Below are 57,671 nucleotides of genomic sequence, written 5' to 3'. Positions count from 1 at the left end.
AGTACATCATCACCGGATTGGAAAATTCTGCCGCCACCTCGCGGATAATATGGATGCTTTCCGCCTCCAGCTGGCGCAGGTGAGTGAGTCGTTTTTGGTCCATAACCGTTCCTTTTAGGGCCTGGGCTAAGCCAGATTCACCACAGAAGAGTTAAACCCCTCCTGCTGTTGATTGTGTTGAAACCAGGCGAGCTGGTGATGCAGCTGCACCACTTCCCCCACCACCAGCAGGGCTGGCATCGGGGCGTCTTTCGCGAGGCTTTCGAGTTGTTGTAATGTGCCAACGGTCACCTGCTGATCGGCGCGCGTGCCGCGACTGATCACCGCCACCGGCGTTTGGCTGTCGCGACCGTGAGCAATCAGCTGCTGGCTGATTTCTGCGGCCTTCATGGTGCCCATATAAATCGCCAGCGTTTGCCCGCTCTGGGCCAGATGCGCCCAGTCAAACGGCGAGCTGTCGGCTTTGTAATGTCCGGTAACAAAGGTCACGCTCTGGGCGTGATCCCGATGGGTCAGCGGAATGCCCGCGTAGGCCGTCGCGCCCGCCGCGGCGGTCACACCCGGCACCACCTGGAACGGCACGCCCGCTTCGGCGGCGGCCTGTAACTCTTCGCCGCCGCGACCAAAAATGAACGGGTCACCGCCTTTCAGGCGCACCACGTTTTTCCCGGCCAGCGCGGCTTCCACCAGCAGGCGGTTGGTTTCGTGCTGCGGCACGCTGTGGGTGCCCGCGCGTTTACCGACGCAGATCATCTCCGCATCGCGGCGCACCAGTTCACGCACGCCCTCACTCACCAGATGATCGTAAAACACCACGTCGGCCTGCTGGATAACCTGTAGGCCGCGCAGCGTCAGAAGCCCGGCATCCCCCGGCCCAGCACCTACCAGAGTGATTTCACCCATCAGGCGCTGCGGCGTATTTAGTTCATCTTCCAGCGCCTGCTGTGCGGCGGCTTCGTTCCCCGCGCCCATCAGGCTGGCAAAGCGCCCGGTAAACACCCGCTCCCAAAAGCGACGACGCTCTTCGATGGTGCGTAAACGGGTCTGAATATGATGTCGCCAGTAGCTGGCCGTGACCGCCATCCGCCCGAGATGGGTCGGCAGTAACGCTTCAATTTTTTCACGCAGCAAGCGTGCCAGCACCGGCGCGGTGCCGCTGGAGGAGATAGCCACCATCAGCGGAGAACGATCGACGATCGACGGGAAGATAAACGAGCACAGCGGTTGGTTATCCACCACGTTGACCAGCCGCTGACGGGCATCCGCCGCCGCGAAAACGCGCTGGTTCAGTTCGCCGTCATCGGTGGCGGCAATCACCAGAAACACCGGGTCAATCTGGGCTTCGTCAAACTCCGTCGCCAGCCACTCAATCAGTTGCCGTTCGGCGAGTTCGGCCAGTTCAGCACAGAGCTGCCGGGCCACAATGCGCACCCTTGCCCCCGCCCGTATTAACAGGACGATTTTTCTGGCGGCAACGTCGCCACCGCCGATAACCAGTACCGGGCGGCCTTTCACAGCGGCAAAAACAGGCAAATAGTCCACGGGGTTACAACTCATTCACATTCAGCATAGGGGGACTATAGGGGGAGGCTATGAGCAAATGAAATTACGAAATGGAATGAGTAGTTCCGCAAAGGAATAACAGCGCAGAAAAGCAAATGCCAAAAAGTGCTTAACGCGTGATATTTCGCCAGTTTAGGAAGAAATGAAATTGTGTTAAATCGGTCACAGTTTCATACTGTATCGCCAATTATTCCGATACCCGTTAGTTTTCAAGTAAGGATACGTTATGTTCTCCGCCTTGTGCCGTCGCCTGCTACCTCTGGCGTTGGGTGCATGTTTTACGGCCTCGTCTTTTGCCGCATCGGTTCCCGCTGGAGCCATTGCCAACCAGCAAGCACGTTATATCGCCACCTACTTTCCTGGCCGCATGACCGGCAGCCCGGCTGAAATGCTGTCGGCGGATTACGTTCGCCAGCAATTTGCGCTGATGGGCTACGAAAGCGATATTCGCACCTTTAACAGTCGCTACATTTATACCAGCAAGGACAAGCGTCAGAACTGGCATAAAGTCACCGGCAGCACGGTTATCGCGGCGCATGAAGGCAAAGCCAGCCAGCAGATTATCGTCATGGCGCATCTCGACACCTACGCGCCGCACAGCGACGCCGATACGGAAAATAACCTTGGTGGCCTGACGCTGCAGGGCATCGACGACAACGCGATGGGCGTAGGCGTGATGCTGGAACTGGCAGAACGCTTAAAGAATATCCCGACCGAATACAGCATCCGCTTTATCGCGACCAGTGGTGAAGAGGAAGGCAAGCTGGGCGCAGATAACCTGCTCAAGCGCATGAGCGCAGAAGAGAAAAAGAACACGCTGCTGGTTATCAACCTCGATAACCTGGTGGTCGGCGACAAACTCTACTTTAACAGCGGCAAATCGACGCCCGCCTCGGTGCGTAAGTTAACCCGCGACCGGGCGTTAAAGATTGCCCACCGTCACGGGATTCAGGCCGCCATCAACCCGGGCCTGAACGCCAATTACCCGAAAGGCACCGCCTGCTGTAACGATGCTGAGGTGTTTGATAACGCGGGTATTCCGGTGTTGTCCGTCGAAGCCACCAACTGGTCGCTGGGCAAAAAAGACGGTTTCCAGCAACGTGCCAAAACGCGCTCTTTCCCGGACGGGACCAGCTGGCATAACGTGCGTCTCGACAACCTGCAATACATCGACAAAGCCCTGCCGGGCCGCATCGAACATCGCGGTCGTGACGTGGTGAACATCATGCTGCCGCTGATGAAAGAACTGGCGAAGGCGGGGAAATAACCGCTCGCGATCCGCCTAGAGTTAAGGGCTGGTGAGAAATCACTGGCTTTTTTTGGGTTGGCGGGTGGATAAGAAAGTGGGCCCGCGTGCCCACTTAAAAAATCAAGCGGAGTGATTTTTTTTGCATAGAGAGGTTAAAATCCAAATGAGCAAGCAGTTTATAAAAATTGCCACTAGCATTAGGATCGTAGTGTATCCGTCATACCATTCATTTTCCGCCATCATCCCATATTTATCTTGATACCATGAAAAGATTTTTTCATCAGGTACTAAGAAACTGAGGAAGGTAAAAATTATGGAAAGTGACAGAAGTTCAAGAAGCCATGTAATTATATGATTAATGGGTTTCATAACGCGGTATGCTTGCGCATTGTACACGGAGACAATAACCCAAATGAGGGCGCAGCTTATGAAAATGGCTACCAGCATTATGATCATCATGTATCGACCATACCATTGATTTTCCATGATCACGCCGTATCTATCTACATACCATGAATAGGTTTTCTCATCTGATACAAAGTAAATGAGGAGGCTGTAAATTACGTAAAGTGACAGAAGATTAAGAAGCCATATAATTATATGAGTTAGGAGTTTCATCTCATTAATAAACCTGTATGGTTCCAAATGCTTTTAATTGGGCTGATACTAATATACTCGGCTGTATCAAAAGCGCCTGTAAAAGGATGGCATAGTCCGAATGGCTTGGCAGAGTAATACAGCCTTTACTTATTCCGGACTGGCCTGCCGGGTGTAAACGAAAGAATCCACGCTTTACATCATTGATAAATGAGTAATCGTCTATACTCCCGTCGTCGCGATAGAGAGCAAACCACAAATCCCGATCAGAGCCACTTTCAAGGCTGCGTATCATGTCGTTCCAGTGCGATTTAAGACCGCCGCGTGGTCGTGTGACAATGTAGTATCTCCCTGGCGGTATCGGGCCTTTATCCTTAATTGCCATTGAATCAGGGTTGTTTCTGTGAGGTCCTTTTGTCCCAGAATAAGCTGCAAAAAAACCTACGCCTGGGCAGCTCAACGTTGATAATTGGCCACCGTTCAAGTGAAACGTACAGCACATCATCGGTCGTTCCACGCATCAGAGAATTGCACGTTACCATCACAATATTTCCATGTGATTTTTTCATAGCGCATTGAAACGCTTTCGAGATGGTTGTGTTTTTCAGTGGCCGGATTTTTAACATCGAGCATGTGAGGACAAATTGAAACGACCTTAACGTTCTCCAGCAGCATGTTAAAGTATTCAACTTCCTGCCCTGCGTCGTTGATTCTATACCACTGAAATTCGGCGCTCTTTAGCGTCTGTCCCTGAGCCACTGCTTTATAGAGATAGGGACTGGATGAGTCGAACTCTTTTTCAAGCGTCAGGGCAGAGTGAACACGGGTGCCGGTTATTTTCCCAGTGTTGTTGTCGGTCGGCAAATGCAGCCCATGCCCGAAGCCGTGAATCTCGATGCTATTTTCCCGATCCCGCACGTCAACAGAACCTTTGATGTCTGCGCCGCCGTCGTCTTTAAGCCATAGATAAGCCGGTATCGCCATTATTTCAATCCTTATCTTATTAGTTGAATATGTTTTATCGCGAACTAATAGACATGTTTTTCAAAGGAGTATTCAAGGCGGATCGTGCTATAGATTAGATGAATAATTTCTTTTGAATCATTATGTTGTGGTTTTTTAGAGTGGGCCCGCGGGCCCACTTAGTTTATTTTGCGAACGTCTTTGCAATGAGTTTGCCGAGCTGATTGATCTGGTCAACTTTGTCTGGGGGTGTCGGCCATGACGCGGCATGTATCGATAATAAGCAGAGTTTTTCGTTAGACGTCAACGTATAGCCCCGGACGAGAGCGACTGCTTTAATCACGGCTAAAACGTCCTCTAGTGCGCTCAGGCTGAGGTCGATGTCAGAAGCTACCTGAGCACGCTTATGTTTTTCAACCAACCGCTCGATCTCTTTAACCAGTCGCTCTGGCGCGCCGTGCAACTGGACCATCATCTTCCCGGTTTATCCCCGCTGGCGCGGGGAACACCTGACCGGGTTTGAGAGGAATGACTGCAATTTCGGTTTATCCCCGCTGGCGCGGGGAACACGCATAAACACGACAGTCTAACGCTTCGTTAGCCGGTTTATCCCCGCTGGCGCGGGGAACACGAAGACGGTCTGATAAATTAATTGGGATATTACGGTTTATCCCCGCTGGCGCGGGGAACACAAACGTATACGGCCCAGGTGGGAGGCAGTTATCGGTTTATCCCCGCTGGCGCGGGGAACACTTTAATGCCGCCAGAGGCATTTACTGTAGAGCCGGTTTATCCCCGCTGGCGCGGGGAACACGCAGCTCCAGGTCAACGAACGCTCTCTAAAATTCGGTTTATCCCCGCTGGCGCGGGGAACACTTAAGAATTACACCACGAATATGGCGTATGTGCGGTTTATCCCCGCTGGCGCGGGGAACACCTCATGGAAGTTTACGTTGCAGCAAGAGCGTGCGGTTTATCCCCGCTGGCGCGGGGAACACATTCCGATTTGAAAAACCTAAGCCCTGATAACCGGTTTATCCCCGCTGGCGCGGGGAACACAAACATAAGCCTGAGCGAGCAATTAAACCTGCCGGTTTATCCCCGCTGGCGCGGGGAACACTTGAGCGGAGACTTTCCGATAATGCCATGCTCCGGTTTATCCCCGCTGGCGCGGGGAACACGCTTACCAGCTTAGAGATTTCTGCCATATTCTCGGTTTATCCCCGCTGGCGCGGGGAACACTCTAAACATAGATGACTGTTAATAAAGACTTTTATGCAGCACAAACAATCTACCAACGTTTCATTCACATTTTCGCATTATTAAAGAACTTGCAGGTCATTGATTTTGAATAGGAAGAAATGAAACCAACCGTAAACCATCCAAATCTACCGGGATACGGCGATTTTCTCCCCAAGTTTGAAATTCAAAACCTGATTCGTTATTGGTTGCCCAAGCCATAACCACATTCCCTGTTTCTGCCAATTGCGAGATCTGGTGCCAAATCATCTCCCTGATCCGCTTTGATAAATTGCCGACGTAAACACCCGCACGGATCTCCAGCAACCAGAGAGCCAATCGCCCCCGCAGGCGCGGCGGAACATTTTCTGTTACCACAACCACCATACTCATTCACTGCGTCCTCGATGGCCTTCATCGCTCATCGTCTTGGGTTCGGGAATGGCGGGAGGCAGCATATCCGCTGCAGGTCTAGGTGGCTCAATTTCACCAGCTGCCAGTACTTCCTCAATCAATGGGATTAGTTTAGCGGTCAGTTTTTCACTACGAAAAATATCCCGGCACGCTAATCTAACCTCACGATCGGGTGCTGACGGAGCACGCGCGGCAATTTCAAATGCCTTTGGAACAACGGTCTCGAATTTAATAATATCGGCCATGTCATATACAAACGAAAGCGGCTTACCGCTGTGAATAAAACCAATAGCAGGGGCATATCCCGCAGCCAATACCGCAGCTTCTGTGATGCCGTAAAGGCAAGATGTCGCCGCGCTGATACATTGATTGACGGTGTCCCCTTTTTCCCAGGCTTTGGGATCGTAATTTCTCCCGTGCCACTTCACGCCATAACGCTTCGCTAATAGCGCGTAAGTCTGACGAACCCGCGCGCCTTCAATACCGCGAAGTTGTTCGACAGAGCGGCGGGCCGGCGGCGGTTCACGAAAACGTAGCTCATACATTTTTCGCACCACCTTCAGACGCAGATCGTCATCCAATGCCAGCTTCGCCTGGTACAGCAGTTTATCGGCTCTGGCCCCTCCAGGCTGACCCGAGGCATACAACCGCACGCCCGCTTCTCCCACCCAGACCAGCAGCGTTCCCACGGTAGACGCTAGCCGGACGGCGGCGTGAGATATGCGGGTGCCGGGCTCCAACATGATGCAGGCTATCGATCCCAGCGGAATGTGCGTGCGGATCCCTGTTTTATCGATAAGCACGAATGCTCCATCGAGTACGTCAAGATGACCATACTGGAGGAAAATCATTGATGTTCGATCTTTTAGCGGGATCGGGCTCAAGGGAAGAAAGCTCACCGTTCAGTTTCCGGTTTAATCAGCATCAGTCCGCAACCAAAAGCTCGGCTTTTACCAAAACCCTGAGCCAAACGGGCGATCAGACCAACCGGATCGGTGACCACCAGCACGCCGGTGTAATCCACACTGCTAAAGCGAATGTACGACTTTGATTTTCCGCCGACCATTTGTTGCTGTCGGTATACGCCCACTTCGACGCCCTCCAGCGAAAACCCACTCTGTTCTCCCTGACGCGTCAGCCAGTCGCATGCGGCCTGCGCCTGATGAGGCCAAATGGCCCGCGGATCAAGCTGGTCACGCAACTGTTGTTTAACATCCATCAGTAAATCATGGCGTTTACCGCCCTTGCAGACGACTGGATTGGCGCGAAGGTTAAAGCTAAGTCGCTGACCCACCCTAAGTTGCGGCTGAAATAGACGCGTTTCCAGAATAAAAAACGTGTGTGACTTCGGCTCACTTTGCGACAGGACATAAAATCGAAATGCGCCCTGCAACTCTTCTCGGCGGTACAAGAATGTGCGTTCCGCCATGCCTGGGAATAATTCCCATAACCATTGATGCATGGCGTATTCGCCGCGCTCAACCATCTGCAAAAGCTGTGCGGGCGCAAGCTCGCTGGTGTGTAAGGTTATTTTTGACAGGTACACGATTCCTCCTTGTCCAGCGTGCCCTGGAAAACTTCACGGGTGCAGAACAACCATTGGCGTCGGTTTAGCGGCTGGTCACGTCGTTGCAAACTTTTTTGCGCCGTCAGCCCTTCATGCTCGCCTTCCCACCAGCACATATCTGGCTGAAGTTTCGGCCAATTCACGCGCAGGGTGAGCGCACTCAACTGTTGCTGATAATACTCCTGCGCCTGGGACAGGATCGCCCGAGCCGTGCCTTGCAAAATAAGCGGTGCCAACGGTAACGCCAAAGGGTGACTTTTTCGCCCCAGATACAGCGGGAATGCAGGCTGCACAAGCGCTTCACGTAACGCCTCCAGCGTGACCGGCGCACCTTCTGTCATCGCAACGGCGACCATCCACCAGGCATCGGTAAAGTAGTCACGTCGGGAAATCAGCGTTTCTCGTAGCTCAACATCTCGCAGTTCATCGCGCCGGGTGAAGTAGCGCGTCTTACGCGTTTCTCTGGGCATTTGCACGGTATGGTAATCCCGCGCCCAGCGCGGATGCTGACTGGCGCAGAGAATAAACTGATAGTGCTGATTGAACTGCGCAAGGCGTTGCTCCTCTTCGCGTTTGATACCTAACGCCGCGGCCAGAAGCCCTAATAAGGACGAGCGCGTTGGCAAGTCGTGCGTGTGTCGCACTTCACCCGGCGCATCGCAGCCCCATGAGGCCATCGGCCCATGAAGCTGAAAAACCAAATACTGGCTCATATCCGATCCCTATGCGCTGATAAATTCGAGCACTTCCGCCACGCTGCCCTGTGCCTGCATCACGTCGAAGCCCTTGGCCGCGGTATGCTGACCGTAAACGCTGTTCATGTTGTCCCGCAGTTCGGTAATGCGCTTCACCGCCTGAGCAAGCTGATCGGTGCCGTTGATCGGATTGTAGAACGCCGCCGCCAGCGAGCGCGGCTGATCCTCACCTTTCTCCGCCAGCGCCCAAGAGACATAGGCACGGCTGGCAAAACTGTTTTGCTTACCTGAAGGAGACACTTTCAAAACCGCTTCGGTCAGCGCCTGCAAAGTGCGACTGACCAACGTTTCGTCACCATTGAGATTGTTCACCAGCAGGTCTCGATCGATGCAGATGTAGGTATAAAACAGCGCGGCACCAAAACCGGTTTCGCCCAGGTGCCCGGCACCCGCATCATCAGATATGGCACGAAGATCATCCACGGCGGTGAAAAAATCATCCTCAACCAGCGTTTCGCCTACACCAAATGCATGAGCCACCTGGCAGGCCGCCTCTACGTTATACGCCGGAGAAGAGGCCAGCATGCGTCCAAACAAGGCGATATCGACTGCCATACGGTCATGGCGTAGCAGACTAAGGTCATCTTCTGTCGGTGGACGGTTTTCCTGTGCCAGCGTATTTGCCAGTTTTTTTACCGCCTCAAACTCTGCCGGGCTGATATGCGCAAGCTGTTCGGTTTCAGTCGTAATGAACGCATCCGCTTTTTCTTTTTTGCCTTTCGGCTTTCCAAAACGAGCCGCAATTTTCTCCCCCCACTCGACTGCCGTTTTCTCCTTGATACCTGACGCTACGAGGATACCTGCCGCTTCCCGGCCAATGCGCCCGCTGCGCACGCCGATATGCCCGTCAAGCGCTTCTTCAAACAGCGCAGAGGTACGCCAGGCACGTTTCAGGCTTTGCGAGGAAATGCGCAGGCGCGTTGCCCCACCCAGCACGACGGTTTTGGGCGCGCCAGTATCGTCACGGTTCAGATTGGAGGCCGGGTAAGCAGTGAGTAGATGAAGCTGAATAAATGTGCTCATGTGATAGTCCTTATTCTTGTTCTGCGGAGACAGAGGGATTTTTTTCGTCCTGATGTTCGGCCTGGTAATAATCCATCGCCCAACGGATGCGGATAAATTCGGTATGTGGCTGCTGGCGGCGATGATGCTGATGTAAATCATCTGCCTCGCGACACCAGCGAAAAATGTCGTCGGCCAGCGAAGACAGATTGACTGTGCCATTGAGTAACTGCACCGCCCGGCGTAGTTGGCGCAGCAGGTCATCTGGCTTTTTCACCTCACATAAGCGCCGAAAACGCAGCTCTGACATGGCCTGGCGGCTGTTCATTTTTTGCCCAAGCTGAGCGGCAAACGTCTTACGCTCATCAATCGACTTAATGTGGGCCGCCACCGCCGCCACCAGCGCCAGTGCGGTAAAACGCCATTCCTGCCGCTCGATATTCCACAGGGTGTGAGTTTGCAGCAGCAGCAAACGAAAGCCATCTGCCAGACAGGCTTCAGTGATGGTGGTGCTACGTCGCAGACTGGCGCGTAACCCGCGTCTATCCTGTAAATCATGGTGCCATTTGCATAACACTGTACCGTGCTCGTTTTTGACAATATCCATTCAATTTGCCTCCTGCGGTTTTGCCGTCCGGGTGGTTTTAGCCTTTGATTTCTTTTCTAAAGATGAGAAATGTTTGTTACGCGCCTTCATGACCTGCTTCAGGTCACTTTTCATTTCAGGAGAGGTGAACACGCGATCGTCGAAATACTGACGGACAAAGCCTCGAATATCCCTCTGCCACTGGCTGAATCGGGCGGCAGGATCTTCACCCGCCTCAAGATCCTGGATAAAACGCAGGAACAGCGGCTGCGTGAGTTGCCAAAAATCAACATCAATGAAGCCGAAATCGCCCCGGGCACTGCTGCCCTCTCCAAACCAGGCATCTTTCAGGGCACCACGCAGTTGGCTTAGCCCGCGGGATGCACTTTGCGCCGCTTGACGCAGGAATGAGTGCAGCGTTTCGCGCTCCGTGTCTACCAGCAGCAGTAGCGGAAAATGATGTTCATACCAGTTACGGACTTTCATATTGTCGAAGTCATAGCCAAAGCCCCACAGACCCGTCACCACATCCCTCTCCTTCACCGGATAGGCTCCGAAAAGGCTGACCACTCGTGCAGGGTATTCGTGATTGTGCTCACTCTGCCCACGAACGTTCAGACCTAGCCAGTCTCGCCAGATAAGCCCGCCAGGCTGGCCCTTCACCGAGAACAACTCACTGCCCTCTTTGAGACCGAGGCGGTGCGGAGTCAGGGGATGCACCCAGCCGATATAGTTGACGCCATAGTTTTTGACCGTCATTTCACTGAGCAACGCCTCGGAGGTGTCACCGCAAATATCGCACTGGCCGGAACTCAACGTGGAGAAATTGAGTCGGATCCGCCGTGGCATACCCCAATAAGCCTGGAGCGGATTTACCTGCTGCTCGGTGGTGATGCCATTCGCCTGTTCACTGGTGCGTGTTTCAGCCAGCCAGGGGAAAATATCTGCCGCAAAGTTCGATGGGATTGGAAGCCCGGCAGCGTCCTGCGGCATCACGTTGAGCCACAGCTTGCGCCACAGTGGCGTTTGTCGTTCGCCTTTATAGCGCTGAAGTTCGATAAGCGTGGTCATCGGCCCGCCACCGCGTAATCCGGTGCGATAGCCTTTACCGCCAGAAGGGGCATTCAGTTGCAAGGAAAATAGCGCCAATGCCGCGCAATGTGGGCAAAACCTTTCCGACACACCCCGCTTAACGAAGTGGTCTTTATTCAGCTTTGTGGTCTGCCCGCCTGGTGTCTCTGGCAACAGAGTGGCAATTGAAATAGCGTCCCCGACAAGGGGTGAAAAATCCTGCATAAAAGAGGGCGTTACCGAGCCGAACTGGAAAGCCGTCTCCAGCGGCAGCAGAGCGTTACGCACGTATTCTGCCGTCAGGCCATCCTCCCAGATTTCTTCCCACTCCTCGATATCCTTGGGCGCGCAGGCGGTTTGCAGCAACCCAATCAGAAACTGCCAGCCTGCACCCTGTAAGTCGGCTCGAGAGGCAGTAAGATCTACGACGTTCTCATTAGCCAAATCGACTGGCGCAAGTTTACCCGTTGACCCGCCCTTATAGCGCACGGGAAGCCAGGGCGTGGTTAGTAGCGAAAATGCTTCCATATCCCTTTCCTTTTTCATTCCATCCATCCTGTCAGACCTTCCCTCGACGAATAGCCGCTTGGGCCAGCAACCGGCAGTACAATCACGATTGCATCCTCTTTTCTCTGTGACACGCACCAGTGCTGCAAGGCCGCGCCCTCCAGTAATGCAAAATCCAGGCGATGTTTATTCCACCAGCTGAGGCGCACCCGCAGAGAACTCATTTCCCAGGCATGAACCCCCTGTGCATAGGGACGAATTTCACCCTGATGGTTACAGGCCAGCCACAGCGTGATGGATTCTTCTGCTAATCGGGTTGAGAGTTTGTCAGGCAGGTAATCGTCGCTGCCACAGCTATAGCCTGCGGCGAAATTCACCAACTGGTGATCGGCAAAGGCTCGATCGCAGTAATATTTACCCTCCTGCTCCTGAGCGGATTTCATTAAACCCGCTGGCAGCTGCAGGTCTTCGGCATAGACCGACTCAATGAGAAGCCGCGCAGACTGCGGCATACGAATTTCGCCCTGTTCTTGCAATACCCGCTGCGTTAACCACATTCGGCCATGTTCGGGGTAAACGTACGCGCTGTTGCGCATACTGGCGGAAAGCCAGTCGGCGAGTGGCTCATCGCGCCATTCAGGTGAGAGAATTTTCAGCACGGGGGCGGCACGTTCATCCTGCCCTGCCGTTTTAAACTGCCCGTGACTGTCGCGAATATGGCGTTGCAGGCGTCCTGCGCGTTGAATCAATAAATCGACCGGGGCCAAATCGCTTATCATCTGATCCAGATCGATATCGAGGGATTGTTCTAATACCTGGGTGCCGATCAGCACCTTTCCGGCCCGTTCAGTGCTGGCTTGCTTGCCAAACCAGGCCAGCGTTTGATTCTCAATTCGCTGGCGATCGCCAAAGGCGTAGCGGCTGTGGAATAACAGAATGTCTTTTTCTGCCACCGCATGGCGGTCGACAAGCTGTCGGTATGTACCGATGGCGTCATCCACCGAGTTACGGATCCACGCAATACATTCGCCCTGCTGCACCGCGCGTAGAACGGTATCTACGCATTCCTGCTCGCTGTGATGCCATCCCACCGCCACGCAGCGCTGCACCTCAGGCCGGGTTTCAACATAGCAGGAATGAACGGCTTCACGAGTGACATGCGTGACCCACGGATAATCATTTTTCCCCAACAATGGCGCATCGTGGTGGCTCATCGTCCCACGCGAAAATGCTGAAACCAGCTTCTCGCGCTGGAACTGCGACAGTGTGGCAGACAGTAAAATCATGCTGTTGCCGAGACGCGCCTGAGTTTCCAGCAGCTTTTCGAGGATCATGCCCATATACGCATCGCAAGCATGGACCTCATCGGCGATCACGATTTTGCCGTGAAGGCCCAGCAACCGCAGATTGTGATGTTTAAAGGGCATCACTGCCATCAGTGCCTGATCGAGCGTGCCAACCCCAATCTCAGCCAGCAGCGCTTTCTTGTTACTGTCGGAAAACCAGGCTGCACAACCTTGGGCATGAGGATGTAATTCATCCGCTTCTGGAGAAAGAGGCGTGTCTGCCAGCCAAACAGACTGGCTGAAGCTGTCTGAAAGATGGCGAGCACTGTGCGCCAACACCAGACTGGGCCGGGCATCAGGCTGATAAAATGCGGTCCAGGTTTTAGCCATCCGTTCGTACATCGCGTTGGCCGTCGCCATTGTAGGTAAACCGATAAACAGGCCCTGTGCCTTACCCGCCGACATCAGACGGTGCGCCAAAATCAGCGCCGCTTCAGTTTTCCCCGCGCCGGTAACATCTTCCAGAATGAACAACTGCGGGCCGGCCGCATTGATATCTATGCCCTGCATTTTTTGTTGTAACGGCGTGGGTTGCTGAATAAACGGAAACAGGGCATCAATGCCTGCAAACGGAGCCACTTGCACAGAAACAGGCTGAGAGGATACCGCGCGCTGCGCTTTTTCCAGTGCCCGAGGCCAGTAGTCACTCAGAGGCTCGGGGTGCGCCTGCCAGTGGAAAAAGCGGGTGTCCGACCCCGTCCAGTCCGCCAGCACGGTAACCGCAGAAAATAACCACGACAGTGATGCGAACTGTGTTTTGCAGACGTCGCCCCCCCAGCTTGCGGGGATGTCTGGCGGGTCAATAAGGGCTTTAACCTCGGTCAAAAAATGCCCAACGGCTTCGCGATCCTGCGGACGGAAATGATTACACGCGCGGAGTAATACAGGCGGTTTGCCGTGGTGCGCGGTTGAAATAGACATCCAGCGGGTAAGTATTTGCGACAGTTTTATCGACGACAATCCACCTTCGGGTAATAATGAGTATTCATCACGAAAATGATTAATCCACAGCCAATAACCCAGGTCACTGTGATGTGCTTTTTCGTAAGGTATTACGTGTTCGTTGTACGTCGATAATTGCGGGTGGTTGTAACGCTGCTGAAAGGCGTGTGAAAATTTACCCACATCGTGCCAGCATAAAAGCCAGGAAAAGAAATTCGCTGCTTTGCGGCGATCATTCAATCCGATGGATGCGAAATAGTCTGCGATACGCCAGCTATTGTTGATAACCATCTCATACCCGACTGCAGCGACATCCAGGCAGTGATAAGGCAGAAGGTGGTAGTCATCGCCGTGACCCTGAACATCTTCCTTTTTACGGGCTTTACCCCAATACCTAAAATACGACGCGCAATTGTCCATTTGCCCTACAGAGTCCGTAAACAAACATCTATTAAGGATTACAGACTGAGGAATAATAAAGGCGATCGCGGTCACATCGCACAAAGCGAAATAAAATAACTTGGGGAAAACAATTGGCTATAAATATAAACAACAGCAGGAAATAACCGCCATCAATATTTATTTCATATTCATGGCGATTATTTTAATTATTACCCTTCGTGCAAACCGCACTCACGTTTAAGCCCAAAGAAGCGGGTTTCTTCTTCTGCCATCCCCGGTTCCCATTTACGGGTGGTATGGGTGTCGCCGACGGACAGGTAGCCCTGATCCCATAGCGGGTGATATTTCAGGCCGTGTTTTTGCAGATACTGGTACACCGTGCGGTTATCCCAGTCGATGATCGGCAGGATTTTAAAGACACCGCGCTGGATAGCCAGCACCGGTAAATTGGCGCGACTGCCCGACTGTTCGCGGCGCAGACCGGCAAACCAGGTCTGGGCATTCAGCTCTTGCAACGCCCGGTTCATCGGCTCAACTTTGTTGATTTCATTGTATTTCTCAATGCCCTCAACGCCCTGCTCCCACAGTTTGCCGTAGCGTGCTTCCTGCCACGCGGGGCTCTGTTCGGCACGGTAAATCTTCAGATTAAGCTTCAGCTTGTCGGTCAGCTCGTCGATAAACTGGTAGGTTTCCGGGAACAGATAACCGGTATCGGTGAGAATCACCGGGATGTCCGGGCGCAGCTGATTGACCAGATGCAGGCTTACCGCCGCCTGAATACCGAAGCTGGACGACAACACGTAATCACCCGGCAGATTTTCCAGCGCCCAGGCGACGCGTTCTTCGGCGCTGAGTTTTTCCAGTTGGCTGTTGGTTTCCGCCAGCGCGAGTACCCGCTCGACTTTCGGCAGTGCATTAAGCGCATTCAGATCCAGTATGGACATAGACACCTCATTTGGCTGTTTTGCCGGGCGGTACTGCATATGCCCGGCCTACAAAACCTGTTGGCCCGGTAAGTGAAGCGCCACCGGGCGGTGAAACCTTATTCCCAGAAATCTCGCGCCGGATCGAGCACCGGACGGACGATCCCGACACGTACCGTGAAATCGCCAAAGCCTTCATCGGCTTCGCGCTCTTCCGACCAGCGGCCAACCAGCTCATCCACGGTATCGAGGATTTCCGATTCGGTGATGTTCTCGCGATACATCCGCGGGATACGCGTCCCCATCCGGTTACCGCCGAGGTGCAGGTTATAGCGACCCGGCGCTTTACCCACCAGCCCCAGCTCGGCCAGCAGCGCGCGGCCACAGCCGTTCGGACAGCCAGTGACCCGCAGTACGATATGTTCCTCGCCCACGCCATGGCGTTCCATCACCGCTTCTACTTTATCGACGAACGATGGCAGGAAACGTTCGGCTTCTGCCATCGCCAGCGGACAGGTCGGGAACGACACGCAGGCCATGGAGTTTTCACGCTGCGGCTTGACGGCATTCATCAGGCCGTGGTCCTGCGCAAGTTTCTCGATCTTCGCCTTCTCGCTTTCCGGCACGCCCGCCACGATCAGGTTCTGGTTGGCGGTCAGGCGGAAATCACCTTTATGGATCTTAGCAATTTCCAGAAGACCCGTTTTCAGCGGTCTGTCCGGGTAATCCAGAATACGGCCATTTTCGATAAACAGCGTCAGGTGCCATTTATGGTCGATGCCTTTCACCCAGCCGATACGGTCGCCACGGCCAGTAAATTCATACGGACGAACCGGCGCGAAGGTTATGCCCGCGCGACGTTCCACTTCCGCCTTGAACACGTCCACGCCGACGCGCTCAAGGGTGTATTTGGTTTTGGCGTTTTTCCTGTCGGTACGATTACCCCAGTCGCGCTGGGTGGTCACCACCGCTTCAGCCACTGCCAGAGTGTGTTCCAGCGGCAGGAACCCAAACTCGCTGGCAGTGCGGGCGTAGGTTTTTTTATTGCCATGATCGATAGACAGCCCCCCGCCGACCAGCAGGTTGAAGCCCACCAGCTTGCCGTTCTCCGCCACCGCGACAAAATTCATGTCATTGGCGTGCAGATCGACATCGTTCTGCGGCGGGATCACTACCGTGGTTTTGAATTTACGCGGCAGATAGGTCTCGCCAAGGATCGGCTCTTCGTCGGTCGTGGCGACTTTTTCCTGATCGTGCCAGATCTCCGCATAGGCGCGGGTGCGCGGCAGCAGATGTTCAGACAGTTTTTTCGCCCACTCGTACGCTTCGGCGTGCAGCTCAGACTCAATCGGGTTCGAGGTGCATAACACGTTCCGGTTCACGTCGTTGGCGGTGGCCAGCGCGTCGAGCCCGACTTCGTGCAGCATCTGGTGCGCCGGTTTAACGTTCTTTTTCAGAATGCCGTGAAACTGGAAGGTCTGGCGGTTGGTCAGACGAATGCTGCCGTAGATTGTGTTGTTTTCCGCGAACGCGTCGATCGCCTGCCACTGTTTGGTGGTGATGATCCCCCCTGGCAGACGACAGCGCAGCATCATCGCGTGGCGCGGTTCGAGCTTCTGCTCGGCGCGTTCGGCGCGAATATCGCGGTCATCCTGCTGGTACATGCCGTGAAAACGGATCAGCAGGAAGTTATCGCCGTTGAAGCCGCCGGTGAGACCGTCATGCAAATCTTCTGCGATGGTGCCGCGCAGATAATTGCTCTCTTTTTTCAGGCGCTCGGCGTCAGCCAGCTTGCCTTCGACCACTAAAGGGCCGGGATGTTTTTCGCTCATTAGTAGACATCTCGCTGATAACGGCGCTCAACGCGCAGCTCACTCAAATAGTCGTCCGCCGTTTCGGTATCCATCGCACCGAATTCGGCAATCACTTCCAGCAATGCCTGCTCAACGTCTTTCGCCATGCGATTGGCGTCGCCGCAGACATAAATATGGGCACCGTCATTGATCCAGCGCCACAGCTCCGCGCCCTGCTGGCGCAGTTTGTCCTGTACGTAGACTTTTTCTTTTTGATCGCGCGACCAGGCCAGGTCGATATGGGTCAGGACGCCTTCTTTCACATAGCGCTGCCATTCCACCTGATACAGGAAGTCTTCGGTAAAATGCGGGTTGCCAAAGAACAGCCAGTTTTTGCCCGTCGCGCCGTCTGCCGCACGCTGCTGCATGAAGGCACGGAATGGGGCAATACCGGTGCCTGGGCCAATCATGATAACCGGGGTCTCCGGGTTGGCAGGCAGACGGAAATTATCGTTATGTTCAATGAAGACGCGGATTTCACCATCCTCTTCCACGCGGTCGGCGAGGAAACCGGATGCGCCCCCGGTGCGGGCCCGGCCCTCAATATCAAAGCGTACGGCACCCACGGTGATGTGGACTTCGGTTTCCACTTCCGCTTGCGACGAGGCAATCGAATACAGGCGCGGCGTCAGCGGACGCAGTAGGCCAGTCAAGGCTTCGGCGTCTAACTGAGCCGGAGAGAAGCGCACCATGTCGACAATCGGGGTGGTCGCCGCATAATGCTGCAACTTCGCTTTGTCGCCCACCAGCGGCAGCAGTGATTCACTGCGCGTCAGAGTGGCATAGTTTTCAACGATATTGGCGGTGTTCACCGTCAGTTCGAAATGCCATTGCAGCGCATCGCTGAGCGGCAGCGTCTGACCGTTGACGGTCACCGACTCATCCCCCTTCAGCCACAGCAGTTCGACCAGCTCTTTCACCAGCGCCGGATCGTTCTGATACCACACGCCCAGCGCATCGCCCGGCTGATAACGCAGCCCGGAATCCGACAGATCGATTTCAATATGACGCACGTCTTTTTCAGAATCGCGCCCGGTGATTTTCTGATTCACCGCCAGGGTCGCGATCAGCGGCGCTTCTTTGGTGTACGGGCTGGAATGCACGTCGTTGACGATGCCGGTCGCCGTCGCAGCCGCCTGGGCGGGAGTCTCTTTCGGCGCACGGGCTTTCAGCACGTCGACGATGCGCTCGCGCCATTGGGCGGCGGCGGCCTGGTACTCCACGTCGGTGTCGACGCGGTCCAGCAGGCGTTCCCCGCCAAGCTCAGCCAGCTTGCTGTCAAAATCTTTGCCTGACTGGCAGAAGAATTCATAAGAGGTATCCCCGAGGCCAAACACCGCAAAGGCGGTACCGTTGAGCTTCGGCGCTTTTTTCGAGAACAGGAACTTGTGCAGCGCGACAGCTTCTTCCGGCGGTTCACCTTCCCCTTGCGTGGAGGTCACCACCACCAGCAGTTTTTCCTGGGCTATTTGTTTGAATTTATAGTCGCCCGCGTTCACCAGTTTAACGTTCAGCTTCGCCGCCAGCAGATCGTCGCGCAGCTGTTCAGCCACGCGGCGTGCATTGCCGGTTTGTGAGGCGGAGATTAAGGTAATCGCTGGCGCTTCAACAGCGGCAGGCGCGGCGCTCATCACGCTGCCCGGCTGCTGATTCAACATGCCCCAGAAATAGCCTGAAACCCAGGCCAGCTGGGTCGGTGAAAGATCGGTGGTGGCCGCCTGCAGGCGTGCCAGTTGCTCCGGGTTCAGCGGAAGCAAAGCGGAAGGTGGGGCCTGTGTCGTCATGCGTCGTTATGTTCCAGTAGCAAAGCTGTTTTTCATCGTAAAAACAGAACAGAGGATTAGGGTAACGGCGGCGATAATAACAACTAAATAAGGGTTGGAAATAATAAATAACCAAATGGACTAACCTGTTTTAGTTGTCATTACTATCGGCAAAACAGATTAATTAACACTTTGAAAGATAAATACTTTTTTGAAGATCATCCCCGATAGCATTACCCTCTGCCTAAACGGCGGTTTTAGTTAATGCGAAAAAAGGCGCGTTGCTGTAAGATTCGCCGGTTTTTTCCGCATTCTGAGAGTCAATGATGTCCACCACCCTGTTTAAAGATTTTACCTTCGAAGCCGCTCACCACCTGCCGCATGTGCCGGAAGGTCATAAGTGCGGTCGTCTGCATGGCCACTCCTTTATGGTTCGTCTGGAGATTACTGGCGATGTCGATCCCCATACGGGCTGGATTATGGACTTTGCCGAGCTGAAAGCGGCGTTCAAACCGACTTACGATCGACTCGATCACTACTATCTGAACGATATTCCTGGCCTCGAAAACCCGACCAGCGAAGTGCTGTCGAAATGGATTTGGGATCAGATGAAGCCGCTGGTGCCGCTGCTGAGCGCGGTAATGATCAAAGAAACCTGCACCGCAGGCTGCGTCTATCGCGGCGAGTGATTTCTGCCTTTGCGGCAGCGGTCAAATTCCCTTTAATTCCGGCATGTTAGGGTTGTGCGTTCTGAGGAAAAGGAGCGCAAGGTGGCGGACGATTTTGACCTTATTATTATTGGCGCAGGAATAGCAGGCTCAACCTGCGCCTTGCTCAGTGCCCGTGCCGGGCTGTCGGTTCTGTGTATTGAACGCGGCGAACAACCCGGCAGCAAAAATCTCTCTGGCGGCAGGCTGTATGGCTACGCGCTCGCCGATATCCTCCCTGATTTTCACTCCCATGCGCCGCTTGAGCGTCGTATTACTCACGAACACGTTTCCCTGCTGACCGCCGATGGGGGCACGACCCTATGCGGACAACAACCAGCCAGCGCGTCGTGGAGCGTGTTGCGCGCCCGGTTCGATCCGTGGTTGGCGGCGCAGGCAGAGGCCGCTGGTGCCCAATTGCTGTGCGGCGTGATGGTCGAGGCGCTGTTTCAGGAAAATGGCCGAATTGCGGGGGTACTGTGCGAAGGCGAACGGCTGCGGGCAAAGGTCGTGGTGCTGGCGGAAGGGGCGAACAGCCTGCTCGCCGAGCAGCATGGCCTGATTGCGCGCCCATCGATGCAGACCATGGCGCTGGGGATCAAAGAAACACTGTCTCTGGACAAAACGTTGTTACAGGAGCGCTTCCATCTAGAAGATGACGGCGGCGCGGCCTGGCTATTCAGCGGGCAAATCTGCGGTACAAAACCGGCCGGGGCGTTCCTCTATACCAACCAGCAGTCGCTATCTCTGGGCATTGTCGCCCCGCTGGCCTCGCTACGCGATGGGCCCGGGGCCGCCTCTTCGCTGCTGGCAAAACTGAAAATGCATCCCACTCTGCGCCCGCTTGTACGGGGGGCTGAAACGCTCGAATATGCCGCGCATCTGGTGCCGGAAGGCGGCCTGAACAGCGTGCCGTTACAACGCGCGGGCAACGGCTGGCTGCTGGTCGGCGATACCTTACGCACCTGCATCAATACCGGGATGACGATCAGAGGTATGGACACGGCGATGCTCAGTGCGCAGGCGGCGACTCAGGCGCTGGTGGCGCATTGTCAGCAGCCCGCTCAACCGCTGCAAACCCTGTACGACCGGGCGTTACAGCGCCATGCGCTCTGGCAGCAACTCCAGCGTTATCGTGAGGTTCCGGCCCTGCTCCGGAGTGAGAGCCCGTATCGTCAGTGGCCGGAATTCAGCCACGCCGTTTGGCGCGATCTGACCCGGGTCGAAGCCAATGTGAATCTTCCTCTGTGGCGCTCGCTGCTGCGTCATTCCAGGCGTTTTGGTCCCGCGCGTCTGGCGCGCGATATTTTGAGGAGTCTGCGATGTCTGTAAACGAAAGCCTTTCCCGTAATTGCTATCATCCCGCCGACACCAACCACATTGTTTTGCAGGCCTCACTTAGCGAACAACAACGGGTGCTGTTGGAAAAGATATGCCCCGCCGGATTGTTTAGCCGCGATGCCGCTGGCCGGGTCAATGTGCATTTTCAGGGTTGCCTGGAGTGCGGATGCTGTCGACTCGTGGCGGGCGACACCACGTTGAAGGCGTGGCGTTATCCGCCAACCGGTGCTGGAATTACCCTGCGTTTTGGCTAATTAGATAAAGGATATTCGTGTGCCCCTGATTCACCTGCTCAGACAAAACCCGGTTATCGCCGCGGTCAAAGATAACGCCAGTTTGCAGTTAGCGATCGCCTCCGACTGCCAGTTTATTTCGGTGCTGTACGGCAACATTTGCACCATCACCGGGATCGTGCAGAAGATCAAACAGGCTGGAAAAATGGCCTTTATTCATGTCGATTTACTGGAAGGAGCCTCCAATAAAGAGGTGGTTATTCAGTTTCTGAAACTGGTGACGCAGGCCGACGGCATTATCAGCACCAAGCCAAATATGCTGAAGGCCGCGCGGGCGGAGGGCTATTTCTGCATTCATCGGCTGTTTATTGTCGACTCCATTTCGTTTCATAACATTGATAAACAGGTGGCGCAGTCCAATGCCGACTGCATCGAAATCCTGCCGGGCTGTATGCCGAAGGTGCTGAACTGGGTGACCGAGAAAGTGCGCCAACCACTGATTGCCGGAGGTCTGGTGTGCGATGAAGAAGATGCCCGCAACGCTATCGCCGCGGGCGTGCTGGCGCTGTCGACGACCAATACCGAGGTGTGGAAGCTGGCGAAATCATTGAATTAATTTGCACTCGCGCATTCTGCCAGAATCTGCAATACCCCCTGCGCATCCCCGACAATCCCGACGTCCGCTGCGGCAAACACCGGCGCGGCGGCATCGGTATTGATGGCTACGATAAATCGGCTTTGGCTGACGCCTGCCATAAACGCCGACGCACCGGACGCCCCCGCTATCAGGCACACCTCTGGCGCAACGCGTTGCCCGGAGATGCCCAACATCCGCTGTTCATCGCAGCCTCCAGCCATCACTCTTTGGCGGGTAAACCCCAGTTCTGCGTTTAGCGCCTCGGCTAACTCTCCAAACACGCCCCCCACCGCGCCCTGCCCGACTGCCAGCACGATCCGGGCCGATTGCAGCGGATGGGCTAATTGGCTGAGAATGTTCGGGGCCGATAATCCTTCCGCGAATGCGACAGGCACGATGTGGGTTTCCGCAAGACTGGCAGGCAACCTGGCGCTGTGTCGCGCCTCTGTTCCAGACAGGGACAGGCACACCGGGCGGTTCTCGGGTCGCAGCCTCGCCGTGAGCGCGTTTCCGTACACCGCTTTGCTGACCGTGTCATTCTCGTTGTCATAATCCAGAGCCTGACAGATGGCGCTGCCATTTAATCGCCACGCCAGCCGCGTAGCCAGTTCATCCCCTTCCGGCGAGGCGGGAAACAGTAGCATCTCGACGGGCATCGCCCAATACGCGGCTTCCAGCGCGGGCAGCACCGCTTCTGCCGTCGTCATTTCCTCATTCACTCGCCAGCACGTCTGCGCCCGTAGGCCATTGCGTGACAGAAAATCCGCCAGCGGACCTTCGTCTTCAGCATTCAACAGCACGACGGCAATCTTCATCATTTCATCCTCTGTGCCAGATGCTCTCGCCACAGGCGCTGCGCCGCCTGCTCGATTGTCCCATCCAGGATAATACCGCAACGACGTACGAGATGGCGTTCCAGCGACATGCAGGAAACCACATCCGCTCCCGGCGAGTTGCAGGGTATCCGGGTGACTTCCGCTTTCGCGGAAGCCAGCCTCGCCCGCATGCCCGGCCCCCGCAGTGCCAGTTGCCCACGATTTTGTACCCGGAGCACCACAGGCTGTTGCACGCGCCACTGGCTACGTCGCTGCGGGTTTTCGCTCTGTACCAAAAAACCCTCACCGTCGACGTGCAGCGCATTAACCTGAGACAAACAGGGCCAGCCGAGCATCTCCGCCAGCAGCCAGCCGGTCTGGCCGTTCTGGCCTTCGCTGCTTTGACTGCCCAGCAGCACCAGCCCGGCGTTTTGCGCCCTCACCTGCGCGGCCAGCAACTCGGCGATGTAAGCCGGATGAAATCGTGTATCGGCGTGGCTGTGCAATAGCGTTTGCCGGGCAAATCCCAGCGCCGCCAGATGGCGCAACGCAGGCAACGCACGTTCGTCGCCGAGGGTGACCGCATGCAGATTCAGCGCCGGATTGGCCTCCTTCGCCAGCAGCATTAGCTCCGCTGCGCCCTGTTCGTCAGTGCCCATCGTTACCCGCATCAGTGCTGGGTCAGGCCCGATGGACTTCTGAGCTGCCGCTTGCCAGTCGGCTTCCGCCAGCATCGATAAATCTGGCTCCGCTTTAAACGCCAACAGAATGTTCATTGCCCTTTCCCTGCGGCTTTGGTGGCAGATCCGCCGCCTCCACCAGCGATAAATTTTTGGTTTCCGGTGCCCATAAAATTGACACGATGAGCCCCACTACCAGCACCGCAACCAGCGCCAGCAGCGTGTAGCGCATACCCCACGACAGGAGCGCGACCGGCAGAAAACCGGTGGCAATTGCCGCCCCCAGACGGCTCATCGCTATCGCAAAACCGACGCCCAGCGAGCGGATGTCGGTCGGGAAACTCTCGGCGGGCAATATCCCCACCAGATTGCTGGCCGCCGAAATAGCGGTACTGAACAGCACAAACAGCAGCAAAATCAGCGGACCGTTGCTGGCTGGCGTGAAGGCCAGCGCGGTTAGCACCAGCGCCAGCAGCAGAAAACTGCTGATTAAAAACTGGCGGCGCGATAACGCCCACGTCAGCACCAGACCAAGCAGTGCGCCAACAATCAGCAGCGCGTTGAGTAACAGGCTGGCAGTGAGGGCATCCTCCAGCCCGATGGTCTGAGCGATGGTGGGCAGCCAGGTGTAGATCACAAACCACGGCACCACCAGACAGATAAAGAACAGGCTGTTGAACGCGGTACGCCGCCAGTAGCGGGGGGAAAATAAGGTGCTGATGCGCCGAGTAGTGATCCCGGAAATTTCATCCCCGGGCAGAACGTTCGCCCCGAGAAAACGCCGGACTACCGCGTGCGCTTCGGCTATTCGGCCCTGGCGCATCAGCCAGCGGGGCGATTCCGGGGTACCCATTCGCAATAACGTTATCGCCAGTGCCGGAAGGGAAGCCGAGGCCAGCAACCATCGCCAGGCGTCGGGTTCACTGTTTATCCAGTGATGTCCGGCCACGCTCGCCAGCACGTATCCCAGTGTCCATACGACGCTAAAGGCACCCAGTAACATGCCGCGATAGCGCTTCGGCGAGAACTCGGCAAGTAGAGTGTGGCCCACCGAATAGTCACCGCCGAGGCCAAAGCCAATCAGTACACGAAGAAAAATCAGCTGTTCCGCAGAGGTGACAAAAAACTGCAAAAAAGAGGCTATGGTGATCAGCAAAAAGCTGAAGGTGAAGATACGCTGACGACCAATGTGATCGGAGATCCAGCCAAGGATCAGGCTCCCGAGAAACAGGCCAAACAGCGCCGAACCACCGATGAGGCCTTCCTGCCATGTCGTCAGGTTCATTTGGGTTTGCAGCGGGATAATGGCATAGCCAATCACGCCGAGCACATAGCCATCGGTCAAATGTGCGCCAAAGGTGAGTCCGGCAATGCGCCAGTGAAAGCGGGTTAGCGGCAGATCGTCCATACGTACGGGTGACGCGCTCATGGCTCCCCCTGAGATAATAAGTACGGCTTCCCCACGGGAGAAGCCGTTATAGATATTATTTTTCAAGCGGATAAATTGTTCCGGCGTTCATGATGCCGTTCGGATCGAACTGCTTTTTCAGCCCTTCCAACAGCGCCCAGGCGGTACCGTGCTCCGCTTTACTCCAGTGCACACGGTGCTTACCGATCCCGTGGTGATGCACCATTGATCCGCCGAGACGAATGGTCTCTTCGCAGATAATTTTATTCAGCGGATTATGGTACTTATCGATTTCATCTTCCGGCTTGCAGTCCACCACGTTGTAGTCATAGACGAAGTACATGTTGGTGCCGTTGATGTAGCTGTGCGACGAGTGACCACCGAGCATGGTGATGTCTTCGGCATGCGGGAACTCGGTGCGGATGCGGTGAATCACGCGCTCGTAAATCTGATTGATGCTGCTCCAGTCACCGGAGACTTCAGTGGTAAAGCCCATGTTGCCCGTTTTGAGGATGTGCACCCGTTCGGCGGCGACTTTATCCGGACCCCAGTTGAGATTGTTGAACCAGTTTTCGATGAGCTTACTGTCCACGCGCTTGCACTGCGGATAACGGGCCACAATCTCGGCGATACCTTCCCCGGTGGCGCGAGCCATGCGCGGGTTGCCTTCCGCCATAAAGATCATCACGCATTTGCCTTCGGCGAAATGGGTGAAGTGCTGGGTGCCATCTTCGGCGTCGTACAGGCGGGCAATCGACGGACGATAACCTTCCACCATCACTTCGCGCAGGATCTCAAAGCCGGTTTTCATCTCATCCAGAATGTAGCCGTAGAACAGATTATTTTCTGGGGTGAATTTGAAAATTTTCACTGTTACTTCAGTGATGTAGCACAGCGCGCCTTCGTTACCGATGATGATGTGGCGAATGTCCGGCCCGGCGGCGCGGCGCGGCACGTTTTTGATGCGGGTAATGGTGCCATCCGCCAGCACGGCTTCAAGCCCAACCACCATATCTTCGATCGCACCATACAGCGTGGAGAACTGGCCGATACTGCGGGTCGCCACCAGGCCACCCATCTGCGCCAATGGCTTAGACTGGGGTGAGTGGCCGGTAGTGTAGCCCTTAGTGCGCAGGGCATTTTCCAGCACTTCCAGCGGGACACCGCACTGCGCGGTGGCCTGCATATTCTCGATATCAATATCGATAATTTTGTTCATCCCGGAGCCATCGAGCACCAGCGAGTTTTTCACCACCGTCTCCAGGCCGCCTTCCGTCGCGGAAGCCCCGGTGCGCGGTACCCCGTTGATTTTGTGCTGATTCATAAACGAGAGTACCTGCGACACCTGCTGGGTCGAGCCGAGCTTAACCACTGCGGCAGGCAGCGGCAGGGTGAACACCCCGTGAATATCAGCGTATTTTCTGAATCGATCGACGCTATTTTTCTTCAGCACATTCTCATCGGTGACTACACGTTCGGGGCCGACGATCTCTTTTATCTGTTCAACTATTGCTTCGCGGGATAACGACATAATATTTCCTTTCTGATTTAAACGTTAATAAACAGCAGAAACCACCAAATCAAACGGGTATCACACTTAACGGACCAAATATCCGCCATCAACCACCAACAAATGACCATTGACATAATCAGAAGCCCGACTGGAGAGATACACCATCGCTCCCATTAAATCCTGGGTATCGCCCCAACGGTTGGCTGGAATATGATCCAGGACGCGCTGATTGGTTTCAGGATTACTCCGGGTAGCGGTGGTGATTTCCGTGGCGTAATACCCCGGCGCAATCCCATTAACCTGAATATTGTACTGACCCAATTCATCACAATAAGCTTTAGTAAAACCTGCGAGGGCGTGTTTAGTGGCGGAATAGGCAGGTGACCACTGGCCACCTAAATAAGAAAATAGCGAGCAAATATTAATAATTTTACCGCTTTTTTGCGGGATCATAATTTTGGCCGCCTCGTGGCTTAATTCAAATGCGGCGGTCAGGTTGACATCAATCATGGGGTCCCAGTCAGCACGGCCAAAATCCAGCACCTTGTTCAGCTTACAAATTCCGGCGTTATTGACCAGAATATCCACGGTTCCGAAGCGTTCACAACAGGCGGCGATAATCTTACGCGGCGCGCCTTCGGCGGTGATATCCACTGCCATGAAATCAACCTGGACGCCCTGTTGCTCAATCATTTCACGGGTTTCGCCGTTATCTTTGATGAAGCTCGGAATGAACAGGTTAGCCCCGGCTTTCGCCAGCGCCATCGCAAACGCCTGACCCAGACCGCTGTTGCCACCGGTAACGATGGCGGTTTTCCCCTTCAGGGAGAAGAAATCCATTGAAAATGCGTTAAGCGACTCGATAGACATAATTTGGCTCCAAAATCCTTTAGGCAAAAAAAAAGAAAGGCAACTTCCCCCGGTAAGAGGGAAGTCACCTTTCTCATATTCTCTGGTAACTGTGTCCAATTTGTAGCACAGCGTTTGACGCGCTAATGTGATGACACTCACAGAGATGATTTTCACCACCCTAGAATAATCAATGGTAAGAATCGTGATTATTCTCACACTTGAGAAAAATCTCTCGTGATATTTGTAATGGCAATTACTGGAGACCCTGAGAAAAGTAATCCACCTGCAAAGGCGGCTTACTTTTCTCTTTTTTTTGTCTTTTTTTCGTCCCTTAACATGCTCCACTAACTCGAGAAATTGCTATGCAACATTCCCCCTGGCACCGCTGGATAACCCTCGCAATTATTAGCTTTAGCGGTGGCGTGAGCTTTGATTTAGCTTATTTACGCTATATCTACCAAATTCCCATGGCAAAATTCATGGGTTTTAGCAATACCGAAATAGGCTTGATCATGAGTACTTTCGGAATAACCGCAATTATTCTGTATGCCCCCAGCGGGGTTATAGCCGATAAATTTTCCCATCGCAAAATGATTACCTCGGCAATGATTATCACGGGTTTGCTCGGATTGGTGATGGCCACCTATCCGCCGCTGTGGGTGATGTTGCTGATTCAGGTGGCGTTCGCAATGACCACGATTCTGATGCTGTGGTCGGTGTCGATCAAAGCCGCCTCGATGCTCGGTGACAGCAGCGAGCAAGGCAAGATTATGGGCTGGATGGAGGGATTGCGCGGCGTGGGAGTGATGTCGCTGGCGGTATTCACCATGTGGGCCTTTTCGCGCTTTGACCCTGAGGATCCGAACAGCCTGAAAACGGTGATTCTGATCTACAGCGTGGTCTACATTCTGCTGGGGATCCTGTGTTGGTTCTTTGTCGCCGACGGAGTTAATCCAAGTGACGCGAGCAAGCCGAGCGAGAAAAAAGCATTCCAGTTCAGCGACATTCTTTCGGTACTACGCATCAGCACCACCTGGTATTGCAGTCTGATTATTTTCGGCGTGTATACCATCTATGCGATCCTCAGCTATTCCACCAACTATCTGACCGAGATGTACGGCATGTCGCTGGTAGCGGCGAGCTATATGGGGATCGTCATCAACAAAATCTTCCGCGCATTCTGTGGCCCGCTGGGCGGAATAATCACCACCTATAGCCGGGTGAAGTCACCCACGCGCGTTATCCAGATCCTGTCGGTGGTGAGCGCCCTGACGCTGATGGCACTGTTGGCAACCAACAATCATCCGCAGTCGGTTGCCGTCGGGATTGGCCTCATTTTGCTGCTGGCCTTTACCTGTTATGCCTCGCGTGGACTCTATTTCGCCTGCCCTGGAGAAGCGAGAACGCCAACCTTTATCATGGGCACCACCGTGGGCATCTGCTCGGTAATTGGCTTCCTGCCAGATGTCTTCGTTTACCCGATTGTCGGCCACTGGCAGGACACACTCCCTGCTGAAGAGGCGTATCGCAATATGTGGCTGATGGGGCTTGGCGCGGTGTGCATGGTTATCGTCTTTACCTTCCTGCTGTTTCGCAAAATTCGCGCCGTCAGCCGGGAAACAGAAAATGTAGCGTCAATGGCGACGGAAAGCTTGGGCCAGTGACGGGGATTCTTTAAAGGAGAAGGACAATGTCTAATCAATACATCATTGGAATCGATGGCGGAAGTCAGAGCACCAAAGTGGTGATGTACGACCTGAAAGGAAACGTGGTGTGCGAAGGAAAAGGTATGCTACAGCCGATGCACACCCCGGATGCCGATACCGTGGAGCATCCTGATGACGATCTCTGGACCTCACTGTGTGCCGCCGGGCAAGACCTGATGCGTCAGTTTACCGGCCAGCCGGAGGATATTGTCGGCATTGGCCTGGGGTCGATTCGCTGCTGCCGTGCGCTGTTAAAAGCCGATGGCACGCCCGCCGCACAGCTGATCAGCTGGCAGGATGCCCGTGTGACGCGTCCTTATGAACATTCGCAACAAGACGTGGCGTACGTCACGTCGTTTTCCGGCTATCTCTCGCACCGCTTAACCGGCGAACGCAAAGACAACATTGCCAACTATTTCGGCCAGTGGCCGGTGGATTATAAGACCTGGAACTGGAGCGACGACGAGGCGGTATTTAAGAAATTCAATATTCCGCGTGAAATGCTGTTCGGTGTGCAGATGCCGGGCACCGTGCTGGGTCATATCACCCATGACGCCGCGAACGCTACGGGCTTCCCGCAAGGGCTGCCGGTTGTTTGCAGCACCAGCGACAAAGCGGTCGAGGCACTCGGAGCCGGGCTGCTGGATGACGACACGGCGGTGATTTCATTAGGCACTTATATTGCCTTGATGATGAACGGTAAGGCATTACCGAAAGATCCACAGGCCTACTGGCCGATCATGTCCTCAATTCCTGAAACATTGCTCTACGAAGGCTACGGCATTCGTAAGGGCATGTGGACCGTGAGCTGGCTGCGCGACATGCTCGGCGAATCGCTGATTCAGGATGCCAATGCGCTGGGGATTTCGCCGGAAGATTTACTTAACCAAAAAGCCAGCCACGTACCGCCGGGGTGCGACGGCCTGATGACCGTGCTCGACTGGTTGACGAATCCGTGGGAACCGTACAAGCGCGGGATAATGATTGGGTTTAACGCCACCATGAACTACGCGTGGATTTACCGCTCAATTCTGGAAAGCATTGCTCTGACCCTGAAAAATAACTACGACAACATGTGCGGCGAAATGCAGCATTTTGCCAAACAGATCATCATCACCGGCGGAGGGTCAAACAGCGATTTGTTTATGCAGATTTTCGCTGATGTCTTTAACCTACCCGCCAGACGCAATGCCATTAATGGCTGTGCGAGCCTGGGTGCGGCGATCAATACGGCGGTTGGGTTAGGCCTCTATTCGTCATATCAGCAAGCGGTAGATAACATGGTGCGGGTCAAAGATGTATTTACCCCAGTGGCAAGCCATGCGGCGCGCTATGAGGCGATGAACACAGGGATCTTCAAAGAGCTGACCCGCCATACCGATCCGATTCTGAAAAAATCGTATGAAGTTTTCCATGGCAATCTGGATAACGTGGATGCCATTCAGAGCTGGTCGAACGCGTAACGCGGGGAGAATATGCCGGGCGAATACCCGGCGTATTTATCAGGCGATATTCAGGTATTTGTGCGTCTGCATCGACAAACGCCAGTTGCGGGCGATACAGGTCTCAATGCACAGGCGGGTGGCATCGTCTTTCTGGCTGATGGGCTGCAAGGCGATGACACGCTGTTTATCGTCGGTCAGCGTCTCTAACAGTTCATCCAGCGCTTCAATGTCACGCATCCGTCCTACCGGATGTTTAATCTCGTCGGCACGCTGTAGGGCCTGAGGCAGGACTTCATATCCGCCGCGCATGTTCACCTTCGGCGACACGGTCACCCAGGTGGCGTGAGAGCAGCGGACTTCGTGGGTACCGCTGGTTTCAATCTGGCAGCTGTAACCGTTTTGTTCCAGCAGCGTGGTCAGCGGGGTTAAATCGTGAATGCAGGGTTCGCCGCCGGTGATGACCACATGGCGCGCGGTCCAGCCCTGACGGCCGATCGCCGTCAGCAGATCTTCCGGCGTGCCCGCGCCCCATTTGTCGCTTTCTTTGGTTTTCGCCAGAATGCTGAACAGAGACACTTCCCGATCTTCCAGCATGTCCCAGGTATGTTTGGTATCGCACCACGCACAGCCAACCGGGCATCCCTGTAGTCGAATAAAAATGGCGGGAACGCCGGTGAAGTAACCCTCGCCTTGCAGGGTCTGGAACATTTCGTTAATCGGGTACTGCATAGTCATCTCTGTGAAGGGAGTAAAGTGTAAGTATCGCAGATTTGGCGCGCCACGGCGAGACAAGCAGCTGCCCCGCCGCGTTTTCCAGGCAATAAAAAACCCGCCGAAGCGGGTTTTTATAGCGTAAAGCGACAGTAATGAATTACTGACCTTTGATCTCTTTCAGACCGTTGTACGGTGCTTTTTCGCCCAGTGCTTCTTCGATACGAATCAGCTGGTTGTATTTAGCAACGCGGTCAGAACGGCTCATGGAACCGGTTTTGATCTGGCCTGCAGCAGTACCTACCGCCAGGTCAGCGATAGTTGCATCTTCAGTTTCACCAGAACGGTGAGAGATGACTGCAGTGTAGCCAGCGTCTTTTGCCATCTTGATTGCAGCCAGAGTTTCGGTCAGAGAACCGATCTGGTTGAATTTGATCAGGATGGAGTTAACGATGCCTTTGTCGATGCCTTCTTTCAGGATCTTGGTGTTGGTTACGAACAGATCGTCACCAACCAGCTGGATTTTGTCGCCCAGCACTTTGGTCTGGTATGCGAAACCATCCCAATCAGATTCGTCCAGACCATCTTCGATGGAAACGATCGGATACTGCTTGGTCAGATCTTCCAGGAAGTGGGTGAATTCTTCAGAGGTGAACGCTTTGTTGCCTTCGCCAGCCAGAACGTATTTACCGTCTTTGTAGAATTCAGAAGCTGCACAGTCCATCGCCAGAGTGATGTCTTTGCCCAGCTCGTAGCCAGCTGCTTTAACCGCTTCAGCGATAACAGCCAGAGCTTCAGCGTTGGAACCCAGGTTTGGCGCATAGCCACCTTCGTCACCAACTGCAGTGTTCATGCCTTTAGCTTTCAGAACTTTAGCCAGGTTGTGGAACACTTCAGAACCCATACGTACCGCTTCTTTCAGGGTTTTCGCGCCAACAGGCTGAATCATGAATTCCTGAATATCAACGTTGTTGTCTGCGTGCTCACCACCGTTGATGATGTTCATCATCGGAACCGGCATGGAGTATTTGCCCGGAGTACCGTTCAGTTCAGCAATGTGTTCGAACAGCGGCTGACCTTTAGAAGCTGCAGCAGCTTTGGCGTTAGCCAGAGACACAGCCAGGATCGCGTTAGCGCCGAAGTTGGATTTGTTTTCAGTACCGTCCAGATCGATCATGATCTTGTCGATGCCAGCCTGATCTTTGGCATCTTTGCCAAGGATAGCCTGAGCGATTGGGCCGTTTACAGCGCCAACAGCTTTCAGTACGCCTTTACCCATGAAACGGGATTTGTCGCCATCGCGCAGCTCCAGAGCTTCGCGGGAACCAGTAGAAGCACCTGATGGTGCTGCTGCCATACCGACGAAACCACCTTCCAGGTGTACTTCGGCTTCAACAGTCGGGTTACCACGGGAGTCGATGATTTCACGACCGATGACTTTAACGATTTTGGACATTAGGTTTTCCTCAGTACAAGTTAAACTAAAACTCCAGACAAACAACGCCCCAACAAGGGGCGCTGCCGTTCTAACTTTTTTACTTCGCCTGACGCTTCTGGAACTCGCTGGCGGCTTTCACGAAGCCTGCAAACAGCGGATGCCCATCACGCGGCGTAGAAGTAAACTCCGGATGGAACTGACAGGCAACGAACCATGGGTGATTCGGAACCTCGATGATCTCGACCAACTGATCATCCCCGGAACGGCCTGCAATACGCAGGCCCGCAGCTTCAATCTGTTTCAACAGCATATTGTTGACTTCATAGCGGTGACGGTGACGCTCGGTGATAGTCTCTTCGCCGTACATCTTGCGAACCAGGCTGTCGTCGCTGAGCTGGCAGGCCTGAGCCCCCAGACGCATGGTGCCGCCGAGATCGCTTTTCTCAGTACGCACTTCGACATTCCCGTTTTCATCACGCCATTCAGTGATAAGGGCCACAACCGGATACTTACAGTCTGGCACAAATTCCGTTGAGTTGGCGTTTTCCATCCCGACTACGTTACGAGCGAACTCGATCAACGCAACCTGCATACCCAGGCAGATGCCCAGATACGGAATATTGTTTTCACGCGCAAAGCGTGCGGTGGCGATTTTGCCTTCAACACCACGGTAGCCGAAGCCGCCAGGGATCAGAATAGCATCAAGACCTTTCAGAATTTCGACACCACGTGTTTCAACATCTTGCGAATCGATCAGTTTGATGTTGACGGTTACGCGGTTCTTCAGGCCACCGTGTTTCAGCGCTTCGATAACCGACTTATAGGCATCCGGCAGTTCAATGTACTTGCCGACCATACCAATAGTCACTTCACCTGCCGGGTTCGCTTCTTCGTAGATAACCTGTTCCCATTCAGACAGATTAGCTTCCGGACAGTTCAAGCTGAATCGTTTACAAATATAATCGTCCAGACCCTGAGATTTCAACAGGCCCGGGATTTTATAAATGGAATCGACATCTTTCAGAGAAATGACAGCCTTTTCTGGAACGTTACAGAACAATGCGATTTTCGCACGTTCGTTAGCCGGAACGGCACGATCGGAACGGCAAATCAGAATATCTGGCTGAATACCGATGGACAGCAGCTCTTTAACGGAGTGCTGAGTCGGCTTGGTTTTGACTTCACCCGCAGCGGCCATGTAAGGCACCAGGGTCAGGTGCATAAACAGCGCGTGTTCACGGCCAATATCTACCGCCAGTTGGCGAATCGCTTCGAGGAACGGCAGGGATTCGATATCACCCACGGTACCACCGATTTCAACCAGCACCACGTCGTGGCCTTCACCACCCGCAATGACACGTTCTTTGATAGCGTTGGTGATGTGCGGGATAACCTGAACGGTTGCGCCCAGATAGTCGCCACGGCGTTCTTTACGCAGAACGTCAGAGTAGATACGACCCGTGGTGAAGTTATTGCGGCGTGTCATTTTGGTACGGATGAAACGCTCATAGTGACCCAGGTCCAGGTCGGTTTCAGCGCCGTCTTCAGTAACGAACACTTCCCCGTGTTGGATAGGGCTCATGGTGCCCGGATCGACGTTGATATACGGATCCAGTTTCATCATGGTCACGTTGAGGCCACGGGCTTCGAGAATGGCTGCAAGGGAGGCGGCTGCAATGCCTTTACCCAGAGAGGATACGACCCCGCCGGTCACAAAAATATAGTTCGTTGTCATGCTGAACCTGAGAAGTTAGGTTGGAATGATGGAATAACCAGGACGGGAAAGTAGTATACCCGAACACGGCGAGCGCCACAAACATTCATTCTCCGTCTCCATTCCAGGCTCAGACAAACATAAGGAGTGAGAAAATAGCCCCTTTTGGCTAAATGTTTTTGACGCAAATCAAGCGCTTGTCATTTTAAAAATCACACAAATAGCGCTTGATCGCAAAAAACTGTTAGAGATCAGATTCCTGCCGTTTTACCTCTTGCCACACGCCTTCCATGGTTTCGAGGTCAATCCCGGTCATTTCAAGGCCTCGCTCGGCAACGATACGCTCCACTTCGCGGAAACGGCGCTCGAATTTGAGGTTCGCTTTTTGCAAAGCGGACTCGGCTTTCACACCTAAATGACGCGATAAATTGACCGTCGCAAACAGCAGGTCACCCATCTCCTCTTCCAGCTTTTGCTCATCGACCACCGCCTGTTTGGCCTCGTGCATCACCTCGTCGATTTCTTCATAGACTTTGTCGAGCACCGGGCCCAGCGTGGTCCAGTCGAAACCGACCGCAGCAACGCGTTTCTGGATTTTATGGGAACGCATCAGCGCCGGGAAACTGTGCGGAATATCGTCCAGTGCAGAGTGCTGCGCCTTTTCAGCCCGTTCAGCGCTTTTGATTTGCTCCCAACGCGCCAGCACTTCAGTGCTGTTGCTGGCGCTGGCATCGCCGAAAATGTGCGGATGGCGGCGCTCGAGCTTGTCACTGATGGCGGCACAGATATCGTTGAAATCAAAGCGCCCTTCTTCATGGGCCATCTGCGCAAAGAACACCACCTGGAATAACAGGTCACCAAGTTCACCGCGCAGATCTTCAAAATCCTCGCGGTTAATGGCGTCGAGCACCTCATAGGTCTCTTCCAGGGTGTAGGGGGCGATGGTGGCGAAGGTCTGCTCTTTGTCCCACGGACAGCCGCGCTGCGGGTCACGCAGACGCTGCATAATGCCGAGCAGGCGGTCGATTTGAGTCATGGTTTTTCCTTGCAAAATTAACCGCCGTGCAGACGTCGGGCGTCTATCACATCCGGCACCTGATTCAGCTTACCGAGCACCCGGCCCAGCACCTGCAGGTTGTAGATTTCTATGGTCATGTCGATGGTCGCGAGCTGCTGTTTGGTGTCACTGCGGCTCGCCACGCCCAGCACGTTGACCTTCTCGTTGGCGAGGATGGTAGTGATATCGCGCAGTAATCCGCTGCGATCGTTGGCCTGCACGCGAACCACCAGCGAGTAACCCGCCGAGTAGCTTTCGCCCCAGACGGCATCGACGATGCGCTCCGGGGCATGCGATTGCAGTTCCACCAGTTGATCGCAGTCAGCCCGGTGGACGGAAATTCCGCGCCCTTGGGTGATAAAGCCGACGATCTCATCCCCCGGAATCGGCTGGCAGCAACGCGCAATGTGGTGCATCAGATTACCCACGCCTTCCACCACCACGCGCCCGTCGTCTTTCTTGCGATTCTGCTGCGGGTTATAGGTTTTCTGCTGCAGCTGCTTCAGCGCGGCGGCATCCTGCTCGGCAGCGCTCGGCTTATTGAACTGTGCTTGCAGGAAGTTCACCATCTGGTTGAGACGAATATCGCCCCCGCCAATCGCCGCCAGCAGTTCGTCGAGTTCGTTAAAGTTGTAGCGCGGCAGCAGGTGTTTTTCCGCTTCCTTCAGGCTGATGCCGAGATGCGCCAGCTCGTCGTCGAGGATCTGACGCCCGGCAAGAATGTTTTTATCGCGATCCTGTTTGCGGAACCAGGCGTGAATTTTCGAGCGTCCACGGCTGGTGGTGACGTAGCCGAGATTCGGATTCAGCCAGTCGCGGCTTGGGTTCGGCTGCTTTTGAGTGATGATTTCAATCTGATCGCCCATCTGCAACTGGTAGGTAAACGGCACGATACGTCCACCGATTTTCGCCCCGATGCAGCGATGCCCCACGTCGCTGTGGATATGGTAGGCAAAGTCGAGCGGCGTGGAGCCCGCCGGTAAATCCACCACGTCGCCTTTCGGGGTAAACACGTACACCCGATCGTCGAATACCTGGCTGCGAACTTCGTCGAGCATTTCGCCCGAATCCGCCATCTCTTCCTGCCACGCAATCAGTTTACGCAGCCAGGCGATGCGGTCTTCATGGCCGCGCGCGCCGCTGGACGCCGCGCCCTCTTTGTATTTCCAGTGCGCCGCCACGCCAAGCTCTGACTCTTCGTGCATCTGGCGGGTACGAATCTGAATCTCTACCGTTTTACCGCCGGGGCCGAGCACCACGGTGTGAATCGACTGATAGCCGTTCGGTTTCGGGTTGGCAACGTAATCGTCGAACTCGTCCGGCAAATGGCGGAAATGGGTGTGGACTATGCCGAGTGCGGCATAGCAGTCCTGCAAACGCTCGGCGACGATGCGCACCGCACGCACGTCAAACAGTTCATCAAACGCCAGATGCTTCTTCTGCATTTTGCGCCAGATGCTGTAGATGTGTTTTGGTCGGCCATACACTTCCGCCTTCACGCCCTCTTCTTTGATAGAGGCGCGCAGGGTGCCGACGAACTCGTCGATGTAGTGTTCACGGTCGATACGGCGTTCGTGCAGCAGTTTGGCTATGCGCTTGTATTCCGCCGGATGCAGGTAGCGGAAGCAGTAATCTTCCAGCTCCCATTTCAGCTGACCGATGCCGAGACGATTGGCCAGCGGGGCGTAGATGTTGGTACATTCCTTCGCCGCCAGCACGCGTTCATCTTCTGGCGCATCCTTCACTTCTCGCAGATGGGCAATCCGCTCCGCCAGCTTGATGACCACGCAGCGGAAATCGTCGACCATCGCCAGCAACATGCGGCGAACGTTATCGACCTGTTCGGATGAGACGGAATCATTATGGGTGGCTTTCAGCTGGCGAATGGCGGCCATGTCGCGCACGCCGTGGATAAGCGTGACGATAGATTTACCGGCGCTTTCTTCCAGCGTTTCTTCACTCACCACCTCACCCACGACCAGCGGGAATAACAGCGCCGCCCGCAATGAATCAATATCCATATTCAGCATGGAGAGAATTTCAACCATCTCAACGCCGCGCCACAGCAGCAGCTCCGCATCAGGATGACCGAGGGTTTGTTCCCGACAATAGGTCCACGTTTCGGCTAAGCGCTCACATGACTGCTGGCTGGAAATTCCCAGGCTTGCTATCCATTTAAGCGGATCAAACTCCCCAGCGATATTAAGATGTGCACTGCGTACCGCGACCATTATCCTCTCCTTTAGAGAACGGGCCTGTCGGATTCGACAAGCCTTGATTCATTATTTGTGCTCAAACAGCACCATCGACTCCAGGTGCCCAGTGTGCGGGAACATGTCCAGCATTGCCAGACGCTGAATTTGATAGCCCACCGCCAAAAGCACCTCACTATCACGCGCCAACGTCGCAGGATTACAGGATACATACACTACCCGCGAGGGGGCTAATTTTACGATATGCTGCATCACGCCCGGTGCGCCCGCGCGCGCAGGATCGAGTAAAATTTTGTCAAAACCATTTTTGGCCCAAGCCTGACGGGTGACATCCTCTTCGAGATTTTCGTGGAAGAAAGTCACGTTGTGCAGCCCGTTTTGCGCCGCATTCTGCTGGCCCTTTTCGACCAACGCCGGGACGCCTTCTACTCCCACTACGCTGGCGGCACGTTTCGCCAGCGGCAGCGTGAAGTTACCCATGCCGCAGAACAGGTCCAGGACGCGGTCTTCTGGCTGCACGTCGAGCCATGCCAGCGCCGTCTCGACCATCCGCTGATTCACCCCGTCGTTGACCTGGATAAAATCCCTTGGGCTGAACGTTAAGCGTAGCCCGTCAGAATTGTACCAGGGTAATGCACCGCTAACCTGTTCAACGCTATCACTTTGTGGTGCCAGCCACAGTGCAAGCTGGTGTAAATGCGAAAACTGTTCCAGTTTTGCCTTATCTTCCGCAGATAACGGCGCGGTATGGCGCAGCACCATCAGCGGACCGTTATCCGCCAGCACCAGCTCTACATGGCCAAGATGGCGTACACCGGTTAGCGCCGTCAGGCAGTCACGCATCGCAGGCAGCAATGCCTCAAGAGTGGGCACCAGCACGGGGCATTGCGTCACGTCGACGATATCGTTCGATCCTGCCTTGCGAAAACCCATCTGCAATTGTTGATTTTTTGGCTGATAATTCAAGCTCAGACGCGCCCGACGGCGATAGCCCCACGGCGAAGCAGAGAGAACGTCTTCAACTTCATGTTTCATCAGACGCGCCAGCGCCGCCTGTTTACTGCGCTGCTGAAGCGCCACGCTGGCATGTTGCTGCTGGCAGCCGCCGCAGACGCCAAAATGCGGACATCGCGGTTGCTCACGCTCCGGACTGTCGTTAAGTCGACGTTTTACCTGGGCTCGCGCATACTGTTTTTTATCTTCGGTGATGCGAACTTCGGCACGTTCATCTGGCAACAACCCGTTGATAAACAGTGTTTTCCCGTTATGGCGCGCCACGCCCTGGCCGAAGGGGTCAAGGTCGCTCACCGTCACGGTTATGATCTCGCGCGTCGTCACGCGGCGTTTTGCAGAGTAGAATTGCGCCATTCAGAGATTTTTCTCAAACGTAGTGTGTTAACCCTGATTCTCCCATAACGGACCTCCATGACCAACTACAGCCTGCGCGCGCGCATGATGATTCTGATCCTGGCCCCGACCGTCCTTATCGGTCTGCTGCTCAGCATCTTCTTTGTCGTTCACCGCTATCATGACCTGCAGCGTCAGCTGGAAGACGCCGGGGCCAGCATCATTGAGCCGCTCGCGGTCTCCAGTGAATATGGCATGAACTTGCAAAACCGTGAGTCAATCGGACAGCTGATCAGCGTCCTGCATCGCCGCCATTCTGACATTGTGCGGGCGATTTCGGTTTACGACGAACACAACCGGCTGTTTGTCACCTCGAATTATCATCTCGACCCCAGCGAATTAAAGCTGCCAAACGGCTCGCCGTTGCCGCGCAGGTTAAGCGTCCATCGCAGCGGGGATGTGATGATCCTGCGCACACCGATTGTCTCGGAAACCTATTCACCGGATGAATCTCCCACCTCGGATGCCAAAACGCCGGTTAATATGCTCGGCTATGTGGCGCTGGAGCTTGATTTACGTTCGGTGCGCCTGCAGCAGTATAAAGAGATTTTTATTTCCAGCGTGATGATGCTGTTCTGTATCGGCATTGCGCTGATCTTCGGTTGGCGGCTGATGCGCGACGTCACCGGACCGATTCGAAATATGGTGAATACCGTTGACCGCATCCGTCGCGGCCAGCTCGACAGCCGGGTTGAAGGGTTTATGCTTGGCGAACTCGATATGCTGAAAAACGGCATCAACTCGATGGCCATGTCGCTGGCGGCCTACCACGAAGAGATGCAGCATAACGTTGACCAGGCCACCTCTGACCTGCGCGAAACCCTGGAGCAGATGGAAATCCAGAACGTTGAGCTGGATCTGGCGAAGAAGCGCGCCCAGGAAGCGGCGCGTATCAAATCTGAATTCCTTGCCAATATGTCGCACGAACTGCGTACCCCGCTCAACGGGGTGATTGGCTTCACGCGCCTGACGCTGAAAACCGATCTTAATCCAACCCAGCGCGACCACCTCAGCACCATCGAACGCTCGGCAAACAATCTGCTGGCGATCATCAACGACGTGCTGGACTTCTCCAAACTGGAAGCGGGTAAGCTGGTGCTGGAAAGTATTCCGTTCCCGCTACGTAATTCGCTGGATGAAGTAGTCACGCTTCTGGCCCACTCCGCCCATGACAAGGGACTGGAGCTGACCCTGAACTTTAAGAACGATGTGCCGGACAACGTTATCGGTGATCCGCTGCGTCTTCAGCAGGTGATCACCAACCTGGTCGGCAACGCGATTAAATTTACCGAAAATGGCAATATTGACGTGCTGGTGGAGAAGCGCGCCCTGAGCAACAACAAAGTGCAGATTGAAGTGCAAATCCGTGACACCGGGATTGGCATTCCCGAGCGCGATCAGTCGCGGCTGTTCCAGGCGTTCCGTCAGGCGGATGCGAGTATTTCGCGACGTCACGGTGGCACCGGGCTTGGCCTTGTGATCACTCAGAAACTGGTCAAAGAGATGGGCGGGGATATTTCGTTCCACAGCCAGCCTAATCGCGGCTCCACATTCTGGTTCCACATCAGCCTGGATCTCAATCCTAACGTGGTGTCCGAAAGCCTGGCCACCACCTGCCTGGCAGGCAAGCGTCTGGCCTACGTTGAAGCGAATGCCGCCGCCGCGCAGTGCACTCTGGACCTGCTGGCAACCACGCCGCTGGAGGTGGTCTACAGCCCGACCTTCTCGGCGCTGCCTGACGATCATTACGACATTCTGCTGGTCGCCGTGCCGGTGTCGATGCGCGATTTAAGCATCCACGCAGATAAACTCGAACGCGCCCGTGCAATGACCGATTTCCTTCTGCTGGCTTTGCCATGCCACGTGCAGGTCAACGCCGAGGAGCTTAAGCAAAACGGGGCCGCCGCCTGTCTGCTTAAACCGCTGACCTCAACGCGCTTACTGCCTGCCTTAACGGAATACTGCCGTATCAATCAAACGCCCGTCACGCTAAACGTCGACGATTCACGACTGAATATGACGGTGATGGCGGTAGACGATAACCCGGCGAACCTGAAGCTTATCGGGGCCCTGCTGGAAGATCAGGTGCAAAACGTTGAACTGTGCGACAGCGGCCAGGAAGCGATTAACCGCGCGAAGCAGATGCAGTTCGACCTGATCCTGATGGATATTCAGATGCCGGATATGGATGGGATCCGCGCCTGCGAATTGATTCACCAACTGCCACACCAGCAGCAAACCCCGGTGATTGCGGTGACCGCGCACGCGATGGCCGGTCAGAAAGAGAAGTTGCTCAGCGCCGGGATGAACGACTATCTGGCGAAGCCGATTGAAGAGAGCAAGCTGCGGAATCTGCTGCTGCGCTACAAGCCGGGTCTGAACCTACCCCAGGCAGAGGTAACCGAGCCGCATCCGCCGATCAACCTCAATACCACTCTCGACTGGCAGCTGGCGCTACGTCAGGCGGCCAACAAGCAAAATCTGGCCCGCGACATGCTGCAAATGCTGGTGGAATTTTTGCCAGAAATCCGCAATAAGGTCGAGGAACAGCTGGTGGGCGAGCAGCCAGAAGAGTTAGTCAACGCCATCCACAAACTGCATGGAAGCTGTGGCTACAGCGGCGTCCCACGTCTGAAAAATCTGTGCCATTTGATTGAAGGCCAGCTGCGCAACGGGATCTCGCCCGATGAGCTGGAACCGGAGTTACTGGAACTGCTGGACGAGATGGACAACGTGGCCCGCGAAGCGCGGAAGATTTTAGGATAACGAGCCCTTCGGCTGAAGGGCTGTCGAATGCTAATCAGCTGAGCAGTGTGGCCCAGTGTTCAACCCACGGGTTAGACACTGTTTCCGGTTCAGGATCTTCGCTGGCATCAATCATCAGCATGTCGCCGATGCGCTGCGCGCCTTGCTCCTGTAATAGCGCATCGAAGCGCTTACCGCCGCCGCAGAAGTGCGAGTAGGTGCTGTCGCCCAGCGCGATAATGCCGTAACGCAGATGCGGCTGGTACATATCCTGAATCCCCTGAAACAGCGGTACAATGCTGTCCGGCAGGTCGCCCTGCCCGGTGGTTGAGGTCACCACCAGCGCATATTTGCCCTGATAAGACGCCCAGTCGTCAACTTCAGGATCTTCAAAAACTTCTGCTTTGTGACCGTGGGCCGCGAGTATGGTCTGCGCTTCTTCCGCCACCAGCAGCGCGTTTCCGTACATGGTGCCGACAAAAATGCCAACTTCCGCCATTACTTATCTCCCTGAATCATTCAGTTATGTCGTCATCCTGACCGTTGTCCGGCGTAAACTCAACCCTTTCAACATCGGGGAGAAGTCCACGCCAGCCAAAATGTGACATTGCCTGCATCCAGACGTCATCAAGGCTGGCGCGAATAATCAGCGGCTCGCCGGTAAACGGATGAGTCAGGTGCAGCTCACTTGCGTGCAGCATTAGCCGGTCGCAGCCGAAGTGCTCTGCCGCGCTGCGATTCTGGCGCAGATCGCCGTGTTTGCTGTCGCCGAGGATCGGATGGCGAAGATGGCTCATGTGGCGGCGCAGCTGATGCTTGCGCCCGGTTTTCGGTTCAAGCTCAACCAGCCCGTAACGGGTGGTCGGGTAGCGCCCGGTCGCCACCGGCATTTCAACCGTTGCCAGCCCGCGATAGTGGGTTACGGCTGGTTGGGCTTCTTTATCGTCGCGTGAAAACTTATCGGCGATTTTGTCCAGCTCTTCCACCAGCGGATAGTCAAGCACGTCATCGTCCATCAGCCAGCCACGCACAATAGCGTGGTAGCGTTTTTGGATCTGATGCTGCTCAAACTGCTGGGAAAGAAGGCGGCCCGCTTCACTCGACAAGCCCATCAGCAGCACGCCGGATGTCGGCCTGTCGAGACGGTGGACGGTAAAAACGTGCTGGCCAATCTGGTCACGCACGGTCTGCATCACCACCACTTTCTCATCGCGATCCAGCCAGCTACGGTGTACCAGCCAGCCGGAAGGTTTATTGACGGCAACCAGCCATGGGTCCTGATAGAGGATCTCCAGCATCAGGCGTCATCGCCGGCAAACAGCGCGTCGAGCTGCTCAAGTTCCGGCATGATAATCACGCGGAACGGATGGCTGGCGTCGAGGGCCATTTCATAATACGGCGCGACGGCAAAGTTCTGCGGTAGCGGCTGCTGGGCGTCAATAAGCTGATGCATCCGCGGCAGCAGCACCCACTGCAGCCACTCCAGCGGCTCCATCGTGTCCATAAAGAAAGGTTGCGTACTCTCGAAAACGTGGGCCTCGGGAGCGTTATCCTGCCAGTGCTGATGTTCGCGCAGCTGCGCTTCAATGGCGTGCAGGCGCTGACGCACGCGGTCGTGATGGGTCATGGAAACCTCGGAAGAAACGTCGAAATGAAAATCTGCGGCGCAGGATACCATCGGTGGCGAGGGAAATAAAAAAAGGGAGCACTGTTTTCACAGTGCTCCCGGTTCGTTTCGCAGCAGTCCAGCTACTTTTGGTGCTCCCTGCTCATCCTTGACAACTTTTCCTGTGGTCTCCTGACCTGTTCATCCATAAACCGTTGCATCCTGCTCGCACCACCCCGATGCGATTTGACTCATCCGTAAGTTGTCCTGATCTTCCTGATCCACCGGGCATCCTGACCGGCTCTCTTTCTCCATCCTGGAGGTGTCCTTCTACGCGTCCTGCGTAATCCTTTTGCTTCGATCCTGAAGCCTGTCCTTGCAGCACCGTCCTGGTGTATCCTGCTGAAACGTCATCATCCTAATGTTCGTTTCGTTGTCAGACTCCCTGTCGACATGTATAGAATCCTCTATTACGGGCTCTCTTACAAGCCTCTTTTAGGTATTCCTCAGAGACCGTTTTCATATGAAAGTGGCCCACCTTCGTTATAACCTATTGATTAAAATAGAATCGCGTTAAAGCGGAGCGGCAATGTCTCGCTTACGTGCATGCGATCTCTCACACGCTATGTAAGAGATCTCTCACAAGAAGGCCAGGCATATGGATTACACGAGAGGCTCTGCATGCGTGAGGAAACTCGCAACAGAAGCAGAAAGCGTGGTGCGATTACGGGTGCCGAGGGTCTCAAGGACCACTTCGCCCGTCAGATTGCAGACGGAAACCACATCCAGTTCGCTATCGAGCGTGCCGATAAATAACGTCGGTGATAGCTTCAGGCGTTTTTGCGTAACCAGGTGACCAATCAGATTTTCCTGCACTCGCTGAAAATCATCCGCACTCCAGACCTGCAACAACGTCAATTCACGCTCGCCAAAGGTGGCGGACATATCACCGGCAAACTGGCTGGTATAATAAGTTTGAAGCGGGTGTTGTACCACAATGTCCATCGCCCTTTCAACCGCTTGCAGGGTTGGCTCAAGGGTGAACGGCTGAGGCAGCCAAAATACCGCGTCATCATCCGATGCCGTCACACAGGGTGAAGCAATCCCGTGCAACTCTTCGCTGCGCGGCGCGGTGCCGTGGCGTTGCTGCCAGGCATCGCAATAGCGTTGGGTAAACGCTTGTAAGGCTGTCGCGGTCTGCTGATCCACTGCTTTCTCTCTCCAGGTCAACCAGGATAAACTCAGCCGATAGTCTACCTGCTTTATGACGGTGAAACATGTCTTCTTATGAAAACCACCAGGCACTTACGGGCCTGACGCTCGGCAAATCAACAGATTACCGGGATATTTACGACGCCAGCCTATTACAGCCGGTGCCACGCAGCCTGAACCGCGATCCGCTCGGCCTGCACGCCGATAATCTGCCCTTCCACGGGGGCGATATCTGGACGCTGTATGAGCTTTCCTGGCTGAACGCCAAAGGGCTGCCGCAGGTCGCGGTCGGCCACGTTGAGCTGAGCGATACCAGCGTGAATCTGGTGGAATCGAAAAGTTTTAAGCTGTATCTCAACAGTTTCAACCAGACGCGCTTCGCCAGTTGGGAAGAGGTACGTGCCACGCTGGAGCGCGATCTGCGCCACTGTGCGCAGGGTGAGGTCAGCGTCGCGCTGTATCGTCTTGATGAAATGGAAGGTCAGCCAATTGCCCATTTGCACGGGACCTGCATCGACGAGCAGGATATTGAAATCGACAGCTACGAATTTAGCGCCGATCACCTCCAGGACGCGGCCAGCGGCAAAGTCGTGGAAGAGACGCTGGTCAGCCATGTGCTGAAATCCAACTGCCTGATAACCCATCAGCCAGACTGGGGGTCGGTACAGATTCAATATCGTGGGGCGAAAATCGACCGCGAAAAACTGCTCCGCTACCTGGTCTCGTTCCGCCATCACAACGAATTCCATGAGCAGTGCGTAGAACGTATCTTCACTGATATCCAGCGTTTCTGCAAACCCGAAAGCCTGAGTGTCTACGCGCGTTACACACGTCGCGGCGGGCTGGATATCAACCCGTGGCGCAGCAATACCGACTTTGTTCCTGCCATTGGTCGCCTGGTTCGCCAGTGACATAAACGATTGCAAAATATAACGCGGCTTCGGTCGCGCTTTTTCTTGTTAAAATCTGACCGGCGAGGCTATTGTAATCAATAGGGAAGACGATTTTCGTCCCGTAAGGAGTTCACTTGATTACACATGTTAGCCCGCTTGGCTCAATGGATATGCTGTCGCAGCTTGAAGTCGATATGCTGAAAAGCAACGCCAGCAGCGATTTGTACCAGTTGTTCCGTAACTGTTCACTGGCAGTGCTCAATTCAGGCAGTCTGACCGACAACAGCAAGGAACTGCTGTCCCGCTTTGAAAGTTTTGATATCAACGTGCTGCGCCGCGAACGCGGTGTGAAGCTGGAACTGATTAACCCGCCGGAAGATGCCTTCGTTGACGGGCGCATCATCCGCTCCCTGCAGGCCAACCTGTTTGCCGTCTTGCGCGATATTCTGTTTGTTTACGGTCAAATTCATAACACCGTTCGTTTCCCGAATCTCGATCTGGAAAGCTCAACCCACATCACCAACCTGGTGTTCTCCATTCTGCGTAACGCACGTGCGCTGCACGTCGGTGAAGCCCCGAGCATGGTGGTTTGTTGGGGCGGTCACTCTATTAATGAAAACGAGTATCTGTATGCCCGCCGCGTGGGAACGCAGCTCGGTCTGCGTGAACTGAACATCTGCACCGGCTGTGGACCGGGCGCGATGGAAGCGCCAATGAAAGGGGCCGCCGTCGGCCAGGCACAGCAGCGCTATAAAGAAGGTCGTTTTATCGGCATGACCGAACCGTCGATCATCGCTGCCGAACCGCCAAACCCGCTGGTGAATGAACTCATTATCATGCCGGATATCGAAAAGCGTCTGGAAGCGTTCGTGCGTATCGCCCATGGGATTATCATTTTCCCGGGCGGCGTGGGCACTGCGGAGGAACTGCTGTACCTGCTGGGGATCCTGATGAATCCTGCCAACAAAAACCAGGTGCTGCCGCTGATCCTGACCGGACCGAAAGAGAGCGAAGACTACTTCCGCGTGCTGGACGATTTCATCGTGCATACGCTGGGTGAAGCCGCGCGTCGTCACTACCGCATCATTATCGACGATGCCGCCGAGGTGGCGCGTCAGATGAAGAAAGCGATGCCGCTGGTGAAAGAGAACCGTCGCGATACCGGCGATGCCTACAGCTTTAACTGGTCAATGCGCATCACGCCGGACCTGCAACAACCGTTCGAACCGACGCATGAAAATATGGCTAACCTGAAGCTGTATCCGGATCAGCCGGTGGAAGTGCTGGCCGCCGACCTGCGCCGTGCCTTCTCAGGCATTGTGGCGGGTAACGTGAAAGAAGTGGGCATTCGCGCCATTGAAGAGCACGGGCCGTACAAAATCCACGGTGATGGCGAAATGATGCGCCGGATGGATAAACTGCTACAGAGTTTCGTCGCACAGCACCGTATGAAACTGCCGGGCTCTGCCTACATTCCTTGCTACGAAATCTGTTCCTGACCCAAGAGTTGACCCAAGGGCGGCGCTGAAGCCGCCCTTTTCTTTTGCCTCGCACCAAACGATTGCCCCCGCGCCCAAAGCGTAAAATATTCACTCAAATTATGTTAAAGCGTGTTAAACGCCTATTTTTGTCATCTTTTTCAGCAATAGATACGTTTTAGCCGCGGCGTTCTTTCCTCCTCTACGCTGCCGATGGTAGCCTTCGCGCGCATAAATCCCCAATTAGATTAAAAAAGCAGTCTGATGGTCTAAAAACCCTCATTCATTAAGTGTTTTATTGCATTTGGGATCGCGATCACTGATACATTGATTACTTAAATGTATCTTTCCGGCCGAAAACAATAACGGGCAAAAATCATAAGAAAATCCCGTTTTACACTAAATTATTTTACCGTCAGTCACTTATTCATTCGAATTGACTAAAAAACTGACAAATTGCTTCCTCCAGGAGATACAGATGGAAACCATTCAAACCAGCACCATTGCCTCGGCAGAAAGTCGTAGCGGATGGCGTAAGACGGATACGATGTGGATGCTGGGCCTTTATGGCACGGCGATCGGTGCGGGCGTGCTGTTCCTGCCGATCAACGCCGGTGTGGGCGGGATGATCCCGCTGATTATCATGGCAATCCTCGCGTTCCCAATGACTTACTTCGCCCACCGTGGCCTGACTCGCTTCGTACTGTCAGGTAAAAATCCGGGCGAAGACATCACTGAAGTAGTTGAAGAACACTTTGGTATTGGCGCAGGTAAACTGATTACCCTGCTCTACTTCTTCGCTATCTACCCAATCCTGCTGGTGTATAGCGTGGCTATCACCAACACCGTTGAAAGCTTCATGACTCACCAGTTGCACATGACGCCGCCGCCACGCGCCATTCTGTCGCTGATCCTTATCGTTGGAATGATGACCATCGTGCGCTTCGGCGAGCAGATGATCGTTAAAGCGATGAGCATCCTGGTGTTCCCGTTTGTCATCGCGCTGATGCTGCTGGCCTGCTACCTGATCCCACAGTGGAACGGTGCTGCGCTGGAGACCCTGTCCCTGAGCACCGCGCCAACCGGTAAAGGCCTGTGGATGACCTTGTGGCTGGCGATCCCAGTGATGGTGTTCTCCTTTAACCACTCGCCGATCATCTCTTCCTTTGCGGTAGCAAAACGTGAAGAGTACGGCGCAGACGCTGAGAAGAAGTGCTCCAAAATTCTGGCCTTCGCTCACATCATGATGGTGCTGACCGTGATGTTCTTCGTGTTCAGCTGCGTGCTGAGCCTGTCTCCGGCTGACCTGGCTTCCGCGAAAGAGCAGAACATTTCGATTCTGTCTTACCTGGCGAACCACTTTAACGCGCCGCTGATTGCCTGGATGGCCCCGATTATCGCCATCATCGCTATCACCAAGTCCTTCCTCGGCCACTACCTGGGCGCACGTGAAGGCTTTAACGGGATGGTGATTAAGTCTCTGCGTAGCCGTGGTAAAACCATTGAAGTAAACCGTCTGAACAAGATGACTGCGGTGTTCATGCTGGTCACTACCTGGATTGTGGCGACCCTGAACCCAAGCATCCTTGGCATGATTGAGACCCTGGGTGGTCCGATTATCGCGATGATCCTGTTCCTGATGCCGATGTATGCGATTCAGAAAGTGCCTGCAATGCGCAAATACAGCGGCCACATCAGCAACGTATTTGTGGTCATCATGGGCCTCATCGCCATCTCCGCGATTTTCTACTCCCTGTTCGGTTAATCCCCCGCGCCGCCTCAGGGCGGCGCTCTTCTTTATAGCAATGGACGCATCATGATCAGCGTATTCGATATTTTCAAAATCGGCATTGGTCCTTCCAGCTCTCACACCGTAGGCCCAATGAAAGCGGGCAAGCAATTCACGGATGACCTGATTGCGCGCGGCATTCTCACTGACATCACCCGCGTGGTGGTCGACGTTTACGGTTCACTCTCCCTGACAGGAAAGGGCCACCATACTGATATCGCCATTATTATGGGCCTGGCGGGTAATCTGCCGGACACCGTGGATATTGATGCGATTCCGGGCTTTATTCAGGATGTGAACACCCATGGCCGCCTGCTGCTGGCGAACGGCGAACATGAAGTTGAGTTCCCGGTAGACCAGTGCATGAACTTCCATGCGGACAATCTTTCCCTGCATGAGAACGGGATGCGCATCACTGCGCTGGCGGGTGACAACGCCGTTTACAGCCAAACCTATTACTCCATCGGCGGAGGCTTTATCGTCGATGAGGATCACTTCGGCCAGAGCAACAGCGCGCCGGTAGAGGTTCCGTATCCGTACAAAAACGCCGCGGACCTGCAGCGTCACTGCCAGGAAAGTGGTCTGTCACTTTCCGGTCTGATGATGCAAAACGAGCTGGCCCTGCACAGCAAAGAAGAGCTGGAACAGCACTTTGCTGCGGTGTGGGACGTCATGCGTGGCGGTATCGAACGAGGTATCACCACCGAAGGCGTGCTGCCGGGCAGACTGCGTGTTCCGCGCCGGGCGGCGGCCCTGCGCCGGATGCTGGTCAGCCAGGACAAAACCACCAGCGATCCGATGGCCGTAGTCGACTGGATTAATATGTTTGCCCTGGCGGTAAACGAAGAGAACGCCGCCGGTGGGCGCGTGGTCACTGCGCCAACCAACGGTGCCTGTGGCATTGTCCCGGCGGTGCTGGCGTACTACGACAAATTCATCCGTGAAGTGAACGCTAACTCACTGGCGCGTTACCTGCTGGTGACCAGTGCGATTGGTTCGCTGTACAAGATGAACGCCTCTATCTCCGGAGCGGAAGTGGGCTGTCAGGGTGAAGTCGGCGTGGCGTGCTCGATGGCGGCCGCAGGTCTGGCAGAACTGCTGGGCGGCAGCCCGACGCAGGTCTGTATCGCGGCGGAAATCGGCATGGAGCATAACCTCGGCTTAACCTGCGACCCGGTCGCGGGACAGGTTCAGGTCCCCTGCATTGAGCGTAACGCGATTGCAGCCGTCAAAACGGTTAACGCCGCACGTATGGCACTGCGTCGGACCAGCGATCCGCGCGTCTGCCTCGATAAAGTCATCGAAACCATGTACGAAACAGGCAAAGACATGAACGCCAAATACCGCGAAACCTCTCGCGGCGGTCTGGCGATGAAAATTGTAACCTGCGACTAAGCTCGCACCAGACGCCTCGTTTTGCGAGGCGTCTTCCTGATTTCTCCCCGCTGCATAGCCTGATAATCCTCACAATGTTACCCTACCCGCATTGCTATCAAGGAGGGTAAACCGTGGCCGTTCATCTGCTTATTGTTGATGCGCTGAATCTGATCCGCCGCATTCATGCGGTTCAGGGTTCGCCCTGCGCTGATACCTGCCTGCATGCGTTGCAGCAGCTCATTGTGCACAGCCAACCGACCCACGCCGTCGCCGTGTTTGATGATGAAGCCCGCAATCAGGGCTGGCGACACCAGCGCCTTCCGGACTACAAAGCCGGACGCTCGCCGATGCCGGAAGAGTTACATGCGGAGATGGATAACATTCGCCGCGTCTTCGAGCAGCACGGCGTACGCTGCTGGGGCTCCGCCGGAAACGAAGCCGACGATCTGGCAGCCACGCTGGCGGTGAAAATTGCCGGAGCCGGGCATCAGGCCACCATCGTGTCGACGGATAAAGGCTACTGCCAGCTACTGTCGCCGACCATTCGCATCCGCGATTACTTCCAGAAACGCTGGCTCGACGCGCCGTTTATCGCCCAGGAATTCGGCGTCACGCCGCAGCAGTTGCCTCACTATTGGGGCCTGGCGGGGATTAGCAGCTCAAAAGTGCCCGGTGTCGCGGGGATTGGCCCGAAAAGTGCCACCGAACTGTTGGCGCAGTTTCCGACTCTGGAAACGATATACCAGCATCTGGACGAGGTGCCGGAGAAATGGCGTAAAAAGCTGAGTGAACATCGGGAGATGGCGTTTATCTGCCGTGAAGTGGCCACGTTACAAACGGATTTACAGCTGGACGGGAATTTACAGCAGTTGCGGTTGGTGAAGTAAGGCTTCCTTGCCCCATTGGGGCAAGGAAAGAAGAGAACTATTTCCGCTCGTCGCGACGACCACCCACGGCGGCCCACAGGCGACGCACATGTACGGTCACCTCTTCGCGATCGTGATACAGCTGACGCGCCTGAATGTGGGCATTGATCCCATGTTCATCCAGCTGCGCCTGAATGTAGGCCAGGTTCTGTGACACTTCCTCGTAGCGCTTTTTCATTGGCAGCTTGAGGTTGAAAATGGTTTCACGACACCAGCCGTTAACCAACCACTGCGCCATCAGCGCCGCCACTTTTGCGGGCTTCTCAACCATATCGCACACCATCCACGAGATGTTGCTGCGAGTTGGACGATAGCGGAAACCATCTTCACGCAGCCAGGTCACCTGGCCGGTATCCATCAGGCTCGGCGCCATCGGGCCGTTATCGACCGACGACACCCACATGTTGCGTTGAACCAGCTGATAGGTCCAGCCCCCCGGGCAAGCGCCTAAATCCACCGCATACATACCATTCGCCAGACGCTCATCCCATTCATCAGCAGGAATGAAGACGTGGAACGCTTCTTCCAGCTTGAGCGTAGAGCGGCTCGGCGCATCCGACGGAAACTTGAGACGCGGAATGCCCATGTAGAACGGCGAGTTATTAGTGGTCAGCGAGTAGCCGACATAACAGCAGCCCGGCGCAATAAAGAACACGTGCACCACCGGACGCTTGGTCGTTTCATAGGGTGCCAGTACCTTCGCCTCGCGCAGCGCGGCGCGCAGCGGTACGGTGAATTTACGACAGAACTTCATCAGCTCTTTGCTTTCGTTGGTATCGGCGACTTCAACCCGCAGATCGCCGCCCTTCTCAACCACACCCTGCAACATGCCCACCACCGGCGTGATACGGTCTTCCGGCGGAAGGTCGGTCAACAGCTCGCAGGCCACAAACATCTGGCGGGCAAAAATCAGCGAGGCAAACGGCAGCTCACGAATGATTTTTTCGGCTTCATCCGGCTGATAGCACTCGAAAATAACATAGCCTGAGTTTTCTTTGACTCGGGCAAAACCGTATACGCCAAGGCGAGACGCCTTGTCAGAGATCTCTGCTGCGCACTCTTTTTCAAAACCCTGACGGCTGTAGAGGACAACCTTATTCATGCGCGACACCTTTACGCTTTAAACGAATAGCACCAATCAGCATCAGCACCCAACCAGCCAGGAAGCTTACGCCTCCCACCGGGGTAACAAATGCCCACAGGCGTAAATGCGACAGCGCCAGACAATAAAGGCTGCCGCTGAATAATACGGTCCCCAGCGCCATAAACACGCTGCTCCAGTAGAACCAGATACTGATCCGGCGCTGCATAGCGACCGCCAGACCAAAAATCGCCAGCGTATGGAACGCCTGATACTCAAGACCGGTCTGGATCCAGCCCATCTCAACTACGCCGAGCGATTTACTTAATACGTGTGCGCCAAACGCACCCAAGGCAACAAAAACAAAGCCACTGATAGCGGCAAAAATCAGCATGAAGCGACTGGTCATGTCATTACCCTACATTCATTTATTGTTCGTAACGGAAGCGAAATTTTTCTTGCTCGCTTGCCGCTTTCGCCAGGATCCACTGCCGGAAGGCGGCTATTTTACCCAGTTCCGCCTGGCTGTCATGGCAAACGAGGTAAAACGCATTCTTGCTGACCAGAACATCATTAAACGGGCAGACCAAACGGCCGGCCTCAATTTCGGACTGTGCCATTACATTGTTGGCCAGTGCGACACCCTGTCCGTGGATAGCCGCCTGCAGCACCATGGCGCTGTGGCTGAAAATCGGTCCCTGTTGGACGTTGATATGGTTTAACCCCAACTGACGCGTGTACGTTTGCCAGTCACGGCGGGATGCATCATGCAACAGTGTATGTTGCGCCAGATCCGCAGGCGTTTTCAACGCCTTCTCACCGGTGAGCAACAACGGGGAACATACGGGCAACAGATATTCGGCGTACAGTTTTTCTACACGCAGCCCCGGCCAGTTACCGCGACCATAGAAAATCGCCACGTCAACATCGTCCGCCAGCTTGTCTTCCTGACGGTCAACCGCCTGGATCCTGACGTCGATTCCCGGATAAGCTGAGTTAAAGCTTGTAAGGCGAGGCACCAGCCATTGAATGGCAAAACTCGGCAACATGCTGACCGTCAGAGCCCCTTTGGCGCTGCGGGCCTGCAGTTTACGCGTTGCTTCGGTTAATTGCGAAAAGATCTCTTTGATGTCCTGAAAATAGCTCTGTCCTTCTTCGGTCAACAATAGCGAACGATTGCGGCGACGGAAGAGCTTCAGGCCCAGGAAATCCTCGAGTGACTTGATTTGATGGCTTACAGCGGCCTGGGTGACAAAGAGTTCATCGGCGGCGCGAGTGAAGCTGAGATGGCGGGCGGCGGCATCAAATACACGTAATGCATTCAGAGGTGGTAAACGCTTCGACATGATTGTTTTGGCTTAGATGTTAACGTGTTTTAACAATTAGATTACATCATGTAACCTATTAGTTTTTTTTATCTGAGCCATTATAATTTGTCCGTTGAGCTTCTACCAGCAAATACCTATAGTGGCGGCACTTCCTGAGCCGGAACGAGAAGCTTTTTTCGGAATGCGTGTTCTGATGGGCTTTTGGCTTACGGTTGTGATGTTGTGTTGTTGTGTTTGCAATTGGTCTGGAGTTCAGACCTCGGTAGCGAGACTACCCCCTTTTCACTTCCTGTACATTTACCCTGTCTGTCCATAGTGATTAATGTAGCACCGCCTAATTGCGGTGCTTTTTTTTACGTAAAATTCAGTCGTTAGTTTTTCATTTCGACCATTTCTTTCACGTCACTACGGTTGATTTGCTGTTTGTTACCGTTGGCGTCTTTGTATGAAATCATCCCGGTATCGTTATCGGTCTGCGGTTTACCATCGGAGACAATGGTGCGTCCATCAGTGGTGTGCATCACGTAGTTGTTACCAGAACATGCGCTCAGGGCGAAAGTCAGCATACAGGCAGAGATAATTGCGGCAGTCTTTTTCATGTTTTTCTCCTTGTAGCATTTCATGCCATTAATTGGCGTTTCATATACCAGGTCACAGCTGTAACCTAACCTTATTCAGCATAACGCACTACTCCCGCTTTGCCACAATTACCGGAAAATTCTGAAGGTTATACCTGTCCTTGCCCTGTTGCGCATTTTGCGCGACGATCGTTGTACAGGTATGAGGAAATCCATGAACGCATTCAACCCGGCGCAGTTTCGCGCCCAGTTTCCGGCGCTGAGCGATGCCGGGGTGTATCTCGACAGCGCCGCCACCGCCCTAAAACCGCAGGCGGTGATCGACGCTACACAGCAGTTCTATAGCCTGAGCGCGGGCAATGTGCACCGCAGTCAGTTCGCCGCCGCCCAGAAGCTGACCGCACGCTACGAAGCCGCCCGCGAGCTTGTGGCTGAGCTGATTCACGCCCCTGAAGGCAAAAATATTGTCTGGACCCGGGGCACCACCGAAGCAATTAATATGGTGGCGCAATGCTATGCGCGCCCGCGCTTACAGCGTGGGGATGAGATTATCGTCAGCGAGGCTGAGCACCATGCCAATCTCGTTCCGTGGCTGATGGTGGCGGAGCAGACCGGCGCTCGCGTCGTCAAACTGCCGATGGGTGCCGACTATTTGCCCGATATCTCGCAGCTTCCCTCATTGATTAATGCCAGCAGCCGCATTCTGGCACTGGGGCAGATGTCTAACGTTACCGGCGGCTGCCCGGATCTCGCTCGCGCCATCCAACTCGCCCATGCCGCCAATATGGTGGTAATGGTCGATGGCGCACAGGGCGTGGTGCACTTCCCGGCTGACGTTCAGGCGCTGGATATCGACTTTTACGCCTTTTCCGGCCACAAGCTGTATGGCCCGACCGGCATCGGGGTGCTGTACGGTAAGCAGGAGCTGTTAAATGACATGTCGCCGTGGCTCGGCGGCGGCAAGATGATCACCAACGTCAGCTTCGACGGCTTTAAAACGCAGCCGGTTCCCTATCGCCTGGAAGCAGGTACGCCGAACGTTGCCGGGGTGATTGGCCTGAGCGCCGTGCTCGAATGGTTGAGCGACACGGATATCGTGCAGGCGGAAACCTGGAGCCGTGGGCTGGCGACGCTTGCCGAAGAAGAACTTTCGCGCCGACCGGGCTTTCGCTCGTTCCGCTGCCAGGACTCCAGCCTGCTGGCCTTCGATTTCGCCGGGGTGCATCACAGTGACATGGTGACGCTACTGGCGGAATACGGCATCGCACTGCGCGCCGGACAGCACTGCGCTCAGCCTCTGCTGGCGGCGATGGGCGTCAGCGGGACATTGCGCGCCTCCTTTGCGCCGTATAATACTCAGGATGATGTTCGGGCGCTGGTGAGCGCCGTTGACCGCGCCCTTGAATTACTGGTGGATTAAATGACAAGCCCTGCTCTCGCCGGACACCCGTTCGGCACCACCGTGACGCCCGAAACGTTGCGACAGATTTTTGGCCCGCTGACTCAGTGGGAAGATAAATATCGCCAGCTCATTCTGCTGGGGAAACAGCTGCCTGCGCTGCCGGAGGAATGGAAAGCCGAAGCGGAGGAAATCGCAGGTTGCGAAAACCGCGTCTGGCTTGGATACACGCCTCTGGCGCAGGGCTCGCTACACTTCTATGGCGACAGCGAGGGGCGGATCGTGCGGGGATTATTAGCCGTGCTACTGACCGCGATTGAAGGCAAAAGCGCGGACCAGCTGCTCGCCAGCGATCCGCTCAATGTCTTTGATGAACTTGGCCTGCGGGCCCAGTTGAGCGCGTCCCGTAATCAGGGACTGAACGCGCTACGCGACGCGGTACTTCACGCCGCGCGCAGGGCTTAAGCCTGACGCTCGGCTTTCGCCAGCATCTTCTTCAGCGCATGGGACACCGCGACAAAGCCAAACGTCGCGGTCACCATCGTTGCGGCACCAAAGCCGGACGCACAATCCATTCGCTTCGGCCCTTCCGCGGTGCTTTTCATCGCACACACTGATCCGTCAGACTGCGGGTAAACCAGCGCCTCAGTAGAAAACACACAGTCCACGCCAAGCTTACCTTTGCCGTTCTTCACTACGCCAAAATCACTTTTTAAGCGTTCGCGCAGTTTCGCCGCCAGCGGATCCTGAATAGTTTTCGCCAGATCGGCGACCTGGATCTGCGTCGGATCGATTTGCCCGCCTGCGCCACCGGTGGTCACCAGCGGCACTTTGTAGCGACGGCAGTACGAGATAAGCGCCGCTTTTGGTCGCACGCTGTCGATGGCATCAATGACATAGCTGAACCCACCGCCCATGTACTCTGCCACGTTGTCCGGGGTGACAAAATCATCCACCACCGTGACGCGGCATTCCGGATTGATCTGGCGGAGTCGCTCGGCCATCACCTCAGCTTTCGCCAACCCGACGTTACCGCCGAGCGCATGGATTTGCCGATTGGTATTGGTGACGCACACGTCGTCCATATCAATCAGCGTGATAGCGCCAATCCCGGTACGGGCCAGCGCTTCCGCCGCCCACGAGCCTACGCCGCCAATGCCGACCACACAGACGTGCGCCCCGGCAAAGACCTGCAGCGCTTTTTCACCATATAAACGTGCCGTGCCACCAAAACGCTGGCGGTACGCATCGCTAAGAACGACTGACATAAAACCTCAAACTGCTCTGTTAACCGCTAAAGACATTGCCGCCGTTACCGGCCCCGGGTGCGCCACGCAGGACCCAAACGCGACCGTAATGATTGTACCAGCCCGCACGGTGGCCGGCATCCGGGCCGATGCCCTGATAGATGTCGAAGTGCTGGCCTTTAATTGCCCCACCCACATCGAGCGCAACCATCAGACGCAGCTCGTAGTGACCGTTAAACTTACCGTTGTTATCCAGCTGCGGCACTTCCGCCAACAGGGTGGTGCCCGGCGGGATAATGCTGCGATCGGACGCGACGGACGCGCGGCCAATCAGCGGCACCGCACTCGCCCCTTTCACCGGCGCGAAGGACTGCGGTTTAAAGAAGACAAACGATGGGTTCGCTTCCAGCAGGGAGCGCACCTCGGCTTCGCTGTGGGTTTCCCCCCAATGGCGAATGGCCTGCATCGACATATCTTCTTTCTTTACTTCACCGCGATCGATAAGCACCTTGCCGATGCTGCGGTACGGCCAGCCGTTTTTCCCGGCGTAGCTAAAGAAGTTAAGCGGGGAGCCATCACCATAATCAATGTATCCGCTGCCCTGCACGTCCATGATGAAGTTATCCATCAGGGAATTGCTGTAGGCCAGAATATAGTTGTCGCTCAGCGCCCCGGCATAGATATCGGCGCGTGACGGCAGTTTGCCGCGTTTCGGCGGCATGCGGTAAATCGGATACTGGAACTCGCCCTGACGCGTGTGGCGGGCTGATATTACCGGCGTGTAGTAACCGGTGAACTGCACGTTGCCGTAGTTGTCTGCGCCCTGCATCTGCCACGCATCCAGCCCGTACTGTTTCAGGGTGCGGGTATCGCCCCCGGACTGCAGCCATTGTTGCACCGCAGAGAAGACATTGCTCTGGCTGCCATACAGGCGTGGCGAAGCGTTACGGATTTCATTGACCTGCTGGGCAAAGTCACCGCCGTTGATCGGCGCGCCAACCGCTTCCGGCTGGTTCACCAGCGAGAATGGCTGGTTAAAAGTGCCGTCTTTATATTGCTGACCGCGATCGGTCGGTTTGGAGGAACAGGCAGCGAGCATCGTCATTAATGTGCCTGTCACCAGAATTTTGGCCCAACGTCCTTTCATGGTATCTCGTCTTCTTTCATCAGCTGAATGCGGGGTGAAGATAACAAACCGCCAGGGGTATTGAAATGTGATAACGTGCCACACGCCCCATTCCGGACAAAAAATAATCTATGCGATTCGTTTTTAGCCACTCTTTGATATTAATGCAAAAAAGGGTTGCATCAAATCGCGACCAGCGTATAGTGCGCTTCCACGGACGCGGGATGGAGCAGCCTGGTAGCTCGTCGGGCTCATAACCCGAAGGTC

General features: G+C 54.9%; 53 protein-coding genes and 1 CRISPR repeat array (1 of these 54 running past the window's edge). Of the genes, 15 read left to right on the top strand and 38 right to left on the bottom strand.

Features of this window, described 5'->3' with window-relative positions; all coding sequences use genetic code 11:
- Nucleotides 1-103: the 5' end (the start) of a sulfate adenylyltransferase subunit CysD gene (cysD, locus tag SIK69_RS16285; protein ID WP_319629504.1), read on the bottom strand. It extends 806 nt beyond the left edge of the window; only the first 103 of its 909 coding nucleotides appear in the window; its start codon is at nucleotides 101-103; the stop codon falls past the left edge of the window.
- Between the two features lie 23 nt (nucleotides 104-126).
- Entirely contained in the window at nucleotides 127-1,542 is a 1,416-nt protein-coding gene (gene cysG, locus SIK69_RS16280; RefSeq protein ID WP_510467971.1) for a siroheme synthase CysG, read from the bottom strand.
- 247 nt (nucleotides 1,543-1,789) lie between these two features.
- Here cysG and SIK69_RS16275 point away from each other — a divergent pair, with 247 nt between their 5' ends.
- Nucleotides 1,790-2,830, top strand: coding sequence for an aminopeptidase (locus SIK69_RS16275; protein WP_319786554.1), 1,041 nt, complete (start codon nucleotides 1,790-1,792; stop codon nucleotides 2,828-2,830).
- 604 nt (nucleotides 2,831-3,434) lie between these two features.
- On the opposite strand, the gene SIK69_RS16270 is transcribed toward SIK69_RS16275, so the two are convergent.
- The 14 genes from SIK69_RS16270 to cysJ form a co-directional block, all read right to left on the bottom strand.
- On the bottom strand, nucleotides 3,435-3,911 hold the full coding sequence (locus tag SIK69_RS16270) for a DUF2778 domain-containing protein (protein ID WP_511072235.1): 477 nt from the start codon (nucleotides 3,909-3,911) through the stop codon (nucleotides 3,435-3,437).
- On the bottom strand, nucleotides 3,911-4,393 hold the full coding sequence (locus SIK69_RS16265; RefSeq protein WP_319786552.1) for an Hcp family type VI secretion system effector: 483 nt from the start codon (nucleotides 4,391-4,393) through the stop codon (nucleotides 3,911-3,913). Before SIK69_RS16265 ends, SIK69_RS16270 begins: the two co-directional genes overlap by 1 nt.
- Before the next feature lie 163 nt (nucleotides 4,394-4,556).
- Nucleotides 4,557-4,847 carry a hypothetical protein gene (locus SIK69_RS16260; protein ID WP_319786551.1) on the bottom strand — a complete coding sequence of 97 codons (291 nt, stop codon included), beginning with the start codon at nucleotides 4,845-4,847 and terminating at the stop codon, nucleotides 4,557-4,559.
- A 5-nt stretch (nucleotides 4,848-4,852) separates the two neighbouring features.
- Nucleotides 4,853-5,614: a CRISPR direct-repeat array (repeat unit 29 nt; unit sequence CGGTTTATCCCCGCTGGCGCGGGGAACAC).
- Between the two features lie 96 nt (nucleotides 5,615-5,710).
- A complete protein-coding gene (gene cas2e / locus SIK69_RS16255) occupies nucleotides 5,711-6,004 on the bottom strand; it encodes a type I-E CRISPR-associated endoribonuclease Cas2e (RefSeq protein ID WP_319786550.1) in 294 nt (97 codons plus the stop codon).
- The gene (cas1e, locus tag SIK69_RS16250) at nucleotides 6,001-6,924 is read right to left on the bottom strand and encodes a type I-E CRISPR-associated endonuclease Cas1e (RefSeq protein WP_319786549.1); all 924 of its coding nucleotides are present in this window, start codon (nucleotides 6,922-6,924) and stop codon (nucleotides 6,001-6,003) included. Before cas1e ends, cas2e begins: the two co-directional genes overlap by 4 nt.
- On the bottom strand, nucleotides 6,921-7,571 hold the full coding sequence (cas6e, locus tag SIK69_RS16245; protein ID WP_319786548.1) for a type I-E CRISPR-associated protein Cas6/Cse3/CasE: 651 nt from the start codon (nucleotides 7,569-7,571) through the stop codon (nucleotides 6,921-6,923). The genes cas1e and cas6e overlap by 4 nt, the downstream gene beginning before the upstream one ends.
- The gene (cas5e, locus tag SIK69_RS16240; RefSeq protein ID WP_319786547.1) at nucleotides 7,553-8,305 is read right to left on the bottom strand and encodes a type I-E CRISPR-associated protein Cas5/CasD; all 753 of its coding nucleotides are present in this window, start codon (nucleotides 8,303-8,305) and stop codon (nucleotides 7,553-7,555) included. The genes cas6e and cas5e overlap by 19 nt, the downstream gene beginning before the upstream one ends.
- 9 nt (nucleotides 8,306-8,314) lie before the next feature.
- A complete protein-coding gene (gene cas7e, locus SIK69_RS16235) occupies nucleotides 8,315-9,370 on the bottom strand; it encodes a type I-E CRISPR-associated protein Cas7/Cse4/CasC (protein WP_319786546.1) in 1,056 nt (351 codons plus the stop codon).
- Nucleotides 9,371-9,380: 10 nt separating this feature from the next.
- Nucleotides 9,381-9,956, bottom strand: coding sequence for a type I-E CRISPR-associated protein Cse2/CasB (gene casB, locus SIK69_RS16230; RefSeq protein WP_319786545.1), 576 nt, complete (start codon nucleotides 9,954-9,956; stop codon nucleotides 9,381-9,383).
- Nucleotides 9,957-11,534, bottom strand: a complete 1,578-nt coding sequence (gene casA, locus SIK69_RS16225; RefSeq protein WP_319786586.1) for a type I-E CRISPR-associated protein Cse1/CasA — start codon at nucleotides 11,532-11,534, stop codon at nucleotides 9,957-9,959.
- Between the two features lie 14 nt (nucleotides 11,535-11,548).
- Nucleotides 11,549-14,221, bottom strand: a complete 2,673-nt coding sequence (gene cas3, locus SIK69_RS16220; protein ID WP_319786543.1) for a CRISPR-associated helicase Cas3' — start codon at nucleotides 14,219-14,221, stop codon at nucleotides 11,549-11,551.
- A 191-nt stretch (nucleotides 14,222-14,412) separates the two neighbouring features.
- On the bottom strand, nucleotides 14,413-15,147 hold the full coding sequence (gene cysH, locus SIK69_RS16215) for a phosphoadenosine phosphosulfate reductase (RefSeq protein ID WP_319629506.1): 735 nt from the start codon (nucleotides 15,145-15,147) through the stop codon (nucleotides 14,413-14,415).
- Nucleotides 15,148-15,245: 98 nt separating this feature from the next.
- Nucleotides 15,246-16,958 carry an assimilatory sulfite reductase (NADPH) hemoprotein subunit gene (gene cysI, locus SIK69_RS16210; protein ID WP_319786542.1) on the bottom strand — a complete coding sequence of 571 codons (1,713 nt, stop codon included), beginning with the start codon at nucleotides 16,956-16,958 and terminating at the stop codon, nucleotides 15,246-15,248.
- A complete protein-coding gene (gene cysJ, locus SIK69_RS16205; protein ID WP_319786541.1) occupies nucleotides 16,958-18,763 on the bottom strand; it encodes an NADPH-dependent assimilatory sulfite reductase flavoprotein subunit in 1,806 nt (601 codons plus the stop codon). The genes cysI and cysJ overlap by 1 nt, the downstream gene beginning before the upstream one ends.
- A 302-nt stretch (nucleotides 18,764-19,065) precedes the next feature.
- Between cysJ and queD the strand changes: the two genes are divergently transcribed.
- From queD to SIK69_RS16185, 4 genes are all read left to right on the top strand, one after another.
- Nucleotides 19,066-19,431 (top strand): 6-carboxytetrahydropterin synthase QueD, encoded by a 366-nt coding sequence (gene queD, locus SIK69_RS16200; RefSeq protein ID WP_319629509.1) that lies wholly within the window; start codon nucleotides 19,066-19,068, stop codon nucleotides 19,429-19,431.
- Nucleotides 19,432-19,512: 81 nt separating this feature from the next.
- Nucleotides 19,513-20,781 carry an FAD-dependent oxidoreductase gene (locus tag SIK69_RS16195; RefSeq protein WP_319786540.1) on the top strand — a complete coding sequence of 423 codons (1,269 nt, stop codon included), beginning with the start codon at nucleotides 19,513-19,515 and terminating at the stop codon, nucleotides 20,779-20,781.
- Entirely contained in the window at nucleotides 20,772-21,044 is a 273-nt protein-coding gene (locus SIK69_RS16190) for a ferredoxin family protein (protein ID WP_319786539.1), read from the top strand. The genes SIK69_RS16195 and SIK69_RS16190 overlap by 10 nt, the downstream gene beginning before the upstream one ends.
- Nucleotides 21,045-21,063: 19 nt before the next feature.
- Entirely contained in the window at nucleotides 21,064-21,639 is a 576-nt protein-coding gene (locus SIK69_RS16185) for a glycerol-3-phosphate responsive antiterminator (protein WP_319629512.1), read from the top strand.
- Here the strand turns inward: SIK69_RS16185 and SIK69_RS16180 are convergent.
- The 5 genes from SIK69_RS16180 to SIK69_RS16160 all read right to left on the bottom strand — a co-directional run bounded on the left by SIK69_RS16180 (nucleotide 21,636) and on the right by SIK69_RS16160 (nucleotide 26,946).
- On the bottom strand, nucleotides 21,636-22,478 hold the full coding sequence (locus tag SIK69_RS16180) for an FAD-binding protein (RefSeq protein ID WP_319786538.1): 843 nt from the start codon (nucleotides 22,476-22,478) through the stop codon (nucleotides 21,636-21,638). The genes SIK69_RS16185 and SIK69_RS16180 overlap by 4 nt on opposite strands.
- Nucleotides 22,475-23,251, bottom strand: a complete 777-nt coding sequence (locus tag SIK69_RS16175; protein WP_319786537.1) for an adenine nucleotide alpha hydrolase family protein — start codon at nucleotides 23,249-23,251, stop codon at nucleotides 22,475-22,477. The genes SIK69_RS16180 and SIK69_RS16175 overlap by 4 nt, the downstream gene beginning before the upstream one ends.
- On the bottom strand, nucleotides 23,229-24,584 hold the full coding sequence (locus tag SIK69_RS16170) for an MFS transporter (RefSeq protein WP_319786536.1): 1,356 nt from the start codon (nucleotides 24,582-24,584) through the stop codon (nucleotides 23,229-23,231). Before SIK69_RS16170 ends, SIK69_RS16175 begins: the two co-directional genes overlap by 23 nt.
- 55 nt (nucleotides 24,585-24,639) lie before the next feature.
- Nucleotides 24,640-26,094 carry an FAD-binding oxidoreductase gene (locus tag SIK69_RS16165; RefSeq protein ID WP_319786535.1) on the bottom strand — a complete coding sequence of 485 codons (1,455 nt, stop codon included), beginning with the start codon at nucleotides 26,092-26,094 and terminating at the stop codon, nucleotides 24,640-24,642.
- 66 nt (nucleotides 26,095-26,160) lie between these two features.
- On the bottom strand, nucleotides 26,161-26,946 hold the full coding sequence (locus SIK69_RS16160) for an SDR family oxidoreductase (RefSeq protein ID WP_319629517.1): 786 nt from the start codon (nucleotides 26,944-26,946) through the stop codon (nucleotides 26,161-26,163).
- 344 nt (nucleotides 26,947-27,290) lie between these two features.
- Here SIK69_RS16160 and SIK69_RS16155 point away from each other — a divergent pair, with 344 nt between their 5' ends.
- Together SIK69_RS16155 and SIK69_RS16150 are read left to right on the top strand one after the other, a co-directional pair.
- Complete coding sequence (locus SIK69_RS16155; RefSeq protein WP_319629518.1) at nucleotides 27,291-28,592, top strand: MFS transporter; 1,302 nt, start codon at nucleotides 27,291-27,293, stop codon at nucleotides 28,590-28,592.
- A gap of 26 nt (nucleotides 28,593-28,618) precedes the next feature.
- The gene (locus SIK69_RS16150; RefSeq protein WP_319786534.1) at nucleotides 28,619-30,097 is read left to right on the top strand and encodes an FGGY-family carbohydrate kinase; all 1,479 of its coding nucleotides are present in this window, start codon (nucleotides 28,619-28,621) and stop codon (nucleotides 30,095-30,097) included.
- Between the two features lie 39 nt (nucleotides 30,098-30,136).
- Here SIK69_RS16150 and queE read toward each other — a convergent pair whose 3' ends face one another.
- From queE to rlmD, 6 genes are all read right to left on the bottom strand, one after another.
- Complete coding sequence (gene queE, locus SIK69_RS16145; protein WP_319629520.1) at nucleotides 30,137-30,808, bottom strand: 7-carboxy-7-deazaguanine synthase QueE; 672 nt, start codon at nucleotides 30,806-30,808, stop codon at nucleotides 30,137-30,139.
- A 142-nt stretch (nucleotides 30,809-30,950) separates the two neighbouring features.
- Nucleotides 30,951-32,246 (bottom strand): phosphopyruvate hydratase, encoded by a 1,296-nt coding sequence (gene eno, locus SIK69_RS16140; protein ID WP_319629521.1) that lies wholly within the window; start codon nucleotides 32,244-32,246, stop codon nucleotides 30,951-30,953.
- Between the two features lie 79 nt (nucleotides 32,247-32,325).
- Nucleotides 32,326-33,963: a glutamine hydrolyzing CTP synthase gene (pyrG, locus tag SIK69_RS16135; RefSeq protein WP_319629522.1), complete on the bottom strand. Its 1,638-nt coding sequence runs from the start codon at nucleotides 33,961-33,963 to the stop codon at nucleotides 32,326-32,328.
- A 223-nt stretch (nucleotides 33,964-34,186) separates the two neighbouring features.
- Entirely contained in the window at nucleotides 34,187-34,978 is a 792-nt protein-coding gene (mazG, locus tag SIK69_RS16130; RefSeq protein ID WP_319786532.1) for a nucleoside triphosphate pyrophosphohydrolase, read from the bottom strand.
- A gap of 17 nt (nucleotides 34,979-34,995) precedes the next feature.
- Nucleotides 34,996-37,230 carry a GTP diphosphokinase gene (gene relA / locus SIK69_RS16125; protein ID WP_319629524.1) on the bottom strand — a complete coding sequence of 745 codons (2,235 nt, stop codon included), beginning with the start codon at nucleotides 37,228-37,230 and terminating at the stop codon, nucleotides 34,996-34,998.
- Between the two features lie 51 nt (nucleotides 37,231-37,281).
- The gene (gene rlmD / locus SIK69_RS16120; RefSeq protein WP_319786531.1) at nucleotides 37,282-38,580 is read right to left on the bottom strand and encodes a 23S rRNA (uracil(1939)-C(5))-methyltransferase RlmD; all 1,299 of its coding nucleotides are present in this window, start codon (nucleotides 38,578-38,580) and stop codon (nucleotides 37,282-37,284) included.
- 57 nt (nucleotides 38,581-38,637) lie between these two features.
- Here rlmD and barA point away from each other — a divergent pair, with 57 nt between their 5' ends.
- The gene (gene barA / locus SIK69_RS16115) at nucleotides 38,638-41,385 is read left to right on the top strand and encodes a two-component sensor histidine kinase BarA (protein ID WP_319786530.1); all 2,748 of its coding nucleotides are present in this window, start codon (nucleotides 38,638-38,640) and stop codon (nucleotides 41,383-41,385) included.
- A 34-nt stretch (nucleotides 41,386-41,419) separates the two neighbouring features.
- Here the strand turns inward: barA and SIK69_RS16110 are convergent, their stop codons facing one another.
- The 4 genes from SIK69_RS16110 to syd form a co-directional block, all read right to left on the bottom strand.
- Nucleotides 41,420-41,863 (bottom strand): flavodoxin, encoded by a 444-nt coding sequence (locus tag SIK69_RS16110; RefSeq protein WP_319629527.1) that lies wholly within the window; start codon nucleotides 41,861-41,863, stop codon nucleotides 41,420-41,422.
- Nucleotides 41,864-41,879: 16 nt separating this feature from the next.
- On the bottom strand, nucleotides 41,880-42,662 hold the full coding sequence (truC, locus tag SIK69_RS16105) for a tRNA pseudouridine(65) synthase TruC (RefSeq protein ID WP_319786529.1): 783 nt from the start codon (nucleotides 42,660-42,662) through the stop codon (nucleotides 41,880-41,882).
- Nucleotides 42,662-42,991, bottom strand: coding sequence for a YqcC family protein (locus SIK69_RS16100; RefSeq protein ID WP_319629529.1), 330 nt, complete (start codon nucleotides 42,989-42,991; stop codon nucleotides 42,662-42,664). The genes truC and SIK69_RS16100 overlap by 1 nt, the downstream gene beginning before the upstream one ends.
- A gap of 642 nt (nucleotides 42,992-43,633) precedes the next feature.
- Nucleotides 43,634-44,179, bottom strand: a complete 546-nt coding sequence (gene syd, locus SIK69_RS16095; RefSeq protein WP_319786528.1) for a SecY-interacting protein — start codon at nucleotides 44,177-44,179, stop codon at nucleotides 43,634-43,636.
- Between the two features lie 68 nt (nucleotides 44,180-44,247).
- Here syd and queF point away from each other — a divergent pair, with 68 nt between their 5' ends.
- From queF to xni, 5 genes are all read left to right on the top strand, one after another.
- Entirely contained in the window at nucleotides 44,248-45,093 is an 846-nt protein-coding gene (gene queF, locus SIK69_RS16090) for an NADPH-dependent 7-cyano-7-deazaguanine reductase QueF (protein ID WP_319786527.1), read from the top strand.
- Between the two features lie 116 nt (nucleotides 45,094-45,209).
- Nucleotides 45,210-46,574, top strand: a complete 1,365-nt coding sequence (gene ppnN / locus SIK69_RS16085) for a nucleotide 5'-monophosphate nucleosidase PpnN (RefSeq protein WP_319629532.1) — start codon at nucleotides 45,210-45,212, stop codon at nucleotides 46,572-46,574.
- A gap of 457 nt (nucleotides 46,575-47,031) precedes the next feature.
- Complete coding sequence (locus tag SIK69_RS16080; RefSeq protein WP_319786526.1) at nucleotides 47,032-48,318, top strand: HAAAP family serine/threonine permease; 1,287 nt, start codon at nucleotides 47,032-47,034, stop codon at nucleotides 48,316-48,318.
- Nucleotides 48,319-48,369: 51 nt separating this feature from the next.
- Nucleotides 48,370-49,737, top strand: coding sequence for an L-serine ammonia-lyase (locus SIK69_RS16075; protein ID WP_319786525.1), 1,368 nt, complete (start codon nucleotides 48,370-48,372; stop codon nucleotides 49,735-49,737).
- A gap of 113 nt (nucleotides 49,738-49,850) precedes the next feature.
- Nucleotides 49,851-50,606: a flap endonuclease Xni gene (gene xni, locus SIK69_RS16070; RefSeq protein ID WP_319786524.1), complete on the top strand. Its 756-nt coding sequence runs from the start codon at nucleotides 49,851-49,853 to the stop codon at nucleotides 50,604-50,606.
- Nucleotides 50,607-50,643: 37 nt separating this feature from the next.
- Here the strand turns inward: xni and rlmM are convergent, their stop codons facing one another.
- The 4 genes from rlmM to SIK69_RS16050 all read right to left on the bottom strand — a co-directional run bounded on the left by rlmM (nucleotide 50,644) and on the right by SIK69_RS16050 (nucleotide 53,653).
- The gene (gene rlmM / locus SIK69_RS16065) at nucleotides 50,644-51,747 is read right to left on the bottom strand and encodes a 23S rRNA (cytidine(2498)-2'-O)-methyltransferase RlmM (protein ID WP_319786523.1); all 1,104 of its coding nucleotides are present in this window, start codon (nucleotides 51,745-51,747) and stop codon (nucleotides 50,644-50,646) included.
- Nucleotides 51,740-52,135, bottom strand: a complete 396-nt coding sequence (locus SIK69_RS16060) for a DUF423 domain-containing protein (protein ID WP_319629537.1) — start codon at nucleotides 52,133-52,135, stop codon at nucleotides 51,740-51,742. The genes rlmM and SIK69_RS16060 overlap by 8 nt, the downstream gene beginning before the upstream one ends.
- Before the next feature lie 19 nt (nucleotides 52,136-52,154).
- A complete protein-coding gene (gene gcvA / locus SIK69_RS16055) occupies nucleotides 52,155-53,072 on the bottom strand; it encodes a glycine cleavage system transcriptional regulator GcvA (RefSeq protein ID WP_258986649.1) in 918 nt (305 codons plus the stop codon).
- A 353-nt stretch (nucleotides 53,073-53,425) separates the two neighbouring features.
- Nucleotides 53,426-53,653 (bottom strand): YgdI/YgdR family lipoprotein, encoded by a 228-nt coding sequence (locus SIK69_RS16050; RefSeq protein WP_319629538.1) that lies wholly within the window; start codon nucleotides 53,651-53,653, stop codon nucleotides 53,426-53,428.
- 193 nt (nucleotides 53,654-53,846) lie between these two features.
- On the opposite strand from SIK69_RS16050, the gene csdA reads away from it, so the two are divergent.
- Together csdA and csdE are read left to right on the top strand one after the other, a co-directional pair.
- A complete protein-coding gene (csdA, locus tag SIK69_RS16045) occupies nucleotides 53,847-55,052 on the top strand; it encodes a cysteine desulfurase CsdA (RefSeq protein ID WP_319786522.1) in 1,206 nt (401 codons plus the stop codon).
- On the top strand, nucleotides 55,053-55,496 hold the full coding sequence (gene csdE / locus SIK69_RS16040) for a cysteine desulfurase sulfur acceptor subunit CsdE (RefSeq protein WP_319629540.1): 444 nt from the start codon (nucleotides 55,053-55,055) through the stop codon (nucleotides 55,494-55,496). It abuts the gene before it with no gap.
- Here the strand turns inward: csdE and tcdA are convergent.
- From tcdA to SIK69_RS16025, 3 genes are all read right to left on the bottom strand, one after another.
- A complete protein-coding gene (tcdA, locus tag SIK69_RS16035) occupies nucleotides 55,493-56,299 on the bottom strand; it encodes a tRNA cyclic N6-threonylcarbamoyladenosine(37) synthase TcdA (protein WP_319629541.1) in 807 nt (268 codons plus the stop codon). The genes csdE and tcdA overlap by 4 nt on opposite strands.
- Nucleotides 56,300-56,318: 19 nt before the next feature.
- A complete protein-coding gene (mltA, locus tag SIK69_RS16030; protein WP_319786521.1) occupies nucleotides 56,319-57,425 on the bottom strand; it encodes a murein transglycosylase A in 1,107 nt (368 codons plus the stop codon).
- Between the two features lie 19 nt (nucleotides 57,426-57,444).
- Nucleotides 57,445-57,671 (bottom strand): hypothetical protein (locus SIK69_RS16025; protein ID WP_319629543.1); only part of this gene is annotated, 227 nt, incomplete at its 5' end.

Origin of the sequence: Scandinavium lactucae (assembly GCF_033843265.1) — a bacterium.
Taxonomy (GTDB): domain Bacteria; phylum Pseudomonadota; class Gammaproteobacteria; order Enterobacterales; family Enterobacteriaceae; genus Scandinavium; species Scandinavium lactucae.
The sequence above is the reverse complement of the archived record's forward strand: the minus strand, read 5'-3'. Positions and strand labels throughout refer to the sequence as shown.

Bases quoted from the DNA above. Each gene is read 5' to 3' on its own strand.
- SIK69_RS16275 (WP_319786554.1), top strand. From the start codon at position 1,790: ATGTTCTCCGCCTTGTGCCGTCGCCTGCTACCTCTGGCGTTGGGTGCA.
- SIK69_RS16270 (WP_511072235.1), bottom strand. From the start codon at position 3,911: ATGTGCTGTACGTTTCACTTGAACGGTGGCCAATTATCAACGTTGAGC.
- SIK69_RS16265 (WP_319786552.1), bottom strand. From the start codon at position 4,393: ATGGCGATACCGGCTTATCTATGGCTTAAAGACGACGGCGGCGCAGAC.
- SIK69_RS16260 (WP_319786551.1), bottom strand. From the start codon at position 4,847: ATGATGGTCCAGTTGCACGGCGCGCCAGAGCGACTGGTTAAAGAGATC.
- cas2e (WP_319786550.1), bottom strand. From the start codon at position 6,004: ATGAGTATGGTGGTTGTGGTAACAGAAAATGTTCCGCCGCGCCTGCGG.
- cas5e (WP_319786547.1), bottom strand. From the start codon at position 8,305: ATGAGCCAGTATTTGGTTTTTCAGCTTCATGGGCCGATGGCCTCATGG.
- cas7e (WP_319786546.1), bottom strand. From the start codon at position 9,370: ATGAGCACATTTATTCAGCTTCATCTACTCACTGCTTACCCGGCCTCC.
- casB (WP_319786545.1), bottom strand. From the start codon at position 9,956: ATGGATATTGTCAAAAACGAGCACGGTACAGTGTTATGCAAATGGCAC.
- casA (WP_319786586.1), bottom strand. From the start codon at position 11,534: ATGGAAGCATTTTCGCTACTAACCACGCCCTGGCTTCCCGTGCGCTAT.
- cas3 (WP_319786543.1), bottom strand. From the start codon at position 14,221: ATGGACAATTGCGCGTCGTATTTTAGGTATTGGGGTAAAGCCCGTAAA.
- cysH (WP_319629506.1), bottom strand. From the start codon at position 15,147: ATGTCCATACTGGATCTGAATGCGCTTAATGCACTGCCGAAAGTCGAG.
- cysI (WP_319786542.1), bottom strand. From the start codon at position 16,958: ATGAGCGAAAAACATCCCGGCCCTTTAGTGGTCGAAGGCAAGCTGGCT.
- cysJ (WP_319786541.1), bottom strand. From the start codon at position 18,763: ATGACGACACAGGCCCCACCTTCCGCTTTGCTTCCGCTGAACCCGGAG.
- queD (WP_319629509.1), top strand. From the start codon at position 19,066: ATGATGTCCACCACCCTGTTTAAAGATTTTACCTTCGAAGCCGCTCAC.
- SIK69_RS16190 (WP_319786539.1), top strand. From the start codon at position 20,772: ATGTCTGTAAACGAAAGCCTTTCCCGTAATTGCTATCATCCCGCCGAC.
- SIK69_RS16180 (WP_319786538.1), bottom strand. From the start codon at position 22,478: ATGATGAAGATTGCCGTCGTGCTGTTGAATGCTGAAGACGAAGGTCCG.
- SIK69_RS16175 (WP_319786537.1), bottom strand. From the start codon at position 23,251: ATGAACATTCTGTTGGCGTTTAAAGCGGAGCCAGATTTATCGATGCTG.
- SIK69_RS16170 (WP_319786536.1), bottom strand. From the start codon at position 24,584: ATGAGCGCGTCACCCGTACGTATGGACGATCTGCCGCTAACCCGCTTT.
- SIK69_RS16165 (WP_319786535.1), bottom strand. From the start codon at position 26,094: ATGTCGTTATCCCGCGAAGCAATAGTTGAACAGATAAAAGAGATCGTC.
- SIK69_RS16160 (WP_319629517.1), bottom strand. From the start codon at position 26,946: ATGTCTATCGAGTCGCTTAACGCATTTTCAATGGATTTCTTCTCCCTG.
- SIK69_RS16155 (WP_319629518.1), top strand. From the start codon at position 27,291: ATGCAACATTCCCCCTGGCACCGCTGGATAACCCTCGCAATTATTAGC.
- SIK69_RS16150 (WP_319786534.1), top strand. From the start codon at position 28,619: ATGTCTAATCAATACATCATTGGAATCGATGGCGGAAGTCAGAGCACC.
- queE (WP_319629520.1), bottom strand. From the start codon at position 30,808: ATGCAGTACCCGATTAACGAAATGTTCCAGACCCTGCAAGGCGAGGGT.
- eno (WP_319629521.1), bottom strand. From the start codon at position 32,246: ATGTCCAAAATCGTTAAAGTCATCGGTCGTGAAATCATCGACTCCCGT.
- pyrG (WP_319629522.1), bottom strand. From the start codon at position 33,963: ATGACAACGAACTATATTTTTGTGACCGGCGGGGTCGTATCCTCTCTG.
- mazG (WP_319786532.1), bottom strand. From the start codon at position 34,978: ATGACTCAAATCGACCGCCTGCTCGGCATTATGCAGCGTCTGCGTGAC.
- relA (WP_319629524.1), bottom strand. From the start codon at position 37,230: ATGGTCGCGGTACGCAGTGCACATCTTAATATCGCTGGGGAGTTTGAT.
- rlmD (WP_319786531.1), bottom strand. From the start codon at position 38,580: ATGGCGCAATTCTACTCTGCAAAACGCCGCGTGACGACGCGCGAGATC.
- barA (WP_319786530.1), top strand. From the start codon at position 38,638: ATGACCAACTACAGCCTGCGCGCGCGCATGATGATTCTGATCCTGGCC.
- SIK69_RS16110 (WP_319629527.1), bottom strand. From the start codon at position 41,863: ATGGCGGAAGTTGGCATTTTTGTCGGCACCATGTACGGAAACGCGCTG.
- truC (WP_319786529.1), bottom strand. From the start codon at position 42,662: ATGCTGGAGATCCTCTATCAGGACCCATGGCTGGTTGCCGTCAATAAA.
- SIK69_RS16100 (WP_319629529.1), bottom strand. From the start codon at position 42,991: ATGACCCATCACGACCGCGTGCGTCAGCGCCTGCACGCCATTGAAGCG.
- queF (WP_319786527.1), top strand. From the start codon at position 44,248: ATGTCTTCTTATGAAAACCACCAGGCACTTACGGGCCTGACGCTCGGC.
- SIK69_RS16080 (WP_319786526.1), top strand. From the start codon at position 47,032: ATGGAAACCATTCAAACCAGCACCATTGCCTCGGCAGAAAGTCGTAGC.
- SIK69_RS16075 (WP_319786525.1), top strand. From the start codon at position 48,370: ATGATCAGCGTATTCGATATTTTCAAAATCGGCATTGGTCCTTCCAGC.
- rlmM (WP_319786523.1), bottom strand. From the start codon at position 51,747: ATGAATAAGGTTGTCCTCTACAGCCGTCAGGGTTTTGAAAAAGAGTGC.
- SIK69_RS16060 (WP_319629537.1), bottom strand. From the start codon at position 52,135: ATGACCAGTCGCTTCATGCTGATTTTTGCCGCTATCAGTGGCTTTGTT.
- gcvA (WP_258986649.1), bottom strand. From the start codon at position 53,072: ATGTCGAAGCGTTTACCACCTCTGAATGCATTACGTGTATTTGATGCC.
- SIK69_RS16050 (WP_319629538.1), bottom strand. From the start codon at position 53,653: ATGAAAAAGACTGCCGCAATTATCTCTGCCTGTATGCTGACTTTCGCC.
- csdA (WP_319786522.1), top strand. From the start codon at position 53,847: ATGAACGCATTCAACCCGGCGCAGTTTCGCGCCCAGTTTCCGGCGCTG.
- csdE (WP_319629540.1), top strand. From the start codon at position 55,053: ATGACAAGCCCTGCTCTCGCCGGACACCCGTTCGGCACCACCGTGACG.
- tcdA (WP_319629541.1), bottom strand. From the start codon at position 56,299: ATGTCAGTCGTTCTTAGCGATGCGTACCGCCAGCGTTTTGGTGGCACG.
- mltA (WP_319786521.1), bottom strand. From the start codon at position 57,425: ATGAAAGGACGTTGGGCCAAAATTCTGGTGACAGGCACATTAATGACG.